Annotated in this window: 46 protein-coding genes and 1 pseudogene; 29 read left to right on the top strand and 18 right to left on the bottom strand. The window is 69.8% G+C overall.

Translation table 11 applies throughout. From position 1 onward, the window contains the following. Positions 1-713 precede the first annotated feature (713 nt). Positions 714-1,202: a GNAT family N-acetyltransferase gene (locus KGQ19_RS19580; RefSeq protein WP_212010647.1), complete on the bottom strand. Its 489-nt coding sequence runs from the start codon at positions 1,200-1,202 to the stop codon at positions 714-716. Positions 1,203-1,310: 108 nt separating this feature from the next. Here KGQ19_RS19580 and KGQ19_RS19575 point away from each other — a divergent pair, with 108 nt between their 5' ends. Beyond that, a complete protein-coding gene (locus KGQ19_RS19575) occupies positions 1,311-1,952 on the top strand; it encodes an MBL fold metallo-hydrolase (RefSeq protein ID WP_212010646.1) in 642 nt (213 codons plus the stop codon). Between the two features lie 22 nt (positions 1,953-1,974). Here KGQ19_RS19575 and KGQ19_RS19570 read toward each other — a convergent pair whose 3' ends face one another. Beyond that, positions 1,975-2,625, bottom strand: a complete 651-nt coding sequence (locus KGQ19_RS19570) for a TetR/AcrR family transcriptional regulator (RefSeq protein ID WP_212010645.1) — start codon at positions 2,623-2,625, stop codon at positions 1,975-1,977. Positions 2,626-2,769: 144 nt separating this feature from the next. Here KGQ19_RS19570 and KGQ19_RS19565 point away from each other — a divergent pair, with 144 nt between their 5' ends. Both KGQ19_RS19565 and KGQ19_RS19560 read left to right on the top strand, forming a co-directional pair. Continuing rightward, positions 2,770-3,801, top strand: coding sequence for a medium chain dehydrogenase/reductase family protein (locus KGQ19_RS19565; protein ID WP_212010644.1), 1,032 nt, complete (start codon positions 2,770-2,772; stop codon positions 3,799-3,801). Positions 3,802-3,830: 29 nt separating this feature from the next. Next, a complete protein-coding gene (locus KGQ19_RS19560; RefSeq protein ID WP_212010643.1) occupies positions 3,831-4,244 on the top strand; it encodes a nuclear transport factor 2 family protein in 414 nt (137 codons plus the stop codon). 158 nt (positions 4,245-4,402) lie between these two features. On the opposite strand, the gene KGQ19_RS19555 is transcribed toward KGQ19_RS19560, so the two are convergent. Then, on the bottom strand, positions 4,403-5,317 hold the full coding sequence (locus KGQ19_RS19555) for a LysR family transcriptional regulator (protein ID WP_212010642.1): 915 nt from the start codon (positions 5,315-5,317) through the stop codon (positions 4,403-4,405). Positions 5,318-5,425: 108 nt separating this feature from the next. On the opposite strand from KGQ19_RS19555, the gene KGQ19_RS19550 reads away from it, so the two are divergent. The 8 genes and pseudogenes from KGQ19_RS19550 to KGQ19_RS19510 all read left to right on the top strand — a co-directional run bounded on the left by KGQ19_RS19550 (position 5,426) and on the right by KGQ19_RS19510 (position 14,712). After that, positions 5,426-6,130 carry a succinate dehydrogenase cytochrome b subunit gene (locus tag KGQ19_RS19550; protein WP_212010641.1) on the top strand — a complete coding sequence of 235 codons (705 nt, stop codon included), beginning with the start codon at positions 5,426-5,428 and terminating at the stop codon, positions 6,128-6,130. Then, complete coding sequence (locus KGQ19_RS19545) at positions 6,127-8,085, top strand: fumarate reductase/succinate dehydrogenase flavoprotein subunit (protein ID WP_212010640.1); 1,959 nt, start codon at positions 6,127-6,129, stop codon at positions 8,083-8,085. The genes KGQ19_RS19550 and KGQ19_RS19545 overlap by 4 nt, the downstream gene beginning before the upstream one ends. Further along, positions 8,082-8,831 carry a succinate dehydrogenase/fumarate reductase iron-sulfur subunit gene (locus KGQ19_RS19540; protein ID WP_212010639.1) on the top strand — a complete coding sequence of 250 codons (750 nt, stop codon included), beginning with the start codon at positions 8,082-8,084 and terminating at the stop codon, positions 8,829-8,831. The genes KGQ19_RS19545 and KGQ19_RS19540 overlap by 4 nt, the downstream gene beginning before the upstream one ends. 201 nt (positions 8,832-9,032) lie before the next feature. After that, positions 9,033-9,989, top strand: a complete 957-nt coding sequence (locus KGQ19_RS19535; protein WP_212010638.1) for a chitinase — start codon at positions 9,033-9,035, stop codon at positions 9,987-9,989. A gap of 223 nt (positions 9,990-10,212) precedes the next feature. Beyond that, the gene (locus tag KGQ19_RS19530) at positions 10,213-11,529 is read left to right on the top strand and encodes a sensor histidine kinase (protein ID WP_212010637.1); all 1,317 of its coding nucleotides are present in this window, start codon (positions 10,213-10,215) and stop codon (positions 11,527-11,529) included. A 60-nt stretch (positions 11,530-11,589) separates the two neighbouring features. Beyond that, positions 11,590-12,270, top strand: coding sequence for a response regulator (locus tag KGQ19_RS19525; RefSeq protein ID WP_212010636.1), 681 nt, complete (start codon positions 11,590-11,592; stop codon positions 12,268-12,270). 100 nt (positions 12,271-12,370) lie between these two features. Beyond that, a pseudogene (locus tag KGQ19_RS53640) lies at positions 12,371-13,138 on the top strand (hypothetical protein); the annotation flags it as partial. Between the two features lie 806 nt (positions 13,139-13,944). Next, on the top strand, positions 13,945-14,712 hold the full coding sequence (locus KGQ19_RS19510) for a DUF4132 domain-containing protein (RefSeq protein ID WP_307856456.1): 768 nt from the start codon (positions 13,945-13,947) through the stop codon (positions 14,710-14,712). Positions 14,713-14,714: 2 nt separating this feature from the next. On the opposite strand, the gene KGQ19_RS19505 is transcribed toward KGQ19_RS19510, so the two are convergent. From KGQ19_RS19505 to KGQ19_RS19485, 5 genes are all read right to left on the bottom strand, one after another. Beyond that, complete coding sequence (locus KGQ19_RS19505; protein ID WP_212010632.1) at positions 14,715-14,987, bottom strand: helix-turn-helix domain-containing protein; 273 nt, start codon at positions 14,985-14,987, stop codon at positions 14,715-14,717. Between the two features lie 136 nt (positions 14,988-15,123). Continuing rightward, the gene (locus KGQ19_RS19500; protein ID WP_212010631.1) at positions 15,124-15,549 is read right to left on the bottom strand and encodes an FMN-binding protein; all 426 of its coding nucleotides are present in this window, start codon (positions 15,547-15,549) and stop codon (positions 15,124-15,126) included. 18 nt (positions 15,550-15,567) lie between these two features. Continuing rightward, positions 15,568-16,974, bottom strand: coding sequence for a ferredoxin reductase family protein (locus KGQ19_RS19495; RefSeq protein ID WP_212010630.1), 1,407 nt, complete (start codon positions 16,972-16,974; stop codon positions 15,568-15,570). Positions 16,975-17,235: 261 nt separating this feature from the next. Next, positions 17,236-17,904, bottom strand: coding sequence for a DUF4097 family beta strand repeat-containing protein (locus KGQ19_RS19490; RefSeq protein ID WP_212010629.1), 669 nt, complete (start codon positions 17,902-17,904; stop codon positions 17,236-17,238). A 135-nt stretch (positions 17,905-18,039) separates the two neighbouring features. Beyond that, on the bottom strand, positions 18,040-18,444 hold the full coding sequence (locus tag KGQ19_RS19485; RefSeq protein ID WP_212010628.1) for a GlcG/HbpS family heme-binding protein: 405 nt from the start codon (positions 18,442-18,444) through the stop codon (positions 18,040-18,042). 246 nt (positions 18,445-18,690) lie between these two features. Between KGQ19_RS19485 and KGQ19_RS19480 the strand changes: the two genes are divergently transcribed. The 3 genes from KGQ19_RS19480 to KGQ19_RS19470 are packed head-to-tail and all read left to right on the top strand — an operon-like array spanning position 18,691 to position 20,076. Next, a complete protein-coding gene (locus tag KGQ19_RS19480) occupies positions 18,691-19,017 on the top strand; it encodes a hypothetical protein (protein WP_212010627.1) in 327 nt (108 codons plus the stop codon). After that, positions 19,014-19,460, top strand: a complete 447-nt coding sequence (locus tag KGQ19_RS19475) for a hypothetical protein (RefSeq protein WP_212010626.1) — start codon at positions 19,014-19,016, stop codon at positions 19,458-19,460. Before KGQ19_RS19480 ends, KGQ19_RS19475 begins: the two co-directional genes overlap by 4 nt. Continuing rightward, positions 19,450-20,076 (top strand): TetR/AcrR family transcriptional regulator, encoded by a 627-nt coding sequence (locus tag KGQ19_RS19470; protein ID WP_212010625.1) that lies wholly within the window; start codon positions 19,450-19,452, stop codon positions 20,074-20,076. Before KGQ19_RS19475 ends, KGQ19_RS19470 begins: the two co-directional genes overlap by 11 nt. Before the next feature lie 169 nt (positions 20,077-20,245). On the opposite strand, the gene KGQ19_RS19465 is transcribed toward KGQ19_RS19470, so the two are convergent. After that, positions 20,246-21,652, bottom strand: a complete 1,407-nt coding sequence (locus tag KGQ19_RS19465) for a helix-turn-helix domain-containing protein (protein ID WP_212010624.1) — start codon at positions 21,650-21,652, stop codon at positions 20,246-20,248. A 197-nt stretch (positions 21,653-21,849) separates the two neighbouring features. On the opposite strand from KGQ19_RS19465, the gene KGQ19_RS19460 reads away from it, so the two are divergent. The 5 genes from KGQ19_RS19460 (at position 21,850) to KGQ19_RS19440 (ending at position 26,396) form a co-directional block, all read left to right on the top strand. Beyond that, positions 21,850-23,145, top strand: a complete 1,296-nt coding sequence (locus tag KGQ19_RS19460; protein ID WP_212010623.1) for an alpha/beta fold hydrolase — start codon at positions 21,850-21,852, stop codon at positions 23,143-23,145. Between the two features lie 50 nt (positions 23,146-23,195). Next, positions 23,196-23,999, top strand: coding sequence for a neprosin family prolyl endopeptidase (locus KGQ19_RS19455; RefSeq protein ID WP_212010622.1), 804 nt, complete (start codon positions 23,196-23,198; stop codon positions 23,997-23,999). Continuing rightward, positions 23,989-24,825, top strand: coding sequence for a neprosin family prolyl endopeptidase (locus tag KGQ19_RS19450; RefSeq protein WP_212010621.1), 837 nt, complete (start codon positions 23,989-23,991; stop codon positions 24,823-24,825). Before KGQ19_RS19455 ends, KGQ19_RS19450 begins: the two co-directional genes overlap by 11 nt. Before the next feature lie 99 nt (positions 24,826-24,924). Continuing rightward, entirely contained in the window at positions 24,925-25,806 is an 882-nt protein-coding gene (locus KGQ19_RS19445; RefSeq protein ID WP_212010620.1) for a hypothetical protein, read from the top strand. A 116-nt stretch (positions 25,807-25,922) separates the two neighbouring features. Next, positions 25,923-26,396 carry a DUF6884 domain-containing protein gene (locus tag KGQ19_RS19440; protein WP_212010619.1) on the top strand — a complete coding sequence of 158 codons (474 nt, stop codon included), beginning with the start codon at positions 25,923-25,925 and terminating at the stop codon, positions 26,394-26,396. An 86-nt stretch (positions 26,397-26,482) separates the two neighbouring features. Here the strand turns inward: KGQ19_RS19440 and KGQ19_RS19435 are convergent, their stop codons facing one another. Beyond that, on the bottom strand, positions 26,483-27,235 hold the full coding sequence (locus KGQ19_RS19435; RefSeq protein WP_212010618.1) for a TetR/AcrR family transcriptional regulator: 753 nt from the start codon (positions 27,233-27,235) through the stop codon (positions 26,483-26,485). 160 nt (positions 27,236-27,395) lie between these two features. Here KGQ19_RS19435 and KGQ19_RS19430 point away from each other — a divergent pair, with 160 nt between their 5' ends. From KGQ19_RS19430 to KGQ19_RS19420, 3 genes are all read left to right on the top strand, one after another. Then, the gene (locus tag KGQ19_RS19430) at positions 27,396-28,916 is read left to right on the top strand and encodes an MFS transporter (RefSeq protein WP_212010617.1); all 1,521 of its coding nucleotides are present in this window, start codon (positions 27,396-27,398) and stop codon (positions 28,914-28,916) included. Between the two features lie 379 nt (positions 28,917-29,295). Further along, positions 29,296-31,392, top strand: a complete 2,097-nt coding sequence (locus KGQ19_RS49740) for an ArnT family glycosyltransferase (RefSeq protein ID WP_230418951.1) — start codon at positions 29,296-29,298, stop codon at positions 31,390-31,392. 153 nt (positions 31,393-31,545) lie between these two features. Further along, positions 31,546-32,403 carry a hypothetical protein gene (locus KGQ19_RS19420; protein WP_212010616.1) on the top strand — a complete coding sequence of 286 codons (858 nt, stop codon included), beginning with the start codon at positions 31,546-31,548 and terminating at the stop codon, positions 32,401-32,403. Between the two features lie 66 nt (positions 32,404-32,469). Here KGQ19_RS19420 and KGQ19_RS19415 read toward each other — a convergent pair whose 3' ends face one another. Together KGQ19_RS19415 and KGQ19_RS19410 are read right to left on the bottom strand one after the other, a co-directional pair. Beyond that, complete coding sequence (locus KGQ19_RS19415) at positions 32,470-32,916, bottom strand: nitroreductase family deazaflavin-dependent oxidoreductase (protein WP_212010615.1); 447 nt, start codon at positions 32,914-32,916, stop codon at positions 32,470-32,472. Between the two features lie 232 nt (positions 32,917-33,148). Continuing rightward, a complete protein-coding gene (locus KGQ19_RS19410; protein ID WP_212010614.1) occupies positions 33,149-34,168 on the bottom strand; it encodes a serine hydrolase domain-containing protein in 1,020 nt (339 codons plus the stop codon). Positions 34,169-34,265: 97 nt separating this feature from the next. Here KGQ19_RS19410 and KGQ19_RS19405 point away from each other — a divergent pair, with 97 nt between their 5' ends. Continuing rightward, on the top strand, positions 34,266-34,730 hold the full coding sequence (locus KGQ19_RS19405; protein ID WP_212010613.1) for a DUF8821 family protein: 465 nt from the start codon (positions 34,266-34,268) through the stop codon (positions 34,728-34,730). 157 nt (positions 34,731-34,887) lie between these two features. Here KGQ19_RS19405 and KGQ19_RS19400 read toward each other — a convergent pair whose 3' ends face one another. Genes KGQ19_RS19400 through KGQ19_RS19390 form a run of 3 tightly spaced genes read right to left on the bottom strand, consistent with a single transcriptional unit; the run spans position 34,888 to position 39,061 of the window. Beyond that, the gene (locus tag KGQ19_RS19400) at positions 34,888-37,671 is read right to left on the bottom strand and encodes an ABC transporter permease (RefSeq protein ID WP_212010612.1); all 2,784 of its coding nucleotides are present in this window, start codon (positions 37,669-37,671) and stop codon (positions 34,888-34,890) included. After that, positions 37,668-38,402 carry an ABC transporter ATP-binding protein gene (locus KGQ19_RS19395; RefSeq protein ID WP_212010611.1) on the bottom strand — a complete coding sequence of 245 codons (735 nt, stop codon included), beginning with the start codon at positions 38,400-38,402 and terminating at the stop codon, positions 37,668-37,670. Before KGQ19_RS19395 ends, KGQ19_RS19400 begins: the two co-directional genes overlap by 4 nt. After that, positions 38,399-39,061 (bottom strand): PadR family transcriptional regulator, encoded by a 663-nt coding sequence (locus KGQ19_RS19390; RefSeq protein ID WP_212010610.1) that lies wholly within the window; start codon positions 39,059-39,061, stop codon positions 38,399-38,401. Before KGQ19_RS19390 ends, KGQ19_RS19395 begins: the two co-directional genes overlap by 4 nt. Positions 39,062-39,261: 200 nt before the next feature. Here KGQ19_RS19390 and KGQ19_RS19385 point away from each other — a divergent pair, with 200 nt between their 5' ends. From KGQ19_RS19385 to crcB, 3 genes are read left to right on the top strand one after another with little or no spacing between them, the layout of a single operon-like run. Then, positions 39,262-39,825, top strand: coding sequence for a fluoride efflux transporter FluC (locus tag KGQ19_RS19385; RefSeq protein ID WP_212010609.1), 564 nt, complete (start codon positions 39,262-39,264; stop codon positions 39,823-39,825). Next, a complete protein-coding gene (locus tag KGQ19_RS19380) occupies positions 39,822-40,154 on the top strand; it encodes a DUF190 domain-containing protein (RefSeq protein ID WP_212010608.1) in 333 nt (110 codons plus the stop codon). The genes KGQ19_RS19385 and KGQ19_RS19380 overlap by 4 nt, the downstream gene beginning before the upstream one ends. Continuing rightward, the gene (gene crcB / locus KGQ19_RS19375; RefSeq protein WP_413563271.1) at positions 40,154-40,522 is read left to right on the top strand and encodes a fluoride efflux transporter CrcB; all 369 of its coding nucleotides are present in this window, start codon (positions 40,154-40,156) and stop codon (positions 40,520-40,522) included. The genes KGQ19_RS19380 and crcB overlap by 1 nt, the downstream gene beginning before the upstream one ends. Before the next feature lie 128 nt (positions 40,523-40,650). On the opposite strand, the gene KGQ19_RS52845 is transcribed toward crcB, so the two are convergent. Continuing rightward, positions 40,651-40,968, bottom strand: coding sequence for a carboxymuconolactone decarboxylase family protein (locus KGQ19_RS52845; RefSeq protein ID WP_212010606.1), 318 nt, complete (start codon positions 40,966-40,968; stop codon positions 40,651-40,653). A 179-nt stretch (positions 40,969-41,147) separates the two neighbouring features. Between KGQ19_RS52845 and KGQ19_RS19365 the strand changes: the two genes are divergently transcribed. Both KGQ19_RS19365 and KGQ19_RS19360 read left to right on the top strand, forming a co-directional pair. After that, complete coding sequence (locus KGQ19_RS19365) at positions 41,148-41,456, top strand: winged helix-turn-helix transcriptional regulator (RefSeq protein ID WP_212010605.1); 309 nt, start codon at positions 41,148-41,150, stop codon at positions 41,454-41,456. Between the two features lie 101 nt (positions 41,457-41,557). Further along, a complete protein-coding gene (locus KGQ19_RS19360) occupies positions 41,558-41,956 on the top strand; it encodes a hypothetical protein (protein WP_212010604.1) in 399 nt (132 codons plus the stop codon). Positions 41,957-42,064: 108 nt separating this feature from the next. Here KGQ19_RS19360 and KGQ19_RS19355 read toward each other — a convergent pair whose 3' ends face one another. Both KGQ19_RS19355 and KGQ19_RS19350 read right to left on the bottom strand, forming a co-directional pair. Beyond that, positions 42,065-44,233, bottom strand: a complete 2,169-nt coding sequence (locus KGQ19_RS19355; protein ID WP_212010603.1) for a S53 family peptidase — start codon at positions 44,231-44,233, stop codon at positions 42,065-42,067. A 272-nt stretch (positions 44,234-44,505) separates the two neighbouring features. Continuing rightward, positions 44,506-44,898: a BlaI/MecI/CopY family transcriptional regulator gene (locus KGQ19_RS19350; protein ID WP_212010602.1), complete on the bottom strand. Its 393-nt coding sequence runs from the start codon at positions 44,896-44,898 to the stop codon at positions 44,506-44,508. A gap of 102 nt (positions 44,899-45,000) precedes the next feature. Here KGQ19_RS19350 and KGQ19_RS19345 point away from each other — a divergent pair, with 102 nt between their 5' ends. Beyond that, the gene (locus KGQ19_RS19345; RefSeq protein ID WP_230418949.1) at positions 45,001-46,353 is read left to right on the top strand and encodes a recombinase family protein; all 1,353 of its coding nucleotides are present in this window, start codon (positions 45,001-45,003) and stop codon (positions 46,351-46,353) included. Positions 46,354-47,499 lie beyond the last annotated feature (1,146 nt).

The raw sequence follows: 47,499 nt of genomic DNA, 5'->3' as shown, positions 1-47,499 counted from the left end.
AACGGCTTCTCTAGACAAGAACCGATGTATCAGAGGTCTCGTTCACACCACCAACCAGCCCCTTGACACCCCCACCAAAACCTTAACTACGCGGCATTGTGCCGGTGGCCGGGGGTCAAGTTCGCGCCATACGAAACCGCCGCCTACCTGCATGACCGCCGCGCGCGGACTTTACCCCCGGACACCGGTGCTGTACCCCCCGGGCTGACGACGCGACCGAGGGGAACGGACCGCACCACCCCACAAACCGCCGCCGCTGAGACTGACCCGGCCACCCTAGGGAACCGCGCTAGTTTCCCTGAGGTTGCCGAGGCCCGCCGGAGGCCCGGCTCTTCACCATGGGTTTGACTTTGATCTTGCTGTTGATCTGGCCTATGCCCTTGATCTTGCTCTTGATCTGGCCCTTTGCCCTTGTCCTGACTTGCCGGAGTTGAAGAGGCCTGAGGCGCGGCGGGGTTGTGAACACGTGAACCGGCAGCCGAGAAACACACCCACCACCCCGAACCCCGAACCGGCACAACCATGACCGAAGGCCGTAAAAATCGCCTTTCAACCCAAACGCCAACCGCAACCCGGCCCACAAACTCCAGCCCCCAACAAGCTCCACCCGCCAACGAATCCCGCCCGCCGACCGACATGTCGCGAACCACGTCACGAACCACATCGCGAACCACATCGCGAAAACTCCCCGGCAAACGTTGCCTGATACAGCACTAGATCCGGGGTGAGGGCGGCGCCTTCTCGAACCAATGGTCGGCGTACCGGCTGTCGTTGTAAGCCGGGATCTCGCGATAGCCGCACCGCGCGTACATCGCCCGCGCCTCCACCAGATCGTCCCTGGTGTCCAGGCGAATGGCCCGAGCCCCCGACTCCTCGGCCGCCTGATCCGCCGCCGCGAGCAACAGTCGGCCGCCGCCGGAGCGCCGGAACTCCGGCCGGATGTACATCCGGCTCAACTCGGCCAACCCCGCTGCCAACATCCGCACCCCGACGCACCCGGCCGCCGCGTCCCTGACCCGCGCCACCAGGAACACAGCCAGGTCGTCGTTGGGTTCATCGCGCATCGCCGACTCCACCTCACCGGCCTCGCACGGCCGCCCCCAGTACCGGCTGACCAGCTCGTCGTAGTACGAGTACAGCAAGCCGGCCGCCTCGGGCTGCTCGACCCCGGCGCGGCTCACGGTCCACGCGCCTTTCGTCATGCCGCCATCATCACGGGGCTGTCACCCGGTTAACGGCATCGGCATCGGAGGATCAGCTGGAGACTGTACAGTCCAGCCTGTACACATCAGTGGAACAGGAGCTGACCCATGCAGCTGACCAAATACGCCCACGCCTGTGTCTCGCTGGCCGGTGACCAGGGCCGGATCGTCATCGACCCGGGCACCCTGACGCCCGACGCGGCCGACGCCGTGGCGGCGGCCGAGGCGGTCCTGATCACCCACGAGCACTTCGACCACTTCGACGAGGAACTGCTCGCGCAGGCCCTGCAAGCCCGTCCCGAGCTGCGGGTGTACGGCCCGGAGAGCGTGGTCGGGCGGTGGCAGGCCCGGCGCGGGCAGGTCACCGCGGTGGCCGCCGGGGACCGGATCGCGGTGGCCGGCTTCGACATCGGCGTCTTCGGCGAACTGCACGCCATGATCCACCGCGACATGCCCCGGGTCGCGAACGTCGGCTACCTGGTCGACGAGCGCGTGTACCACCCCGGCGACGCCTACCACGTCCCGGACGCGCCGGTGGAGACGCTGCTGCTGCCCACCAGCGGGCCGTGGGCCAAGCTCGGCGAGGGCGTGGACTACGTGCGCGAGGTCGCGCCGAAGCAGGCCGTGCAGATCCACGAGCTGCTGCTCAGCGACCTCGGGCAGCAGATGACGCGGCAGATGGTGGGCCAGGGCGGGCTGACCGACGTGCCGGTGACCATCGTCCCGATCGGCGAGACGATCACCGTCTGACCCCCGGGGCCGTCGCGGACCATCAGTGGCCTGCGACGGCCTCCACCTCGGCCGCGTACACCCGCGCCGGGTCGAACCCCATCCCGCTGAAGTGCCCGGCCAGCTCCAGCGAGAGCACCCCGTGCAGCCGGGTCCAGAAGACGACGGCCCGGTGCAGCCGCTCCGGCTCGGCGGAGTACGCCGTGGCCCAGCCGGCGTCCGAGGCGGCCAGATGCTCCCCCAGCGGCGAGGCCGGCAGCGCGCCGAGTCCGGCGCCCCCGGCCGCCTCCAGCAGCTTCGTCATCACGTCGTTGGTCAGCTGCCTGGTGTCATCAGGAGCCTGATAGCCCGGCACCGGCGTGCCGTAGATCAGTAGATACCGCTGCGGGTCCTCCAGTGCCCAGGCCCGCATCGCCTGTGCCAGCCCCCTGAGATCCGCGCCGCCCGCCGCGGCGGACCGGATCGCGTCGGCCAGGCTCTGGTAGGCGTCCCGGATGAGCGCCGTGATCAGCTCGTCGCGGTTGGCGAAGTACCGGTACAGCGCCGGCCCGCTCATCCCCATCTGCTTGGCGATGGCGTTCAGCGACAGCGCGGAGGCGCCCGCGGTCGCGATCTGCTCCCACGCGTGCTGCTTGATCTCCTCCTGCACCTGCGCGCGGTAGCGCTGCCTGGGTGACTCCGTCGTTGCTCCCATGGCCGTGACCTCCTCGTCTGTCGTCTGTGCCGGCTCTGCGGACGGCGACAGTTAGAGGCTATCACCGATGCGATTGACATTCACTGAAGCGAGCTGTTATAACTTGTAACGAACGCAAGAGCTTCTACAGAAAGGGCCGCGGCCATGACGGATCAGACTCTCGTCCAGGTGGTACTGCCGGGCATCGTGGAGCCGGAAGGACTGCAGGTCCGGCACGCGGCCGTGCCGCAGCCCGGGGCCGGCCAGATCGTGATCGCCATGGAGGCGACCGGGGTCTCCTTCGCCGAGCAGCAGATGCGCCGGGGCCGCTACTACGACCAGCCCCCGTTCCCGTTCGTCCCGGGCTACGACGTCGTCGGCCGGGTCTACGCGGTCGGCGCCGGGGTGGAGCCGGGCCTGCTGGGCAAGCGGGTGGCGGTGCTGACCAAGGTCGGCGGCTGGTCCAGCCACCTGCTGGCCGACGCCCGGGACGCGGTCGAGGTCCCCGAGGGCCTGACCGCCGAGCAGGCCGAGACCGTGGTGGTGAACGGCATCACCGCCTGGCAGATGCTGCACCGCAAGGCGCATGTGAAGGCCGGTCAGACGGTCCTGGTGCACGGCGCCAGCGGCGGCGTCGGCTCGGTCCTGGCCCAGCTGGCGCTGGCGGCCGGGGCGACGGTGATCGGCACCGCCTCGGCCCGGAACCACGACGCGCTGCGCGCCGCCGGGGTGATCCCGGTCGACTACCGCGCCGACAACGTCCCCGAGCAGGTCCGCGAGCTGGCCCCGGGCGGCGTGGACGCGGTCTTCGACCACGTCGGCGGGCGCAGCGTCATCGACTCCTGGCACCTGCTCGCCCCGCACGGCACGCTCGTCTCCTACGGCACCGCCTCGACCCGCGACGACAGCGGCTCCAAGCAGTGGCCGGTGCTGAAGATCGTGGCCCGCACCACGCTGTGGACCCTGCTGCCCAACGGCCGCAGCGCCTCCTTCTTCAACATCTGGGCCGGCAAGAAGCTGAACCAGGACCGTTTCCGGGCCCGGCTGCGCGCCGACCTGACCGAGGTCTTCGCGGCCCTGCGGCGCGGCGACATCGTCACCCCGATCGCGGCCCAGCTGCCGCTGGCCCAGGCCGCGGAGGCGTTGCGGCTGGCCGAGTCCGGCACCGTCAGCGGAAAGATCATCCTGACCAACTGAACCGAATCAGAACCCGAAGGAGTGCCACCATGAACGCCACCACCCTCCCGGAGATCGCCATCGCCTGGGCCGCCGCTTGGAACGGCGGCAACGCCGGTGCCCTCGGCGCGCTGTTCACCGCCGACGGCGCCTATACTGACCACGCGATCGGGGCCACGATGACCGGCCAGGAGCAGATCTCCGGCTGGAAGGCCCGCACCGACGCGATGATCGACGACGCCGCGGTCAAGCTGGTCACCGCCTACCGTTCCGGCGACCGCGTCACGATCGAGGCCGTCTACTCCGGCCACATCAAGGGCGCGCCCACCCCGTTCGCCGTCCCGATGGCCACCCTGCTCGACACCCGCGACGACCTGCTGATCACCGCCGACCGGGACTACTACAGCCTGGCCGCCGTCCTGGCCCAGTCCGGTCTGCCCGCCGACTGGACCCCGGCTTCCTGAGCCGAAGCCTGGCCCAAAGCCTGGCCCGAACCCTGACCCGACGCCTGAGGCGACCCGACCCACCCGCGGAGCATGCCGACCGCCCTTCGGCCCGGCGCGTTCCGCGGGTTTCAGCTTGCCCGGCATCAGCCACAGCCGGCTTCGGCCGGTGCCGTGTCTCAGCTATCTGCGATGGCCGGCAAGCCGGACCCCGACCGCCCCAGCAACGTTCGCCGGAACTCCTGCGCGGCCCGCGGCAACGCCACATCGGTACGGTGCGCCAGCGCGATGGTCCGTTGCAGCGACGGCGAGACGATCGGCGTCACCCGCAGCCCCGGATCGGCGTTCCGCGCCACCATGCCCGGCACGATCGCCACGCCGAGTCCGGCCCGCGCGAACCCGAGCACCGCGTCCATCTCCCCGCCCTCGACCGCGAACACCGGCTCGAAACCCGCCGCCCGGCACGCCGCCACCGTCAGATCGCGCAGGTCGTAGCCGTGCCGGAACATGATCAGCTGCTCGTGTTCGAGGTCTGAGATCCGTACCTGCCGGCCGTCCCCCGGTGCCGGCAGGTTCGGCGCCGAGACCACGACCAGGTCTTCGCGCAGCAGCTCCTCGGTGGTCAACGCGGGCGAGGGGGACGGCAGCGGAAGCACCACCAGCGCCAGGTCCAGCGCGCCGCGCGCCAGGTCCCGGACCAGGTCGTGCGAACCGCTCTCCTGGACCAGCAGCTGGATGCCGGGATACTGCCGGTGGTAAGTGCGCAGGACGTCCGGAAGCAGTCCGGTGCACAGCGACGGCGTCGCCCCGAGGCGCACGTGCCCGCGCCGCAGCTCGGCCAGCTCCTGTACCTCACGCCGCGCCGCGTCGGCGTCGGCCAGGATCCGCCGGGCCATCGGCAGCAGCGCCTCACCGGCGTCGGTCAGCGTGATGTTGCCCCGGGCGCGCAGGAAGAGGTCCGCGCCGAGCTCGTGCTCCAGCGCCCTGATCTGTTGCGACAGTGAGGGTTGCGTCACATGCATGGCCTCGGCGGCCCGGGTGAAGTGCCGGGTCTCGGCGACCGTGACGAAGTATCGGAGCTGGTGGAACTGCACGGAGCTTGATCCTTTCCTGGTCTCGCGCCACCATCATAGGCTCTGACTATCGTCACCAGCTGATCCATGTCTTGGACCAATCGATTACCGGCTCCTAGCGTCATGGCCATGGTTACCGCAACGTGGACGGACCGACGTCCGCCTTCCCTGCGCGCGGCTTGGGACAGCTCCGTCGGCAAGAAAGCCGTCATGGCGGTCAGCGGCCTGGTCATGGTGCTCTACCTGCTGGCCCACGCGTTCGGGAACCTCAAGGTCTTCTTCGGGCCCGGCCAGTTCGACGGCTACGCGCACTGGCTGCGCACCATGGGCGAGCCCGCCATGCACTACACCTGGACGCTGTGGGTCATCCGGGTCGTGATGGTGGTGGCCGTGGTCGCCCACGTGGTGTCCGCCTACCAGCTCAGCCGGCGCGACATCAAGGCCCGCCCGGTCCGCTACGAGCACAAGCGCGGCGGCAGCAGCCACGCGACCCGGACCATGCGCTGGGGCGGGATCATCCTGCTGCTCTTCCTGATCTGGCACATCCTCGACCTGACCACCGGCACCGTGCACTCGGGGTTCCAGCCGGGCCACCCCTACGCGAACGTCGTCTCCACCTTCAAGAACTGGTACGGCGACGTCATCTACATCGTCGCGGTGCTCGCCCTCGGCCTGCACGTCCAGCACGGCTTCTGGTCGGCCGCGCAGACCCTGGGCGTGGGCAGCGTGAAGCGCGACCGCCTGATCCGGACCGCCGGCAACATCGTCGCCGTGCTGCTCACCCTCGGCTTCATCGCCGTGCCGGTGGGCGTGATGACGGGAGTCGTGAAGTGACCGCCTTCAGCGAATACACCGCCTACACCGAAGGCGACCCGATCGCCGACGCCAAGGCCCCGTCCGGCGCGGTCCAGGAACGCTGGGACACCCGCCGGTTCGAGGCCAAACTGGTCAACCCGGCGAACCGCCGCCGGCGCAAGGTGATCGTCGTGGGAACCGGCCTGGCCGGCGCCTCGGCCGGCGCCACCCTGGCCGAGGCGGGCTACCACGTCGTGCAGTTCTGCTTCCAGGACTCGCCGCGGCGCGCGCACTCGATCGCCGCGCAGGGCGGGATCAACGCCGCGAAGAACTACCGCAACGACGGCGACTCGGTGCACCGGCTGTTCTACGACACCGTGAAGGGCGGCGACTTCCGCTCCCGCGAGTCCAACGTCCACCGGCTGGCGCAGATCTCGGTCGAGATCATCGACCAGTGCGTCGCGCAGGGCGTGCCGTTCGCCCGCGAGTACGGCGGCCTGCTCGACACCCGCTCCTTCGGCGGCGTGCAGGTCTCCCGCACCTTCTACGCCCGCGGCCAGACCGGGCAGCAGCTGCTGCTCGGCGCCTACCAGGCGATGATGCGGCAGGTCGCCGCCGGCGGCATCGAACTGCACCCGCGCACCGAGATGCTCGACCTGATCGTCGTCGACGGCCAGGCCCGCGGCATCGTCGCCCGGGATCTGCTGACCGGCGCCATCGACACGCACTTCGCGGACGCGGTGGTGCTGGCCTCCGGCGGTTACGGCAACGTCTACTACCTGTCGACCAACGCCATGAACTCCAACGCGACCGCGATCTGGCGCGCGCACCGCAAGGGCGCCTACTTCGGCAACCCCTGCTACACGCAGATCCACCCGACCTGTATCCCGCGCACCGGCGACCACCAGTCGAAGCTGACGCTGATGTCGGAGTCGCTGCGCAACGACGGCCGGATCTGGGTGCCGAAGGCCAAGGGCGACTCCCGCTCCCCGGAGGCCATCCCCGAGGACGAGCGCGACTACTACCTGGAGCGTCAGTACCCTTCGTTCGGCAACCTGGTGCCCCGCGACATCGCCTCGCGCGCCGCGAAGAACGTCTGCGACGAGGGCCGCGGCGTCGGCCCCGGCGGCCAGGGTGTGTACCTGGACTTCGGCGACGCCATCAAGCGGCTCGGCCGCAAGGCGGTCGAGGAGAAGTACGGGAACCTCTTCGAGATGTACGAGCGGATCACCGATGAGGACCCGTACCGCGTCCCGATGCGCATCTACCCGGCCGTGCATTACACGATGGGCGGCCTGTGGGTGGACTACGACCTGCAGACCACGATCCCCGGCCTGTTCGCGGTCGGCGAGGCCAACTTCTCCGACCACGGCGCGAACCGGCTCGGCGCCTCGGCGCTGATGCAGGGTCTGGCCGACGGCTACTTCGTGCTGCCGGCGACGATCAGCGACTACCTCGCGCGCACCGCCGGGGCCGAGCCGGTGACCGCCGAGCACCCGGCGGCCGTCGAGGCGGTCCGCCAGACCGAGGAACGCCTGGCCGCGATCCTGGCCGTGGACGGCGACCGCACCCCCGACTCCTTCCACCGCGAGATCGGTGAGCTGATGTGGGAGCTGTGCGGCATGGCGCGCGACGAGTCCGGGCTGCGCAAGGCGCTGGCCCGGATCCCGGAGATCCGCGAGGAGTTCTGGGCGCGCATCAAGGTGCCCGGCACCGGCGAGGAGTTCAACCAGTCGCTGGAGAAGGCCAACCGGCTCGTCGACTACTTCGAACTCGCCGAGCTGATGTGCCTGGACGCGCTGCACCGCACCGAGTCCTGCGGCGGCCACTTCCGCGTCGAGTCGCAGACCCCTGACGGCGAGGCGGCGCGCAAGGACGAGGAGTTCTCCTACGTCGCGGCTTGGGAGTACACGGGCCTGGGCGAACCCCCGGTCCTGCACAAGGAACAGCTCGACTTCGAATACGTCCACCCTGCTCAGCGGAGTTACACATGAAGCTCACCCTGCGCATCTGGCGGCAGGAGAACGCGTCCCAGCCGGGCCGGATGCAGCCCTACGAGGTCGACGGCATCAGCCGCGACATGTCGTTCCTGGAGATGCTGGACGTCCTCAACGAGCAGCTGATCCTGGCCGGGCAGGACCCCGTCGCCTTCGACCACGACTGCCGCGAGGGCATCTGCGGCGCCTGCTCGCTGATGATCGACGGCCAGGCGCACGGCCCGCAGAAGAAGACCACCACCTGCCAGCTGCACATGCGCAGCTTCAGGGACGGCGCCACCATCGACGTCGAGCCCTGGCGCGCGGCTGCCTTCCCGGTGGTCAAGGACCTGGTGGTGGACCGCTCGGCGATGGACCGGGTGATCCAGGCCGGCGGCTACATCACCGCCCCGACCGGCGCGGCCCCCGAAGCCCACGCCGCCCCGATCCCGAAGCCCGCCGCCGACCTGGCCTTCGAGAACGCCGAGTGCATCGGCTGCGGCGCCTGCGTCGCGGCCTGCCCCAACGGCTCGGCCAGCCTGTTCACCGCGGCGAAGGTCAACCATCTCAATACCCTGCCGCAAGGTGCCCCCGAGCGCGAGACCCGGGTCATCGGCATGCTGGCGCAGATGGACGCCGAGGGCTTCGGCGGCTGCACGCTGACCGGGGAGTGCGCCACGGCGTGCCCGAAGGGGATCCCGCTGGCGTCGATCGCCACGATGAACAAGGAGTGGCTGCGGGCGCAGCGCAAGGCCACCCGCTGAGCATCAGGATCCTGTGACGCAGGGAAGCCCGTCGGCCGCGTGCCGACGGGCTTCGGCGTTCGGTGCCGGCGCTCGCCGCGGTGGTTTGCCTCTTGACGCCCCGCCGCGGGCTGCCTACTCTCCCGGATTGGGTTAGTAAAGTTTACTAACCCAATGTACTGCCGGAACACAGGTATCACCCCACGCACCTGGAGGATCCGCATGCCCGAAAACATTCGTAAGGCCCTGATATGCGGGGCGACAGCGTTTCTGCCCGTCGCCGTGTTCGGAGTCGCCGCGACCGCCAACGCCGCGCCCGTCGCCCGCGCCGCCGGGGCGAGCTTCCCCGCGCACTACTCCGCGCCCTACTTGCAGATCGGCTCGTCGGACGCCGGCGACATGGCCAAGGACATGTCCGCCAGCGGCGACAAGTTCTACACGCTGGCGTTCCTCACACCGAAGTCGGGCTGTACCCCCGAGTGGGAGGACGGCGGCGACTCGGTGGGCGCGTTCAGCTCCCAGATCACCGCGCTGCAGAACGCCGGCGGGAACGTCATCATCTCCTTCGGCGGCGCCTCCGGCGGTGAGCTGGCGGAGAAGTGCACCTCGGTGTCCAGCCTGGAAGCGGCCTACGCCAAGGTCGTGAGCACCTACCACGTCACGCGCCTGGACTTCGACATCGAGGGCGACGACCTGAACAACAAGACCGCGAACTCCCGGCGGGACCAGGCGCTGGCCGCGTTGCAGAAGGCGAACCCGAGCGTGCAGGTCGACTACACCCTGCCCGTGGACCCCACCGGGCTGGAGTCCAACGCCACCACGCTGCTGAAGGACGCCCACAGCAAGGGCGTCGCGGTCCAGGTCGTCAACATCATGACGATGGACTTCGGTGACGGCGAGAACGCGCTGAACGACGCGGAGTCCGCCGCGAAGGCCACCGTGCCGCAGCTGGAGTCGGTCTTCGGCGTCTCCAGCAGCAAGGCCTGGGGCATGCTCGGGCTGACCCCGATCGCCGGGCACAACGACGACAACGAGAACTTCACCCAGTCCAACGCCTCCACGCTGGAGAGCTTCGCCGCCTCGCACGGGGTGCAGGAGCTGGCGTTCTGGGAGGTCGACGGCTACGACAAGGGCACCGGCTACGCCTACTCGAAGATCTTCAACAAGATCACGGGCTAGACCGGCTCGCCCCGCCTTCCCCACCTTCCCCGCCCTCGCCCGGCCGGCTCGACAGCGCGTCGGCCAGGCGAGCGGCGATCACCTGATCCCAGCTGTGAGACCTCCACCGGCGCCCGCCGTCAACCACAGACCGACGAACCGCTCGCGCTCCACCCCACGGCGTACACGAGCAGTGGACCGCAGCACGGTGACCTGGCGCCCTTCCAACGTTACGCTGCGGCGGATGCAGACAGTCGCGATCAGGCTCATGGGCGCCGTGGGGACCGGCGTCCGGCTGCTGCGCGCCCATCCACAGGCGGTGGACGGGATCGTCGCGGCGGCGATGCTGGCCGTCAGCCTGATCTGGTTGAAACAGTATCCTTATATGGCGGGCCGCCATCTCGTCTACACCACGCAGGACACCCAGCACACCACGTACCATCCCGTCGGCGTCCTGGGCTACGCGCTGACCGTCGGGGTCTGTGCCGGGCTCGCGCTGCGCCGCCGGTGTCCGGTGCCGATGCTGTGGGCGACCTGCGCGATGGTCGTCCTGTACGCCGGGCTCGACTATCCCCCGACCACCCTCGTGTGGAGCCCGCTGCTCGTCTTCTACACCGTCGCGACCCGGCTGCCACCGCTGCGCGTCGTCCCCTACGGGTCGGCCGTGCTCGGCGTATGGATTCAGTACAGCCTGACGCTGGTGGTGCTCGCGGTCCTGCTCGCGGTGCTGCAAAGCGTGCTCGTCGTCGGCGTCGCCTGGGTCTTCGGGAACCAGACCCGGCGGCTGGCCGAGCGCAACGACCGGCTGGGCCAGCTCACCGAGCAGCTGCGCCGGGAACAGGCCGCGCGGGCCCGGGAGGCCGTGGCCGGCGAGCGGGTCCGGATCGCCCGCGAACTGCACGACGTGGTCGCGCACCACATGTCCGTGATCTCGGTGCAGACCGGCCTGGCCCGCTATGTGCTGCTCAGCGATTCGGCCACCGCCGGCCGGTCGCTGGGCACCATCGCCGACGCCACCCACGAGGCGATGCGAGAACTGCGGCGCATGCTGGCGGTGCTGCGGCCGGTCCCGGAGGACGGCGTCCCCGAGGCGGCGTACCGGCCGTCGGTCGAGCCGGCGCCGGGGCTCGCGCAGCTGCCGAAGCTGCTGGAGCGGGTGCGCGCGGCCGGTGTGGAGGTCTCGATGACGGTGACCGGGACGGCCTTCACGCTGGCGCCCGGCCCGGACCTGTGCTGCTACCGGGTCGCCCAGGAATCGCTGACCAACGTGATGAAGCACTCGCCCGGCGCGCACGCGCGGATCGAACTCGTTTATCAGAACCATGACCTGACCGTCTGCATTCGCGATGACGGCGGCCGTGTACGCTCCCTCACGGAAGGCGCTGTCGCCGTACCGACCGCCCTGGGACCCGCGGTAGCGGGCTCCGGGAACGGTCTGGTCGGTATGCGGGAACGAGCGCGGATCTACGGCGGGACGCTCCAGGCGGGACCCCGCGCGGCCGGCGGTTTCGAAGTGGTCCTGACCCTCCCGAGGGAGCAGGAGCCCGACCCGGAACCCTAGTCCGGGCCCCGCGCTCCCCCCTAAGATCACGGCCGGCGGATTCGTACCCGGGGGGTTGGCGTGATCAAGGTACTAGTGGCGGACGACCAGATCCTCGTGCGAGCGGGTCTGGCAGCGCTGCTGCGCGCGGCCCCCGGCCTGGAGGTGGTCGGCGAGGCCGAGGACGGCGAACAGGTGCTGGCCATCGCCGCCGAACAGGACCCCGACGTGATCCTGATGGACATCCGCATGCCCGGCATCGGCGGCATCGCGGCCACCGAACAGCTGGTGGCGGCGCGCGAAGCGGCCGGCCGGCAGACCCCGCGGGTCCTGATCCTGACCACGTTCGACCTCGACGACTACGTCTACGCCGCGCTCAAGGCCGGCGCCAGCGGCTTCGTGCTCAAGGACACCTCGCCGGAGCGGCTGCTGGCGGCGATCACCGTGGTGGCCAACGGCGACATGCTGTTCTCGCCGCAGATCTCGCTGCGCCTGATCGAGGCCTACACGCTGCGCGGCGAGGCGCCGGGCGGCCCGCCGAAGGACCTCGCGGCGCTCACGGCCCGCGAGATCGAGGTGCTGCGGCTGGTGGGCAAGGGGATGACCAACCCCGAGATCGCCGAGCACCTGGTGGTCGGCGAGACCACGGTGAAGACGCACCTGAATCGGACGATGACGAAGCTGGGGTTGTCCACGCGCGCTCAGGCGGTCGTGGTGGCTTACGAAGCGGGGCTGGTGGTGCCCGGCGGGCGTGGGGCCTGACCGGTCCGGTGCTCTGGCGGCCGACGTCGATCGGGCGGCCCCGTGTCAGGACCGTTCGCTACAGTCCGGCACACCGAGCCAGCACGCCGGGGAGTGATCGATGAGCGCCGCCACCACCACCGCCCAGCCGTCGGAAGACGTCTGCGAGCTGCCCGAAGCGATGCGGAGCCTCGTGATCCCCCGGCGCGGCGCCGGTACCGAACCGCCGCCGATCGACGCTCCGCCGATCGACCCGCACGCCGCCGAATACCTCGCCGCCCGGCTGCGGGAGAAGAGCGCCTGGATCGACAAGATCCTCGCCGACAGCCGGAGCGAACCCGATCTCGTCCAGGAGTTCCGCGCGGCCGACGGCGGCCTCGCCGCCGCGACCCCGCTCGCGGCGGCACTCACGGCGGCCATCGTGACCTCGCAAGGCATGCCCGGCTACAAGAACCCCGCCGGCATCATCGACGCCTGGATCGCCACGCGCGGCCTGCCCTTCGCCGTGCGGGCCGCCGTGGAGTTGTTCGGCGTCGGCGTCGAGCGGGACTACTACTCAAGGGACCCGGGGCGCCTCGTGCGCAAGGGTGCCGGTTATGAGGAGGTTCCCGAATCGCGGCGGCGTTTCGACCTCGCGGTCCGTCTGCGGCGGCATCTGGTGTCGGCGAGCGAGGAGGACTACGCGCAGGTCCGCGAGATCCTGGCAGGCGATCGGGCGGCCCGGGCCGCCTCGACGCTGTCCGACTCGTTTTCGCGTGCGCTCACCTCCTTCCTGATGCCGGAGCACGCCGACTGGGTCGAGGCCGACTTCGCCCACAGCAGCTGGCGGCCGGGGATGGATCACGTGTCCCCGTGGCTGGCGCTCAGCTCGATCACGACGGCGCAGCAGGTAGCCGCCTTCCCCGCCGTCCCGGGGCGCGCGGTGAACGTAGGCCAAGTCCTTCAAGAACCCGCAACGCTGTGGACCGCCTTCGACAGCGTCGGCAGCGGTCTCCTTCCGCTCCTGACCCTCTGGCCCGATGACCTGACGGACGCTGACACTCTGCTCGCCATCATCGCCTCCACCCCGACGGACGACGCGTTCCAGTTCCTCCTCGACAACATCGACAAGAAGTACTACGTCGCCGCGATCCAGAAGGCCGCCAAGCGTTTTCCCCGGCGCGCTCTGCGCATGCTCGCCGAAACGGCGCATTCCGGCGCGCTCCGCGATACGGCGCGCGGCCGGGTCGCCGCAACCGTGCTGCGTCGGTACATCCTCGCCAACGACGAGGCGGTGCAAGCCGAACTGGCGAACCTGGATCCGGTCGCACGCGAACTCGTCGAGAAGATCCGCCCGGCCGACGTGCCCGTCCCGGAGGCGGACGCGGACGCGCTGCCTCCGCTGTTCGTCAGCCCGCCCTGGCTGACCGCCGTCAAGCCGGCCAAGCCGGTCGTCATCACCGGTCTGGTCGCGCCGACCGGGTCGGGCCTGGTCTGGCGCGACGGTGAGCGAGAACAGTGGGCTTCCGGGGCTTCCGCGCGGGTCGAGAAAGACCCGCGCTGGACCGTCGATGGCTGGGACGACATCGCGCGGAGCATCGCCCGCCACGGCACCGCGAGCTGGTACCAGAACGGTCCCTTCGCGATATACGCGCCGGAGGAGCTGGTTCGGCCCCTCCTGCCGGGATGGAAGCCGGAACCTTTTGAGGCCGAGCTGTGGGCGAAGGGGCTGGTCGCCCGTTTCGGGGCCGAAGCAAGGATGTGCGGACGCTCGCCGCGAGCCAGATCGCCCGCTTCGAGCTCGCCATGGTCACGCAGCGCCGCTGGACGGTCCAGGAGTTCGGCGACTACTTCATCGGGCATCCGCTGCTGCGCCATGTCGTCCGCCGCCTGGTCTGGGCCACCGGCACCGACGATGGGATCGACAGCTCCTTCCGCGTCGCGGAGGACCTCAGCCTCGCCGACGTCTCAGACGGCGAATACACCCTCGCGGACGACGCGGTGGTCGGCATCGCGCATCCCCTGCACCTCGGCGCCGGGCTGGCCGGGTGGTCCGAGGTGTTCGCCGACTACGAGATCCTCCAGCCGTTCGACCAGCTCGGGCGCGCCGTCCACGCCCTCACCGACGAGGAGAAGGCCTCCGGCACGCTGACCCGCTTCGCCGGCATCGACGTCCCGACCGGCAAGGTCCTGGGCCTGGAACGGCGCGGCTGGCGGCGCGGCGCTCCGCAGGACGCCGGGGTCCAGCACTGGGTCTACCGGACGCTGCCCGGCGGCGGATCCGTGACGGTGGCCCTCGACCCCGGGATCGCCGTCGGCTTCGTCGGCGCACTCGGCGAGAACCAGCGCTTCAGCGGCGTGTTCCTGAGCACGCACGACGAGGGCGGGGTCTACCGGCCCCGGCCAGAGTCCCCGACGTTCGCCGGGCTCGACGCGGTCACGGCATCCGAACTGCTCCGGGACCTGACCGAGGTGACGGCCTAGTCTCAGGCCGCCGCGACCGGGCGCATGCCCAGCACCGGGTCCGACTGCGCCGCGTCCCACAACCTCAGCAGCGCGGCCAGGTCCCCACCACAAGCCCGCACCACCCACACCAACGCGTCACGCGGGATCGGTGCCTGCCCGGTGAAGTACCGGTGCAGCGCCGACCTGCTATACGGAACCGCGGCCTGGAGCTGGGCGAAGCTCATGCCCGCCCGCTCCTTCATCCGCTCCAACTCGGCCAGCATCCGCTCGCCATCCCTCGAACCCGCTGACATGGCAACTCCCGTCCCTGCTCCGTTGATGTGACGGTATTGCGTGACAGCCTGCTGATTCATCCTCCTGGTGACCGATCGTCCGTCAACCTGTGCAGTAGCCCCGGCCGGGCGCCCATCCCAGGTATGACGCCGCGGATCAGCCTTTGCCGGCGTCGATCGCCGCCTGCAGGGACTTCATGTAGGCGTCCGACGTGTACGTCGCCCCGGTCACCGCGTCCACATGCGCCGACTGCGCCGCGATGACTTCGCGTGCCAGCACCGAGGCCGCGCCGACCGAACGCGCCCAGGAGACGTTGTTGTCATGCGGCAGGCTGGTCGCCGCGACGCTCGTGATCCGCCCGGCGGCCATGGTGATGCGGACCTGGACGATCCCGTGCGTGATCGGGATCGGCGGCCCGGTCACGGTCATGACCGCGCTCGATCCGGTTCCCAGCGCGCTTTCCGCCGCCGACGGCGGCTTCGGGAGCAGTCCGTGCGCCGAGGTCTTGGCGGCCATCAGACCGCCCATCGCCCCCGCGGTGCCGACGATCGACAGCAGGGTCTTGATATGTGGAATGGGCATTGATTCCCTCTGACGGCGTCAGAAATCAAAGATCTCGGTGTGGATCCGGCCGCGCCGGACCCTCGCCCGGCGCAGGTTCCGGACGACGGCGGCCGCCATGCCGACGGAGCCGCAGATGAAAACCTCCCGGTCTTCCAGGTCGGGGATCAGGTCCAGGAGCCGTTCGGCGGACAGCGGATCGTTCCGCCGGCTGCCGATGGCCGGGATGTAGATGATCCGGCCGGCCGCGTTGAGCGCCTCGAGTTCGCGGGTCAGGACCAGGTCGCCGACCGTGGAGGCGCGCTGGATGAAGACGATGTCGTTCCGGCGGCCGTGCATGGTCTCCACGATCGCGCGCAGCGGCGTGACGCCGATGCCGCCGCCGATCATCACCACGCCGTGCTGGCGTCGCAGGACGCTGGTGAAGGCGCCGTAGGGGCCGTCCAGCAGAACCCTGACTCCGGGCCGCAGCCGTCGCTTCAGCCGGTTCGTGTAGCCGCCGACGCACTTGAACGTCAGGCGCAGCGTGTCGGCGTGCGGCGCGGCGGACAGCGAGAACGGATGCGCCTGGTACCAAAGGCCTCGGCTCAGGAACCGCCACCGGAAGTACTGCCCGGCCTCGGCCCTGAGTTCGGCGACGTACCGTCCGGTGATGTAGACGCTCATCGCGTCCGGCCCGATCTCCTCGACGCGCGTCACCCGGAACCGGTGCCGTCGGTTGTTCAGGGCCGGGATCACGATGCGGTACGTGAGGATCAGCGCCGCGACGGCCGTGTGCACCCCCACCCACGCCTCGGCGGCCCAGGGGTTGCGGGTGAACTGTGCGCCGAGGGTGATCTGGTGCCAGAACGCGGCGGCCGCGGCCGGATACATCAGCAGGTGGATCGAATGCCAGCCCTCATAACCCAATCGCCGCCGGATGGAGCGGGCCGACGTGAATCCGGCCAGGAGCATCACGAGGAAGCCGATCGTCGCGGCGAGGACTCCGGGATAGGTCCGCAGAATGCTGACAAGCACGGTCGGCGGCGGCTCGTGCACGCTGACCGAATACGCGGCGACCACCAGACCGGCGTGTGCGCACAGCAGCAACACCAGATAGCCGCCCAAGCTCCGGTGCGCGGACACCAGCCACGAGCCCAACCGGTGTTCCAGCCACGGCAGCCGGGCCATGAGCACGATCTCGATCAGCAGCAGGTACGCGCCGACCAATCCGGTGATCTGGGCCAGCATGACGAGGTAGTCCGGCAGCGACTGGAGCCGGTCGGCGGGCGTCTGCCGCCACCACAGGGCCAGCAGACCGGCGACGCCGGCGGCCAGCAGCACCATCAGCGCGGCCGAGAGCGGCCGGCGGGGAAGAAGGGGGAGGCTGTGGCGCCAGTCCCGCTTGGGCATCGCCCACTCGGGCTCGTTCGGCACCTCCACCCCGGCTGACCAAGCCTGGACCACCTTGGACGCTCCCTCACATAGGTGTGGTGCCTCAAGATGTCACGCCGGATCCCGATGTCAGGGCACGTTTGTTCTAAGCTTTCTCAACGCTTTTCTCAAGCTTTACGGTCTCCGGCGCGGTGTCGTACCGGCCCGAAAACGGCCGAGGCCGGGCGGAGCGACAGCTGCTCCGACCCGGCCGCGTACCCGAGTGCCCATCCTGTTCGGTTCACTCTGTTCCGTTCACTCGGCATCCGGCTGGATACCGTTCGCCTGCGCACCTCAGCGGCTGCTGGCCGAGATGTCGCCGCTGGAGGTGGTCGCCTTGATGGTCAGGGCGGCACCGGCGCCGTCGGCGTTCCGCAGCGCGTTGTCGACCCGGCCGTAGCCGGTGCTGGCGTCGAGCGTGCCGGACACGCCGGGGGCGGCGGTGACCGACAGGTTGCCCATACCGGTGGTCAGCACCACCGCGCCGGAGACGGCCTCGGCGACGGTGATGTCGCCCTTGCCGTTGGTGATCTCCGCCGGGCCGGTCAGCCGGGCCACGGTGACGTCACCGGTGTGCGCCTTCAGGTGCGCGCTGCCGACCTCGTCCAGGGCCACGGTCTGGTAGCCGCCGTCGAAGGCCACCTCGCCGAGGCGCCCGGTGCTGTGCAGCTCGGCCGCACCGGCCCGGCCCTCGAAGCGCGAGCCGGCCGGCAGCGAGATCGTCACGTCCAGCGAGCCGGAACTGCCCAGGACCTTGTTCGGGTCCGCGGTCGCGATCCGCAGGACGCCGTCCTGGAACTCGACCGTGGTCTTCTCGACGGCCTTCACGTCCCGCTTCTTCGAAGCGTCGGACGGCAGCACCTCGACGGTGGTCTCGGCACGCTCGCCGGCGATCAGCCGGATCAGCCCCGCCGGGATCTCCAGGACGACGGAGACCGGGTTCGGGGTGTCGAACTTCTGCATGATCTGCTCCTTGGCGATGGTCGGCGGGCCCGTCCGGCCCGCTCTCACATCTCCAATATCGGGGCCCGTCCTGACACGGCCCTGACGCCTCCCTGACAGCGCCGCTGACACCGCTGACACCGCTTTCGCCGCTGCTCAGGCAGCAGTCGCGGCGGCGGCGATCCGGTGGTCGTCATCGGAACCGGGCGCCCCCGAGACCCCCAGCGCGCCGATCACCCGGCCGTCGACCCGGATCAGCACGCCACCGCCGTAGGGCACCAGCGACCGCGCCCCGGCCAGCACCAGCCCGGTGCCGAACAGCGGCCCGCCTGGCTGGATCGCCGGAGTCAGGTCGCCGCTGTCGCCGCCGATACTGACCGCGGTGAAGGCCTTCCCGATCGCGGTGTCGATGGTGATCAGATTCGCGCCGTCGGCGCGGGCGAAGGCGACGAGGTTGCCCCCGGCGTCCACGACCGCGAGCGCAACGGCCAGCCCGCGCTCCTCGGCCCGGGCCCGGGCGGCGGCGATGACGGCTTCGGCCTGCGACAGGGTGATGTTCACGTGGCTTTCCTCTGCTGCTTCGCGGGGTGCCGGGCGGCGGTCCGCGGGTTCCCCTCCAGGCTGGCCGCTCTCGGCGACGCGTGGGGAGAGGGTGCTTGACCTGGTGGCACGAACACCAGCCGCACACCGCGTCCGGCCCGCCGCAGGTCCCATCCCGCGCTTTCCGCCAGCCGGAATGGCGCTCACCATACACTCGTATTAGAGTGACCCATACGAGCGTATGAAGGGAGCGGGGAGATGTTTCGCATGGCAGAACTGGCAGGCCTGTTGGCCCCTGTGGCGGGAGCCGCGATGGTCCTGTACTACCGACGCCGCCTGGCCGGGGCGTTCAGCTGGGCCTTGGCCGCCGCGCTGGTGGCGCTGGCCGGCTCGCTGGTCGGGGCAGTGACCAGTCGGGTGATGTGGCTGGGCGGGGCGGATGAGGTGACCGAGCACATGGAGCTCGGGGCCGGGATCCGCAATGTGCTGCTTGCGCTGGCCTGGTTGCTGCTGATGGTCGCGGCCTTCCGGCGGCCGCAGGGTCGGACGCGAGCAGGTTCGCAGCCGCGGACGAGCGGGCAGGCGCGGCGATGAGCGGGTCGACGATCTTCGCCGCCGGCGAAGTCGGCGTCATGCTGCTGGCCGTGGTCGCCATGGTGCTCGGCGCGCGCCTGGCCAAGCGCTACCGGTCTGCCGGATCGGCCCTGGCCGCCGGCGGCGTAGCCTGGCTGCTGGCGGCGGCCGTGTACTGGCTGCAACTCGGCGCGATCCTCCCGGCCCTGTCCGGAAAGGAGCACGAAGGAGCCAGGCTGGTCGTGAGCATCCTCGGCGACTCGGTCTACTTCGGCCTCGGCGGGATCGGCCTGCTGCTGGCGTTCTTCGCCGTGGTCGCGGACCGCGGCGGCGGCGCCGGCACCGGAAGCGGCGGGGACGGCTTGCGCGAGCCGAACGTCGTGGCGCGCCGGGTCGCGGCCCTGGCATGGCAGCATTACCAAGCCGGCAAGCAGCGGGAAAGGGAACGGCGCAGTGGCCTCTGACAGCACCAAGGCGGGCGGCCGGGGCTCCCTGGCCGCCGACCGCCGCACGGAACTGCTCGACCGCCTCGCCGAGGTGATCGCCGAGAACGGTATCGAGGGTGTCAGCATCCGTACTCTCGCCAGCCGCGCGGACGTCTCCATCGGTACCGTCCAGTACTACTTCGCCACCAAAGACGAACTGCTCCGCGCGGTCTGGCTCCACGTCCGCGAACAAGCGGCCCGCGACTTCCTCAGCACCGACTTCACCGAACTCGCACCCATCGATCGCCTCGACCGGCTGGTCGGACTCCTCGTCGCCCCCGAAGCCGACGACCGCCTCGCGCGGGTGTGGCTGGCACTGGTGGCGCGCGCGGCCCACGACCCGGCGATCGCCGCACTCCACCGGGGACAGTGGCTGGAGACCGAGGGCGTGCTGGCGCGGGCGCTCGCGGCGGCGAATCCGGCGCGGGCGGCCGAGCCGGGCGATGAAGTGGTGGACGCGGCGGCTGAACTCCTGGCGCTGCTCGACGGTCTGACCATCGCGGTCCTCACCGAGCCCGAGCGGATGCCGGCCGCGCGCGCGATTCGGATCGCACGCGCGTGGACTGGCGCCTGGTGTGCGGAGTATCAGCCCTAGACGAGCCGGCGCAGCAACAACTGGACCGCATCGCACCTGCCCAGCCATCTGCGGTGCCGCGCGTTGCCCGCTGGACCCGCATCGCACCTGCCCAGCCATCTGCCGCGCCGCGTGTCGCCCGCTGGAGCCACGCCAGCGCAGCGCTCAGCAACCGGATCCAGCCAGCCGCTCAGCCCTCGCTCGTCGCACCGTGCACAGCCCGATGCACCGCATCCAGCGCCGGAATCACCGGCGGCGGAAGCGGCGCGGCGCCGAGTGTCGTCGTGCCCGGCCGCGCCATCCCCATCAGCCCGTTGCGATACGCCGCCACCGCCTCGCGCGTCCGCCCCTGCCGGTCGAGCAGATCGCCGAGCAGCCGCGAGGTGTCGGCCAGGTCGCCGGTGACATCGGCATCCTGCTGAAGCTCGATCGCCGTGCGGTAGTGCCGTTCCGCCGCCACGTCCTCGGCGCCTTCGCTGATCAGGCCCAGTAGCCGGTGCGCCGCCGCGGCGTGCACCGCGCCGTGTCCCGGACCGAGGTCGGCCACCAGCCGCGTCAGCAGCTCCCCGGCTTCGGCGGCGTGTCCCAGGCGCCAGCGGACGTCCGCGAGCTCGACCTCGACCTGCACGGCGTAGAACGCGGCGTCCGCGGCGCGCAGCATGCTCGCGGCCGTACGCAGCTCGATCTCGGCGTCCGCGAGGCGTTCGTGCTGGGCGTACAGATAGCCGCGCATCCAATGGCACTGCGCGAGTTCGGCGCGTATCTCCCACTGCTGATACACGTCCTGTGCCTTGACCAGCGCGGCCTCGGCCTCGTCGAATCGGCCGCCGGCGGCCAGGGTCCGGGCGACCGAGCGGTGCAGCGTGGCGACCGCGACCGGATCGGCGACGCGGGCCGCCAGATCCAAGGCGAGCGTCGCGGCCTTCGTGGCCCGCTCCAGCGCGCCCAGCTCCAGGTAGGGGCCGATGACCGCGGCGTACAGCAGCACCAGCGAAGCCGGATCCGGCAGCCCGCCGCCGTTCAGCTCGCTGATAGTGCTCTCCAGCAGATAGCAGGAGTAGCGGACGTCGCCCTCGAGGTAGTGCGCGGTCGCGCGGCCGCGGATGGCGCGCACCCGCGACAACAGCGGCTGGTCGGCCAACAGCGCCTCGGCCTGCTCGAACTGGTCCCGGCCGGCGGTCAGCTCGCCTCGGCGGAGCAGGAACGAGCCGAGCGTGACACGCACCTCGGCGACCAGGTCGGGGACGTCGTTGCGCGCGGCCCGATCCAGCAGGTCGGCCAACAGCGCCTCGGCTTCGGCGGCGCGGCCGTCGTCTGCCGCCGCGTTCGCCTCCACCAGGCCCTCACGGATCTCCGCACGCAGCCCCGCGGGTATGCCGGTCGCCAGTTCCTCATAGCTGACCGCCAATCGCTCGGCGAAGTAACGCAGCGCCGCCTCCGAGGCACGGGCCTTGCCGGCTTCCAACGTGGAGACATAGGCCGCGGTGTATCCGGGTTCTGCCAAGGCGCGCTGGGTCAGGCCGTGCCGCGTGCGCAGTTCCTGGAGGCGGGTCCCGATCTGGCCTTGCGTCTGTTGGCCGTCGCCGGACAGGGGCATCGCGCCGCTCCTCCTCTTCCCTCTCTCGGATTCCGATCTCGGACTCCGACCGAAACATGGCTGCTCAACGGACTCCTACCACGCACTCCCTACCACGAAGCCGTGGCGGGGGTCTTGCGGCATCCGGCTGAGTGCCCTAGCTTAACCATCACTCTAAATGGAGTTACTGCTTCATTTAACTAGGGGGGTGAGGTGCTGTGCCATCGGGGATCCGGCTGACCGACCACCTGTTCACGGTTCCGCTGCACCACGACCGCCCGGGCGGGGAGCAGATCGAGGTCTACGCCCGCGAGGTCACCGCGGACGAGACGCGGCCGTGGCTGGTGTACCTGCAAGGCGGGCCCGGGCACCGATCGCCTCGTCCGCTTCCGGCCGACTTGGCGAGCGGCTGGATCAGCCGCGCGCTGAAGGACTACCGGGTGCTGCTGCTCGACCAGCGCGGCACCGGCCGCTCCACGCCGGCCACGCGCCAGACGCTGCCGCCGCGCGGGAACGCTCGTCAGCAGGCTGAGTACCTTGCGGCGTTCCGGGCGGACTCGATCGTGCGCGACGCGGAGTTCATCCGGCGGCGGTTGACCGGTGGCGCTCCTTGGAGCGTGCTGGGTCAGAGCTTCGGCGGGTTCTGTGCGGTCAGCTACCTTTCGACGGCTCCCGAAGGGCTCGCAGAGGTCTTCATCACCGGCGGACTGCCGACGCTGGAGGGGGACGCGGACGACGTATACCGCGCTGCCTATCCGCGGATGGAGGACAAGAACGCGTTGTTCTACCACCGGCATCCGGAGGACGTGCAGACGGCGCGGGCGATCGCCGAGCACCTGCGGGAGCACGAGACCGTGCTGCCGGACGGGACGCTGCTGACGGTCGAGGCGTTTCAGTCGCTGGGGATCGTGCTCGGGACCACCGACGGTGCGGAGAAGCTGCACTACCTGCTGGAGGACGCATTCGTGCAGGCGCCGACCGCAGCGCGGCGGCCTGAGCTTTCGGATCGCTTTCAGCGGCAGGTCGAGTCGGCGCTGTCGTTTGCCGAACGGCCTTTGTACGCGGTGATGCACGAGGCCACTTACGCGCAGGGTCCGGAGGCCACGGCCTGGGCCGCCAGCCGGGTGCGCAAGGAGTTCCCGCGCTTCGACGCCGAGCAGGTGCTGGCGCAGACGGCGGCTCCGGTGCTGTTCACCGGCGAGACGATCCACCCCTGGCACTTCCGGACCGATCCGGCGTTGCGTCCGCTGCGGGATGTGGCCGAGGCGATTGCCAGGCGTGAGGACTGGGGGCCGCTGTATGACGTCGGCGTGTTGGCGGGAAACAGCGTCCCGGTGTTCGCGACGGTCTATACGGACGATCTGTACGTCGACACCAAGCATTCGCTCGCGACCGCCGATGCGATTCGGGGGCTGACTACTCGTGTGACCGATGAGCACGAGCATGACGGCCTCACATCCAGTGGCACGGATGTGCTTGATCGGTTGTTGGGTATGGCGCGCGCGGCGCGCTGACTATTCGCTTCACAGTCCGGTTCACATCGACTTCGTTTCGAGGTACACGCATGCCTTTTGGAGCTTTTCGCGGCCATCTCAGAACTCGAATAGGCACTGTCGGTGCGGCCGCCGCGGCGACAGTGGTGGCCGCCGGCACGGTCGTCGTACTGCCTGCCGGCAGTGCTCAGGCGGCAACGTGTTGGTACGGGTCCTGCTTCAGCTATGTCACCGGTCGGCAGTACACGAATACCACCGGCGCTTCGGTGACGATGGAGCAGGAAGCGCCTGGGGGCGTCGCGGCAGACGGTCATTCCCTGCAAGAGCTTTCGCTACAGACGTCTAGCGGTACGGCTTCCGGGGACACCATCGAGATCGGGTGGAGTGTCGATCCGGGGACCAACGGGGACTATCAGCCGCATCTGTTCGTCTATCACTGGATAAACGGGCAGTCGACTTGTTACAACGGCTGCGGATTCGTTCAAGTGTCTTCGACGGTCCGGGCCGGAATGGCTTTGACCCCCGGTACGAGCGGAGCGTTCGCGCTTCGGTACTACGAGGGCAACTGGTGGGCGTACTACAACGACGTCGCCTTCGGGTACTTCCCCGGATCCGAGTGGGGCGGTTCCTTCACCAGCGCTCAGATCGTGTCGGCGTTCGGCGAGGTGGCCGCGGACAAAGCGCCCAGCTGCACGCAGATGGGCGACGGCGTTTTCGGCAGTCAGGGCACGGCGGCGTCGTCGATCTCCGACTACCAGCTCATGGGGTCGGCTGATCAGCCGAAATTCACTGTCACGGCCAGCGATCCGGACTCGTATGACTACGGGTCGGTGACCGGGACGTCTTTCACTCTTGGGGGTCCTGGTGTTTGTTAAGTGGCGCGTCGGCTTTGTCTCGGCGCTTGCTCTCTTCTCGGCGAGTCTGGTCGGTGCTCCGGCCGGTGCCGTCGCGGGCTCGGGGGTGGCCGTGCCGGCGGTGCCGACAGCGGCGTCGGCCGCGGCCAACAGCGGTCCCGTCTGCTGGTACGGCGCGTGTTACGACTACGTCAGCGGCCATCAGTGGACGAATACCACCGGCGTCAGCGTTCTGATGAAGGTCGACGCGCCGATCGTCAACCCGGCGCAGACCGGCGAGCACAGCCTGCAGGAGATCGCGCTCCAGAACACCGCGCGGACCTCGACCGTCGAGATCGGCTGGACCGTCGATCCCGAACTCAACGGCGACGCAAAGCCGCACCTGTTCGTCTACCACTGGGTCGACGGTCAGGAGAGCTGCTACAACGGCTGTGGATTCGTGCAGGTCTCGCACCGGATCCGGCCCGGCATGGCGCTGCGTCCGAACGAGGCGGCACACTTCGCCATCCGCAACATCGGCGGCGACTGGTGGGTCTTCTTCCGCGATCAGCCGGTCGGGTACTTCCCGGGCGCGCTGTGGAACGGGACGTATCAGAGTGCGCAGTTGGTGTCGGTGTTCGGCGAGGTGGCCGAGAACACCGCCGACACCCCGAGCTGCACGCAGATGGGCGACGGGCGCTTCGGCAGCACAGGCGGCTCGTCCTGGATACGGGACTACCGCATCGCCGGGACGACCGACGCGCCGGAGCTGGCGGTCAGCGCCACCAGCCCGAGCCGGTATGACGCCGGTCAGGTGACGGCGACTTCCTTCCGGCTCGGTGGGCCCGGGACCGGTGCCTGCGGCTGAGGCCGTTTTCTAAGACGCCTTTCACACCGCCTACAGCCGAAGCAAATGAAGGGACTACAGCCTGGAGACACAGTCAGCTCATGAAGGGGATTGTTCAGTATGAACGACTTCTACCCCAGCGACGCGCAGCCCGGCGGTCCCGAGAGCGGTGGTCCCGAGAGCGGCGGCCAGCCGGGCGGTGCGGCTCCAAGACAAGGCTTCTTCGCACGCAGGCGGAACGTGGTCGTCTGCGCGGGCGTCGCGGTGCTCGCGGTGGCCGGCGTCGCGACCGGCGTCGCTCTGACCTCCGGGTCGTCGGGCAGTGGTTCGACGACTGCTTCCAGCGGGCAGAATCAGCCGCCGTCCGGCGGCGGTGGTGCCGGCGCGCCCGGCATTCCCGGTGGTGCCGGCGCGCCCGGCATTCCCGGTGGTGCCGGCGGCGGCCAAGGATCCAACGCCCGCTCGACCAACGAACCGGGCGGCACCTCCGGCACCGTCAGCAGTGTGTCCGGCTCCGGCTTCACCGTCACCACGACCGTCGGCTCGCAGCTCACCGTCACCGAAAGCCAGACCACCGGCTACCAGGACGCGACGAGCGGTACCAACACCGCCACCTCGGCGAACGCCGTCACGGCCGGCGCGGGAGTCCTCGTGGTCGGCACCGTCGACGGCACCACGATCACCGCGACCCAGGTCACCGTCGAGCCCAAGGGCAGCCCCTACACCACGGCCTCCTCGGACGTCACCGCGATGCAACGCGGGCAGCAGAACACCTCGAAGACCTACGGCACGATCCCCACCGACTACACCGAGGGCCAGGGCACGATAGTCGACGCCGCCACGGCCGACCAGGCGGTCGTCACGGCACTGGCCAAGTACCCGGGCGGATTGGTGGACCGGGTGGTCAAGTTGCCTGACGGGGACTACGAGGTGCACGACATCGGGACCTCCATGCACCACATCTTCGAGGACTCGAGCTTTCAGGTGATCGGGGCGGACTAGAGCTGTGGCAGGCAGCCTTCGCCCCCGCCCGGCGGGCAGACGTCTTCTGGCTCTGTATTGTCCCCCGCGCGCCTGCCCGGTTGGCGCGCCGCGCCGCAATCGTGTAGCTATCTGCCATGCCAACGCCCCCCGGTGCCGGATCCGCGACACCGTTCGCCGAGCCCTCGCCCGCCTCGTCGACCGCAGCGTCCGTCATCCTCGTCGGAGGTGGGAAGGCGCAGCTGAACGAGCCCGCCGTGGCCCGCGACCTGTATGTCAGCCCGCAGTTCGCAGATCGGCGGGCCCGGGCCGAGGCGAGCGGTGTGCCGTGGTTCGTGGTCAGCGGCCGCTGGGGGCTGCTCGACCCCGACGACCTGCTCGCGCCCTATTCCTTCTCCTTCGCGCAGCAGTCGGTGAACTACCGGCGAGCCTGGGGCCGCTTCGTGGCCGAGCAGCTGTGCCTGGTCAGCTCGGTCGGCCGCGGCGATGTCGTGGAGATCTGCGCCGGTGCCGCCTACACCTCCGCGCTCACCGCCCCGATCGGGTTCCTCGGCGCCCTGATCCGCCGGGAGACAGTGGGCGCGAGCGATTCGGGGGACGAGCCGCGATAGCCCGAGGCTGGGCCGTCTGATCGTCGGCCTCGCGCGCCTTACTCGTCGTCGATGAGGTTGTGGGCGGTACGCATCCTGAACCTTTCCTACCGCCGCCGAGGTGTCTCCCGCGTCCCGTACTTCCACCCGGTCATGCACACCTCGAGTTGCCTATCGTCCAGCGCCGCGGGCGTGAGCGCGGCGTTCCCGTCCGCGGGGCGGGCGCGCATGCCGTCGAGCAGGATGGTGAAGTGGCGGCGCCAGACGTCGGGGTCGGCCGGGGCGGTGAAGTCGACCACGCCGACCGCTGAGATCAGCAGTACGCCCACGTCCGTCGGCTCCACGTCCGGGCGCAGGTCGCCTTGGGCCTTCGCCTGGTCGATCAGGGCGTAAAGGGCCGGTTCGACGGTCTCGCGGACGACCTCTTCCTTGTCCTGCTCGCACTGGTCGAGGTACTTCTGGCGGGAGAGCATCAGGTCGCGCAGGGCTTTGTCGCGGCCCTGGGACTCCAGCATCGAGCTCATGAAGTGGATCAGGCCGTCCCAGGCGCGGGGCAGGGCGATGGACTCGGCGACGATGCGCTCGATGGAGTGGAGCATGTCGTCGAAGAGGGCGTCGATCAGGGCGTCGCGGTTGGGGAAGCGGCGGTAGACGGTGCCGACGCCGAGGCCGGCGGCGTGGGCCACCTCATCGAGGGACGCCTCCAGGCCGCGTTGGGCGAAGACCGTCTTGGCGGTGTCCAGGATGAGCTGCCGGTTACGTTCGGCGTCCCGGCGCAGCGGGCGGGCCGCGGGCCCGGTGGGAGGTGCGGGGGCGGTCGCCACCTGGGGTTCGGCCTCCTCGATCTTCGCTTTCGTCACTGTTCGCTCCTGCCTCGTGCCGCCTCCCGGCGGTCCAGGTGAATCTTAGACGCAGTTAAATGGAACACCGGTCTCCATGTGGAGGCAAGTATTCCACTTGGCTGGTACAGTCGTGTCGGGTAAGTGGAAAAGACTTCTCCGGATGCAGGGGACGAGAACCATGGCAGATGTCGACACGACCGGCGCGGGACCACGGGCGGACCTGGCCCCACCCGCCGCTCACACCGACCCGAACCACGCCAGACGGTGGCTCATCCTGGCCGTCATCGGGCTGGCGCAGCTGATGATCGTGCTGGACGTCACCATCGTGAACATCGCGCTGCCCGACGCGCAGAAGGCGCTGGGCTTCTCGAACGGCGACCGGCAGTGGATCGTCACCGCCTACTCGCTGGCGTTCGGCAGTCTGCTGTTGCTGTTCGGCCGGGTCTCCGACGTCATCGGACGGCGGATGATGTTCCTGATCGGGCTGGTCGGCTTCGCCGCGGCCTCGGCGCTGGGCGGTGCCGCACCGAACTTCGAGGTGCTGGTGCTGGCCCGCGCGCTGCAGGGGGTGGCCGGCGCCATGCTCGCCCCGGCCGCGCTGTCGCTGCTGTCCACGACCTTCACCGAGGCCAAGGAGCGGGCCACCGCGTTCGCCGTGTTCGGCGGCATCGCCGGTTCCGGCGCCGCGATCGGGATGCTGCTCGGCGGGGTGCTGACCGAGTTCCTGAACTGGCGCTGGACGCTGTTCGTCAACGTCGGCATCAGCGTCATCGCGATCGCCGGCGCCGCGGTGCTGATCCCGCGGCACGCGCGCGACGGAGCCCGGCCCTCGCTCGACATCCCCGGCACTCTTCTGGTCTCGGCCGGTCTGTTCGGCATCGTCTACGGCTTCGCCAACGCCGAGTCGCACCCGTGGAGCGCTCCGGGCACCTGGGGCTTCCTGGCCGCCGGCGTGATCCTGCTGGCCGGCTTCACCTGGTGGCAGACCCGCACCAAGCACCCGCTGCTGCCGCTGCGCGTCATCCTGGAGCGCAACCGCGGCGGGTCCTACCTGGCGATGTTCCTCACCGGCATCGGCATGTTCGGCGTCTTCCTGTTCCTGAACTACTACCTGCAGGAGATCCTGCGCTACAGCCCGGTCATGACCGGTGTGGCGTTCCTGCCGATGGTCGCCGCCCTGATGATCACCGCGACCATCAGCACCACCCAGCTCTACCCGCGGATGGGCGCCAAGATCCTGGTCTTCGTCGGCATGCTGGTGGCCGGCGGCGGCATGGTCTGGCTCACCGGCATCGGACTGCACTCCAGCTACGCCGCGAACATCCTCGGCCCGACCGTGCTCGTCGGCATCGGCATGGGCGCCATCTTCGCCCCGGCGATGAACGCCGCCACCTCCGGGGTGGAGGCCCACGACGCCGGCGTCGCCTCGGCCATGGTCAACACCGCCCAGCAGATCGGCGGCTCGATCGGCACCGCGCTGCTGAACTCGCTGGCGGCCAGCGCGCTGACCGGCTACCTGGTCGGCAAGAACGCGGCCAGCCCGGTCGTGCAGGCCAACGCCGCGATCCACAGCTATGTCGTCGCCTTCTGGTGGGCCGCCGCGATCTTCGGTGTCGGCGCCGTCATCTGCGGCCTCATCCTGAAGGCCGGCAAGCCGGACCCGGCGGATCCGGACGCGGCCCCGGCCATCCACGCGTGATCCGCTGCGCGTGATCGGCCACGCGGGACTCACTGCTCGTGACAGTCGCTACTCGTGACAGTCGCTACTCGTGACTCACCACGCGTGACCGTCCGCGCATCACCGGTCGCCCGCACCGCGTCACGCCCGGTCAATCGGGTGTGACCTGGTGCGGGACCACCTTCTCCGGCCAAGTATGATCAGCGCGGTCAGCGGCGATCCGCCGTCTGGCCGCGCTGATCTCTTCCGCTCACGGACATTCGCCCACCTCGCGCCACCGCCCGCTCATCCGCGGGCCATGCCTTGCAACCGAATCCGTGCGTTGGTGAGTCAGTGCTTTCGAGACGGCGGTATCGGCGCCGTGCCTCGTCAGCGGTTCGGTGGATCAGGAGTGGACTGGATGAGCACGGACACTGTCGTCCCCGAGATGGCGCAGACCCCATCGGTCTTCGCGGGCGGCCGGCCACCACGTCGTCGCGTTCCCGAGCTGGTCTCGTCCTTCCTGGGACGGGACCTGTTCGGTGTGCGGCTCGGTGTGCTGCTGGTGATCTTCCCGATGATGGCGGCGACGCTGGCCCTGCAGCTGACCAGCCGCCAGGGCTGGAACCATCCGCCGGACAGCCGCTATTACCTGCCGATGATGTCGCGGGACATGGGGTTCTCCTGGTCCCACTCGGTCCATCTGGAGCAGCTGGTCTCGCCGGGGACGCACGTGTCGCCCTGGTACTTCGCGGACAACGACCCGACCTGGCAGATGGTGCGCACCCGGATGCTCTACCCGGTGCTGTCCATCCCGTTCATCTGGCTGTGGGGCCTGTCCGGCGGTTCGCTCGCGATCCCGGTACTGGGCACGGTGCTGTTCGTCTGGGCGATCGCCCGCGTGCTGCAACGGCTCTACGGCCCGGCGGTCGCGGCCCTGGTCGCCGTCGGCTTCAGCATCACGGTCCCGGTCACCGGCTTCACCTGGGCCGGAACCGACACGCTGGCCATGGGGCTGGCCGCGGTGATCGTCGCGAACCTGCCGATCGAGCGCCGCATCGGCAAGGCGAACCTGGTGTGGCTGGGCGCGGCCTCGGTGTTCATCGCCCTGACCCGGCAGGTCGGCGTGCTGGCCCCGGCGATGGCCGGCGCCGGATGGCTGTGGATGCTGGTGCGCGAGCGCAGTTGGCGCAACCGCTGGCTGAGCTCGTTGCTGGTGACGGCGGCGACCACGGTGGTGATCCAGGTACTGTCGATGATGCTGGTGAAGACCGACACCGCCGGTGTCGTCGGCCGCGGCCAGACCACGTACTGGGGCATCCTCCGGCAGTTCATCCACTACCTGAAGATCGTCACGCAGGAAGCGTGCACTTACATGTGGCACACCGACCGCATCCTGTACGCGTTGCTCATCGCGGCCGGGGTCTCGGTGCTGGCCCGGTTCGCCTCCGACGCCACCGCGGTCTTCATCGGGGCGGTCGGGGCGACCTACATCATCACCGCGGGTGTCGGGTTCTCCGGCTACATGCGCTACGAGATGATCATGTTCCCCGCCGCCGCGGTCGCGGCCGGTCAGCTGATCCAGCTGTTGCTCACCAACTATCAAAAGCAGCCGGGCAGCGTAGAGCCCGCAGCCGCGGCCACTGCTGTAGCCCTCGCCGACGTGGAAGCCGCTGAGGCCAAGGCCATCGCCGCAGTCGCTGCCGTAACGACCGGCACCGCGACCGGTATCGCAACCGGCATCGCAACCGACACCGCGACCGGTATCGCAACCGACACCACAGCCGATACCGCGACCGACACCACAGCCGATCCCGCGACCGATCCCGCGACCGACTTCCTGCGCATCCCGGCGCAGCGCCGGCCCCGAGGCCTCACCGGCGCCGTGGCCGCCACCAAGCCCGGCCGGTTCCTGGGCCTGGATCAGCCGCGCCAGGACCGCTGGAAGCCGCAGCTCGCCTTCAACGCCGCGGTCCTGGCGGTCGTCGTCGGCGTCTCGCTGAACGGCTCCTGGTCCTCGACCGCCGCCGTCCCGACCTCGCCCTCCTACGAAGCGGCCCAAGGCGGGACGAGCTACGCGGTGGAACCGCTGGCCGAGCAGCCGGCCGAGCAGACCCTGAAGATCTTCTTCGACCAGGCCGTCGGCCTGGCCCACGACAGCGGCAACCTGCAAGGCGCGGTCGACTGGGTCCACACGCTGCGCTACCGGCCGACGGCCCCGGACCAGCCGGGCTGGGCCACCCGGGACAAGGACGGCACCGCGGTGGTCCACCCCAGCTCGATGGGGCAGGACGTGTCGATGTCGGAGGCGTTCGGCCAGGGGCTGTCGCTGGACTCGACGGTGCGGTCGGACACCGTCAAGATCCTGAGTCGCCAGGTGAGCGAGTACGGCGAGGACGTGGTGTTCACGATCGAGGACAAGTCCGGCGTCGTGCACCACGGCACCGCGACCACGCTCTACCCGATCTGGGACAAGAAGGATCCGGCCACGGTCACCTCGATGGTCTTCGACTCCTGATGAGTTGATCTCCGCCGGAAGGCGAGTATCCGAGGTGCCCGGCAACGAAGAGAAAGGTCGTTGCCGGGCAACGGAAAGTCTTTCCCGCGGTGTGCTTTATCGTGACCTCCGCACTCTTTCCCCGTGACAGCGGCGGGGCGCAGAATGGCGGGCATGGGCGATCTGAGGTTAAGTGTTTGGCGGCTCCTGCACCGCTATCGCGATCCGGTGCCGGGCACATTGCGGCTGACCGCCAAAGACTGGAACGGTTCGTCGGTGACCTATGTCGGGGTGATCAGCGCCCCCGGCGTGGACCCCACGCCGATCTCGCGCAAGACCTCCGAGCCGAGCCGGCGCTTCGTGATGACCGGCATGGACCTGCCGGTGCTCGTCGACCGGTCCCGGCCGTACAAATTCAAGATCCTTTGGAAGCAGGTGCTCACCGGGAAGCAGTACCGCGAGAACCAGCGGTTGCAGGATCTGCAACGGGCCCACGAGACCGCGGCCCGGATGGCGGCCGGTGACACCCAAGCCGGGACGAACCCGATGGACTCGTTCTTCAGCGGCACCGGCTTGCTCGGCGGCACCCCCTTCAGGACCGGCACCCGCCGGGTGTTCACCAACGGCGGCGGCAACGCGGACCTCGCGCAGGCCGTCACCTCCGCGATCGCCGAGGCCTTCGGCGGCCACCAGGGCGGGGCGTGGGGCGAGTCCAACGTCCACGTGCAGATCGTGGACGACGGCGCACCGGTGGTCAACGGCCGGCCCGCCACCGCCGTCGTGCAGGCGGTCAGCGAGGTGACGTTGCCCGGTTTCGTCGGCGGTATGGTCCCCGGCGGTATCGTCGACATGACGCTTGAAGTGACCCCGCCCGACGGCGGCGACCGCTATCCGGCTCAACTGCGGATGGCCTTCTCCTCGCCGGAACGCCGGGCCCAGGTCGCGACGCCCGGCACCGAGATCCCGGTGTTGGTGGACCCGAACCTGCCGACGCACGTCGTCATCGACAAGGACAGCTTCGACGCCCGGTAGTCCGGGTCCGGGCTCTCGCTCCCGTCTACGGATCAGTCTTGCCTGCGGACCGGTCCCGCCTAGAGATCAGTCCTGCGGAGTGAGCAGGACGATCGGGATCTCGCGCTCGGTCTTCTCCTTGTACTCGTTGTAGAGCGGGAAAATGCCGGCCATCTGCGTCCACAGCGCCGGGCGCTCCTCAGGGGTCGCGATCCGGGCGCGCGCGGTGAACCGGCGCGGGCCGACCTGGACCCCGACGCTCGGGTCCGCCACGAGGTTGGCGAACCACGACGGATGCTGGTCGGAGCCGCCCTTCGACGCCACGACGACGAAGTCCTCGCCCGACGTGCCGTAGATCAGGGCGGTGCGGCGTGCCTCCCCGCTCTTGCGTCCGGTCGTGGCGAGCACCAGCGTGTAGACGCCGTTCCGCTTGTGGCCCTCGGTACCGCCCGAGGCCAGGTACTTGCGGGTGTGCTCGGCGACCCAATCCCACTGCGAGTCGGTGGCGTGGTCGAGATCAGCGGCGACAGCCATGGCCGTGGTCCTTTCTCAGCAAGCTCTGCTCAGTTCTGGTGCGCTATACGCATCGATGATGCCCCGATCGGCTGCTGCCCGCAGCCCACGGCCCGGCGTCAGCTGTCAGAAACACCATTCCGGCGGCTATCCGTCGACTTCTGTCGGCATAAAGGCCGTCCCGCTCGGCGCTGAAAGCCCTATTCGAAATGCTTTCGCAGAACCTTGAGGCGTAGCGGCCGCGAAGGCGGGCTCACGCCGCGAAGGCGTCGATCTCCACGGCCAGATCGTCTCCGGTCAACTCTTGCTGTGACTCGCTGAGGCGCTTGGCGATCCGCGGCAGGAGCCCGGTCTGGTTGCCGAACGCGACGCTCGCGTAGCCGTGCTCCGGCGCGAGGAGGACGGCGGTCCGGTAGCCGTCCAGACGGCCGTTCAGGTACATCTGGCCGGACGGACCGAGAGCCCAGGCCAGGCCGTACCGCATCGGGTCTTCGGGGCGGGTGCGGGCTCGCCGGATCTCCGCCAGCAGCGCCGGGTCGGCCATCAACTGCTCGGCGAAGGAGAGGTAGTCGGCCACGCATGACCACAGGCCGCCGCTGGGGCGTCGGCCGCGCGGATAGGTCTCGACGGGGAGCGGGGTCTGCTCGTCCCAGCCGGTGACCGGCGCGGGCGGGGTGTCGAAGCCGGTGCGGGTCAGGTGCCACGGGCTGAGGAGGGTCGCTTCGAGGGCCTGCTCATAGCTGGTGCTGGCACGGCTGCCGGTGGCGGCGCCGGTGCCCGTGCCGGGAGCGGCATCGGCATCGGTGTCCGTGTTCGTGCCGGCAGCGGCGAGGGTCGCGAGGATGCAGCCGGCCAGGAAGTAGTTGCCGTTGTAATACGACCAGGCCTCGCCCGGTACGCGCTCGTTGCCTGCCCGCACCACCAGCCGCGCGGCCTCCTGGAGCACCTCGGGGCCCTGGCCGAGGGCGGCCACGGTCGCGCCGTCGATCGACTCCCGCAGCCCGGCGACCTGGCTGAGCAGCTGCTCGACGGTGATCGTCCGGTCGGCCCGCCAGTCGGCGGCCAGGTCCGGCAGCAACTCGATCGCCGGCGTCGTCAGCGCTATCCCGCGCTCCGCCAGCGCCCGGACGGTCGCCACCGCGGTCAGCGGCTTGGTCAGCGAGGCGATCCGGAAGACCGAGGACTCGTCGGCCTGGAGCGGCCCCAGCTTCTCGATCGTGCGCCGCCCATCCCGCGACACGCCTATGATGACGCCCCCACCTGCCGTTTTCATCCGTCACCCTCCCTGTCGGTGTCCCAGCGGACCACTCGAAAGATCGCTAGCGCCAATTACACTGCAAAAGACAGCCCACCTCTCACCGGGAGTGCGCATGCCCTACATCGTCGACTTCGAGAACGTGTCCACCACCGGCCTGGAATCCTCTCCGGTCGCGGCGGCCCTGGCCGGTCTGCGGGCCAACGAGGCCCGCTACTACAAGAACAAGTACGACCACGTCTTCACCGTCACCCCCGCCGACGAGGCCCCGAAGACCCTGGAACGGGTGACCCACATCCTCGCCCAGGAGCGCGACATCGTGATCGCGGCCAAGCCGCTGGAGGTCACCGAGTTCGAGGTGGAGGGCTTCCGGATGGCGTACGTGTTCTACGAATCCGGTCTGGCGATCAACGTGATGTACGGGATCGAGGACGGTGCGAAGCGCGCGGTCGGCTTCAAACTCTCACAGGGGATGGAAGTCCCCGAGGAGTTGGCGGAGCGGTTCAAGTTCGCGCGCCAGAAGTCGAAGCTGGCCGGGGAGATCCGCGGGTCGTTCTTCGTGATCAAGGGCGAGTACTGAGCGGTTCGGACTCGGGCACGAGTCGGACTCGGGGATGAACCAGGCTCGGGGATGAATCAGGCTCGGGCACGAGCCGGGCTCGGGCATGAATCGGGGCTCGTATCAGCCATCTGATACGAGCCCCGAAAGCCGATCCGGCCCCGCGGCCGAGTCGGCCCTATCCGCGCCGTCTGCGCATCTCGATCCGCGACCGGGTGACCGCCGCCGCACCGATCGCGGCCAGCACCGGCAGCGCCACGACCACCACGCCGAGGTAGAGCCACGGCGGGGCGAACTGTGTTTGTTGGATCGACAACATGTCCTCGGGGGTGACCTGCTTCGCCCTGGCCTCGATCAGACCGACGGCCGGCAGCAGCCCGAACGCGGCTCCCAGCACCGCGCCGAGTCCCGCCGTGACAGCGGCCTGAGACGCGGCCAGCGTCCGCCGGACCCGCGGCCGGGCACCGACCGCGGCCAGCGTCTCCAGATCGTTCTGCGCATCGGTGATCGCCAGGCCGGTGGCCACGGCCGCCGCCCCGAGCATCACCACCCCGGCGACGGCCCCCAGGGCGAGCATCCCGGCCCAGGTCTGGCTCTGGTAGCCGCGCTCGACGTAGAAGCTCTCGCTGATGCCGGCGGCCGCGACCAGGTCGTCGGCCCGCTGTTCCTCGTCGGTGGTCGGCATGCGTGTGGTGTCGAACAGCGCGGCCATCGGAGCGAACTTCACACCGAGCTTGTCCAGGGCGCCGGGCGCCACGATGGCCGACACGTCCGTGCGCGGGCTGTCGACCAGCGCGGCGGGCAGCGTGGCCTGCTTCTCGTCCTGAGGAGCACACGTCGTCGGATGGTCACAGGTCCCTGAGATGGCCAGGTGGACGGTCGGCCGGGCCCCGGCGGTCGCCAGGTCGTACTTGTCGAAGACCACGGCGCCGCCGGTCTTCAGCATCGCGTCGGCGGCCGGATCGTCGCGGCCGAGCAACGCCCGCACCAGCTCCGGACCGCCCGACACCACCGACGTGGACCCGGTCAGGAACTGGATCCGCCCGCTCATGCCCAAGCTGCACCGCGGATCCTTGGCTTGGGCGGCGGTGCTGAGCCGGTCCGGGCACATGTTCCCCGGTGCGCGCATGATGTTCGGTGCCGGGACGGTGGTCTGGTTGTCCCCGAAGCCGATGCCTTGCAGGACCGCGACCATGCTCGTCGGCAGCACGCTGACGATCTGTTCGACCAGGCGGTCCGCCACCGCCCCCGCGACGCCGGAGTTGCCGTCGTCGAGCTGCGCCACGGCCTGCCCCATGCGCAGCTGGCTCTGGTAGTAGCGCCGGCTCTGCGCGTCGTCGGAGTTGATGACCATGGCCACCGCCGAGGCCCCGGCCACCGCCGCCATGATCGCGGCCAGCGCCGGAGCGGTCCGGCCGCGGTTGCGGGCGCCGTCGCGCAGCGCCAGCCGCCCGGTCAGCGGCAGCACCCGGGCCAGCCGGCCGGACCACGTCACGATCAGCGGCGTGCAGGCCACCATGCCCAGCTCGGCCAGCACGATGCCGATGATGACCGTGATCGTGACCGCCTGGCCGCCGTGCCAGGCGCCGAACACGATCAGGACACTGCCGGCCAGCACCCCGGCCAGCCCGATCAGCGGCAGCTTCCAAGGCGTGTTCACCGCGCCGCGCCGCCCGGTCAACGCGGTCAGCACGTCCTGCCGCGCGGTCGTGATCGCCGGGGCCACCGCCGCCGCCACGCCGGTGCCGACGCCGACCAGCGCCGAGCCCGCCAGCTCCAGCGGTCTGAGCCGGAATCCGCCCAGCGCCTGCTGCGTGTAGTGGCCGAACCACGGCAGGGCGACCGCCGAGGCCACGATCCCGACGACGGCGCCGAGCACTCCGCCCGCGGCGCCGAGCACCACACCGTCGGCCAACACGATCCGCCGCAACCGCCGGCCGTCGGCCCCGGCCGCGCCGAGCAGCCCGAAGTCCCGGCGCCGCCGGCGCGCGCTCACCGCGAACGCCGGCCCGGCCAGCAGTACGACTTCCAGCAGGATCATCGACAGCGCGATCGCCACCACGGCCAGCTGGGCGTTGTTGCTGCCGTCGCTGTGAGCCGCATAGAACTGGTAGTACGGGACCTGAGACCGCGGCGGCGGATCGGCGAGCAGTCGTTTGGACTGCACGGTGAAGCCCTGCGCGTTGAGCTGCTTGGTCAGGTTCCAGTCGACGCCGCCGTGCACGGAGATCGGGAACGTTGCTTGGCTGGGAGCGCCCGCGACACCAGTCTGTTGCGGGCCGAATATTCCCGGCCGGACGAACAAGACGTCGCCGTAGGGGTCCGACTTGCGGTCGTAGATCCCGCTCACGTGCACGGTCAGGACCGGCGAGACGGTGCCGGTGACGGGGTCGGTCGTGCGCAGCCCGACAGTGTCCCCGGCCTTCTTGTGCAGCCGCCCGGCCAGCGCGCTGCTCAGCGTGACCTGGTCCGGTGCGGCCGGGACGGTGCCGGAGACCCGGTCGGCGGTGCCCGCCAGCAGCGGGTCGCCGAGATCGGTGTCCCGGACCAGCCCCCACGCCCGGCTGGTGCCGTTGGTCACCTGCACCTGCGTGTGGCCGAGGGTTTCCGGCCGGCCGACGTGCGAACCGGCGGGCAGCAGCGCGGTCAGGCCGGCCACGGTCTCCGGTGCCGTGCGCACCGGCGCCGGGGAGTTCCCGGCCGCATCCCGCGCCGGCCCCGCCTCGGACATATCCGGGGCCTGATACATCGGGACGCCGGTGTCGGTGACGAGCGCGTCGTAGCGGCCCATGTCCCAGGCGGCCTTCTGCTCGGCCGTGACCTGCGAACTGCGCCACAGCGTGTCGGCCGCCGCGGCGCCGGCGACCGGCAGCGCGAGCATCGCCACGACCAGGATCGAGCGCTTCTTGTTCCGCCACGCCTCCCGGCGCGCCACCCGCAGCGCGAGTCCCCAGCCGCTCACGATTGCGCCTCGTCCCCGACCAGCAGGTCCTCGGCGCGCTGCAAGGGGGCGGACTCGTCCAGGACCAGGCCGTCGCGGATGAAGACGATGCGGTCGGCCCACGCGGCGTGCCGGGACTCGTGCGTCACCAGCACCCCGGCGGCGCCCTCGTCACAGCGCCGGCGCAACAGCCGCAACACCGCCTCCCCGGTCTCGGTGTCCAGCGCCCCGGTCGGCTCGTCGGTCAGGATCAGCCGGCGCTCGCCGATCAGCGCCCGGGCGATCGCCACCCGCTGCTGCTGCCCGCCGGACATCTCATCGGGGAACCGATCGGCCTCGGCCTGCAACCCGACCTCGGCCAATGCCGTCAGCGCCGCCACCCGCGCCTTGCGCGCCGACAGGCCGTCCAACTCCTGCGGCAGGGACACGTTCTCGGCCGCGGTCAGCGCCGGGATCAGGTTGTAGTCCTGGAACACGTAGCCCACCGAACGCCGCCGGATCGCCGCCAACTGCGCCTTCGACTGGCTGGCCAGCGTCGTCCCCTCGATCACCACCTCCCCGCCGGATGGCGAATCGAGGCCGCCGGCCAGCGACAGCAGCGTGGACTTGCCCGACCCGGACGGTCCCATCACGGCGACCAACTCCCCGGCCCGCACGACCAGGTCCACACCGCGCAGCGCGTGCACCTCGGCCGCACCCTTGCCGTGCGTCCGCGTGACGCCGCGGAGCTCGAGGATCGTCTTGCCGCTCATATGGCTTTCCCCTTCCTGGCAGTGGCGGTGGCGCGCGTGCTGCGCGAGGTGCGCGTGCTGGCGTCGGCGTCGGTCGGCGCGGCGCCTCCGGCACCCTTCGCAGAGCCCGGATCCGCGGGCCCCCCGACCCGCGTGGTCTGGCTCTCGCGCGCATGCCGCAGCACCCGCGCCTCGACGTGATCCAGCCACCGGATCTCGGCCTCGGACTGGAAGATCATCGACTCCAGCACCAGCGAAGCGGCCAACTCGGCGGGATCCAACCTCGCCTTGACCCGCGTGTAGTCCTGCAGCGCGGCCAACGCGTGCTTCCGCTGCGCGTGCACGATCGCGGCGACATCCACGCCGCCCACCGTCACCGCCAGCGCCAACTTCACGGCCAACTCATCGCGCGGCCGCTCCGCCCGCGTCACCGGCCGCGCGAACCACGAGAACAACTCCTCCCGCCCGGCATCGGTGATCCGATAGAAGACATGGTTCGCGGCATCCTGCCCGGCCGGCTCGACCAGGCCGTCACGCTCCAGCCGGTTCAGCGTCGTGTACACCTGCCCGATGTTCAGCGGCCAGGTGGCCCCGGTCCGCTCCTCGAACTCGGCGCGGAGCTGGTAGCCGTAGCGCTCGCCGTCGGCGAGGCCGGCGAGCAGGGAGTGTTTGACGGACATGTCAGCGGCTCCGTGCATACTCGGTATGGTTGCGGGTCACGGGTATATAGATACCGGGTATGCATGGGAGTCGGCAAGTACACTCGTGAGTGAAATCCGGCGGTGGGGCCCGCCGTATAACCGCCGTCGCCTTGACAGCCAACGGTCCCTACTCATAGCGATGACGCATGTCATCGTCCGACGAGTAGGAGATGGACCCGATGGTTTCGAACACCGACTCGCACTCCGGGCGGGTGTTGGCGGCGATCGCGGCGGGCGGCGCCTTGGGCGGGCCGGCCCGGTACGGCCTGGGGTTGGCGTTCCCGACCGCCCCGCACACGTTTCCCGCCACGACGTTCGCGATCAACGTGAGTGGGTCGTTCCTGCTGGCGTTGCTGGTGGTGCTGATCCTGGACGTGTGGCCGCCGACCATCTACGTGCGGCCGTTTCTGTGCGTCGGGTTCCTTGGCGCGTACACGACGTTCTCCACGTGGATGGTGGACACGGACCGGCTGATCTCAGCGGGCGCCTGGGGGGCGGCCGTCGCGAATCTGGTGCTGAGCCTGGTCGCGGGGTTGGGGGCGACGGCGTTGGGGCTGAGCGTGGGGCGGGGGATCGCTGCTGCTCGCCACGGCTCGCGCGACGTGGGGTCCGCCGCGTCGGATGCCGATGCCGAGCCGAACACCGGGCCGGCTGAGCCGAATACCGAACCAGGCACCGAATCAGGCACCGAACCAGGCACCGAATCAGACGCCGAATCCGAGACGATCGGAGGACGGCGATGAAGCTGTCCGGACCCGCCCGCCGACTGAGCATCTTCGTCGGAGAGTCGGACCAGTACCGGCATGCGCCGCTGTACCACGAGATCGTGGCCCGGGCGAGGAAAGCGGGGCTGGCCGGGGCCAGCGTGTTCCGGGGCATCGAAGGCTTCGGGGTGAGCTCGCGCATACACACCACGCGGATCCTGTCGCTGGCCGACGACCTGCCGCTGGTGATCATCATCGTGGACGCCGTCGAGAAGATCGACGCGTTCCTTCCGCAGCTGGACGAGCTGATCGCCGAGGGGCTGGTCATCATCGACGACGTCGAGGTCATCAAGTGGAGCCGGCTGTGATCCTGATGCTCGCGGTCTCAGCCGCCGCCGCGCTCGGCGCCCCGGCCCGCTACCTGCTGGACAAGGCGATCGCCGGCCGCCGGGCGAGCGCGCTGCCGATCGGCACCATGACGATCAACGTCACCGGCGCCTTCGTGCTCGGGCTGCTGACCGGCCTGGCGCTGCACGACGGCATGCCCAAGGACGTGGTGACGATCGCCGGGACCGGCTTCTGCGGCGCCTACACCACCTTCTCCACGTTCAGCTACGAGACGATGCGCCTGGTCGAGGACGGCTCGGTCATCGAGGCCACATGGAACGCCGCCATCAGCCTGGCCGCCGGGATGGCCGCGGCGGCGGCCGGACTCGGGCTGGCGCTCATCATGTGACGTCGAGCGACCCGGAGTACGTCTCGAACCGCGCTGCCGTCGCCTCCAGCGGAAGGCGTGCGGCGCGCGCGGTGAAGCTGATGGCGTGGTACCAGCCGCACAGCATCAGCAGGTCGAGGAGCTGCGCTTCATCGAACTCTGCGACGAGGCGGTTCCACAGCGCGTCGTCGATGTCGTTCGCGTCGTGCAGCGCGTCGGCCGCGTCGAGCAGCAGCCGGTCGCGCTCCTCGGGCCAGCACGGGCCAGCACGGGTCGGCGCTGGATCCCCAGGCTGTGGACGAGATCTGCTCGCGCGTCAGCCCGGCGCGGTCCGCGAAGTACTCGACGTGCACGCCCCACTCGTATTCGCAGCCGCATCGGGCGCAGGTGCGGTCGGTGACGATCTCGCGGTCGCGCGGGGTGAGGCTGAGGCGGCGGCTGAGTTCGTAACCGCCCCACCCACGCACCGCGCCACCTACGCACCGGGCCACCCGCGCACCGCGCCACCCACGCACCGCGAGCCCGCACGACCTGCCCCAGACCGGCCTGTATATAGAAGGAACGGCAGCCCGAATTGACCCCCGCCTCCGCTGTCCCACCACGTCCCGGCCGCCCGGTCCGCGGCTCGGCCAGCGGCCGCCCGCTGATGGCCGCGTTCGACCTGTTCGGCCGACGCTGGATCCTGCGCATCCTTTGGGAACTACGCGACGAACCGCTCGGCTTCCGTCCCCTGCAACAGCGATGCGACGGCATGTCGTCGAGCGTCTTGCAGCAGCGGCTGACCGAGTTGCAGGAGAGCTTGCTCGTCGAGCGTGATGAGAGCGGCGCCTACCGGCTCACTCAACTGGGTGCGGATGCACGGCATGAGATGCGCGGACTCATGCGCTGGTCCGAGCGGTGGGCGGCTGAACTGGAGACCGGCGCCGCGGTGCAGGTAGCCGACCGGCCATCGTGATCCTCAAGACCGCGACGGCACTTGTGCCGTCCCACCGCACTGCTACCTGCCGAATCCTCCGAAGGGCTTGAGAAGAAGACGGTTCACAGGAGGCAAGTCGGATGGCACGTCGGCCGGCGCTCGTCGCGCTCGCGACCGTGATGGTGATCGCCGGGGCCGCGGGGTGCGGCGGGGGATCCAAGAACTACAAGAGTCAGGTGTCGATCGAGCAGATCGTGCCGACCGATCAGGTCGATTTCATCGTCACCGGGCTGTTCACCAACCCTTACCCGAACAAGGGGGTGACGGCGCGGGTCACCCTCAACCTCCACATCCAGGCCGCCGGCAAATGCGCCGGCGGGGCCGGCGACGAGTACGGCGGGCAGCAGAGCCCCCTTGACTTCGTCGCGCCGGGGGCGACGGTGACGTTCCAGCTGCATTGCAGCGGCTACCTGCCCTCGGACCCGTCGCCGTCGCTGGCCGAGGTCGAGAAGGTCACGATCGGCGACCCGGACTCCTAAGGCACGGCAGCGGCGGGAGTCGACACAGCGAGAGGCGGTGTACCAGACAAGCTGTCCGGTACACCGCCTCACTTTTCGGACCTGTTCCTACCTCTAGCGCATGTTCGACTAGCGCACGTTCAGCGTTGTGTCGTCGATGACGAACGACGTCTGAAGCTCGTAGTCCTCGGTACCGGTGAACTTCAGCGTGACGTTCTGCCCGAGGTAGCTGGCCAGGCTGAACGAGTGCTGGGTGTAACCGGTGCCGGCGTTCAGGTTGCTGTACGTCGCCAGCGTCCCCAGCACGCTCCCGGAGGAGTTGAGCACCTGCACCTGAAGCGTGTCGTACGCCTTCGTGGTGCTGGTCTCGGCGGTGTCGACGTGCAGCCAGAACGAGAAGTCCGCCGACGTGCACGAAGCCGGGATGCTGACGCTCTGCGCGAGCGTGTCGGTGTGCGTGGTGCCGTAGCCGTCGAGCCAGGCGTCGTAGCTCCCCGAGTGCGAGGGCTCGGAGGTCGTGTCGCTGTTGATGACGCTGGCCGACGTGGCCCACGGGGACGCGCTGCCGGTCTCGAACCCGGGGTTGCCGAGCAGCTGCGCGGCTGTGCAGCCGCCACCGCCGGACGAGCTGACGGTCCACGTGAACGAGGTCGAGCCCGAAGCGGAACCAGACGACGCGGTCACCGTCACGGTCGACGAACCGGCAGCGGACGGCGTACCGGTGATGGCGCCGGAGGAGCTGATCGACAGCCCGGCCGGAAGTCCGGTCGCCGAGTAAGTCAGAGCCTTGCTGGCCGAGTCAGTGCCCGAGACCTGCAGGGTGCTGATCGCGGTACCGACCGTAGAGCTCTGGTTGCCCGGGTTGGTGACCGAAACGGTCTCGGTGCCGCCGCTGCCGCCGGTCTGCAGGCCGGTGATGCCGTTGGGGGTGCCGATGCCGGTCGGGCCGTCGTAGCCGGTTCCGGCGGTGCACACGTAGGACGGGGTGCAGGTGCCGTCGTTGCCAGAGGTGACGTCGTAGAAGTTGCCGGCGTGCTGGTAGATGTCCTGTGCCGGAGTCGCCCCGGCGTTACCGGCTAGAGCGAACATCGCGGCCACCATCGGCGACGACGCCGACGTACCGCCGACCTCCTGCCAACCGCTGTTGCCGTTCGACGTGTCGTACACCGCGACACCGGTGGCCGGGTCGGCGTCCGCCGCGACGTCGTTGTCGACGCGCTTGGAGCAGCCCGACGGCAGGTTCAGCGCGGTCTGCCAGGCAGGCTGCGCCTCGTAGGCGGAGCAACCCGAACCGGTGCCCTCAGAACCCGGCGTGGTGTTCCACACCGACTCGGTCCAGCCCCGCGAGTTGGACGACGTGGCCAGGTTGGTACCGCCGACCGACACCACGTTCGGCGAAGTGGCCGGGTACGAAGCCCCGTAGTCGGAGTCACCTGCGGAAACCGTGGTCACGACGCCGGAAGCGTGCGTGAAGTACTGGCTGTCCTGCGAGGTCTCGGTGGAGGACTCGCTGCCGCCCCAGGAGTTCGATATGTAACCGGCCAGGCTCGCCGCGGCGGTCTGCGCGACGTAGAGCCCGTCGCTGGAGTCGTCGTTCGCCTCGGCCAGCACGATCTTGCACAGCGGGCAGATCGCGGAGGCCATGTCCAGGTCCAGCGACTCCTCGACGGTCCAGTCGTCGCCGGACGGCGGCGCGGACGGAAGCGGGGACGTCTGGCCGCTCTGGTTCACCTTCGTGAAGTTCGCCGCGGGCAGCCCGGCCGCCGACCGGTACGCGGCCAGGTCGGACGCCGCGTTCGCGTCGTCATAAGCGTCGACGATCGCGATGGTGCGACCGGCCCCGTTCGCCGCCGAAGCCGAGGTGAGGTTGTACGCCGACTGCAACTGCGAGGGCCCGTACCCGACGCCGGAGGGAATCGCGTCCGGGGAGGCCGAGGCCGAGGCCGCGGTGGGGTGGACCCCGTTCCGCTTCAACGCGAAGCAGGACTGGTGCCCGACGACGATCACCGCCGAGCACGCGTGGCTCGACCCCTGGTTCTCGGCCGTGACAGCGGGCTGCGAAGCGTGGGCGGAGCCCGTCGCCTCCGCGCTGATCAGGTTCGCGGTCACGTTGGCGGTCAGGTTCGTGGTCACGTTCGCGGCCACGTTGGCTGTCACCGCCGCGGCGTTCCCGGCCGTGGAGGCGACGGACGTGCCGGGGCTCGTGGCCCCCGACGCCGCGCCGACCGACAGCGCGCCGCTGACGGCGGCCGCCGTTGCCAGGCACGCGAGTGCGCGCAGGCGTGAGCTGATTCTCACTGAGGTGTGTCCCTCTCGGTGTGGGGAGGTGGCGAGACCCCTGGTGCGGCCACCCAATGTGTGGAGCCGTCACGGAGAATCAGAAGACTGCGGTGACCTGGCCCCCCGAGTTGCGCGGTGTGGTGCGGGGCAGGGCGGCGCAGCGGTGGGCCCTGATCCCCGTGCGGTGGTGCGATGCCGTGCAGTTGATGTTGCTTGAGGCCTCGAGTGAGGAAATTAGCCGCGCGAAGTAGATCGGTCAACGGGTGCTTATGTAAACACGCGGAGAAGAATCAGCCACCTTCGTCGGTCGCGTCGTCGGAAAGGAGCTGACGGACCTCCAGCGCGGCCCGCAACGCCTGGTTCTCCTCGGTCGAGAGCTGCTCCAGGAAGTGGACGAACGACACCGTCTGGTTGCTGCTGGTGGCCAGCGCGTCGCACATCAGCTGCGCGGTGTAGTGCTCGCGCGAGGCGACGGCTTCGTAGGCGTGCGCCCGGCCCTGGCGCTGCCGGCGCAGCCAGCCCTTGCGGCACAACCGCTCCATGACGGTCAGCACCGTTGTGTAGGCGAGCTTTCGGTCCGTGTTCACGTCATAGAGGATGTCGCGGACCAACACCGGGCGATTGTGCCGCCACACGCGGTCCATCACCTGGGCTTCCAGTTCGCCGAACTGCCGCAGAGCCACGGTGGCAGCGTAAACGAGTCACCGCCGATTGTCGTCGGTCTTGCACGGACAAACTCGGAACCAGGCCTCTACATCTACTAGTTAGGCTAGTAGATTGAGTTCATGGCTGTGCTGGGCGAAGCAGGTGCCGTAGGGGCGCTCTACTGTTGCGTTCCTAGGCGGGGCGACGGCGACCAAACGCCGGTTGACGTGCAGGAACGACAGGGGCGTAAGTACGCCGCGGGGATCGGGATCACGGTGCCGGCGCACCTGGTGTTCGCCGACGAACGGCGCTCGGTATGGAACGCGGGGAGCGAGCGACCGGGGTGGGCCGCGCTGCTTACGGCGGTGCGTAGTGGTCGAGTGCCGGCCGTGCTGTTGCTCAAGCCGTTGATGCTGGTCCGGCACCGCCCGGCCGACGCGGTCGAGTTGTTGATCGCGGCGCAGGAACACGGGGTCGATCTGTATTCGACGGGCGACACGCTGGACCTCACGGATCCGTCGGGCCGGGAGGCCGCGTTGTCCCAAGCCCGTCAGTTCGCGGGCAAGGCCGCCTCGTTGTCGAAGACCGTCCAGAAGCTGCGCCGCCAGAACGCCGACGACGGCCGCCCGCACGGCGGCGGTCGCCGGGCCTACGGCTACGGCTCCGGAATGCACCCCCTGATCGAGGAAGAGGCGCAGACCGTCCGGCAGATCTACGCACGATTCCTGGCCGGGGACAGCCTGCGCGCCATCGCCGGCGACCTCAACACCCGCGGCATCCCGACCGTGACCGGCGCCACCTGGACCACCGGCGGCGTCAGCCGCATCCTGGACGCCCCGCGCTACGCGGGTCTACGCGTCTTCCAAGGCGGCGTCGAATCCATCGACGGCCTGCGCCGAGCCGTCTGGGAGCCGTGCGTCGACATCGAGGACTGGAAACGAGCCCAGGCCGAGCGCGCCGCACGCAGCGCCGCCGCCGACAACCGCCCCCGCGCGGACTATCTGCTGACCGGCCTGGTGGTCTGCGAACGCTGCCGCGACCACATGGTCGGCTCGATCGTCGGCGACTACCGAATGTACGCCTGCGCCTCAAAGAACAAACCGGCGCCCGACCGCTGCAACCGCCACATCGGCGCGAAGTCGTTGGAGGAGCACGTCCAGCAGGCAGCCGTCGAGGTCCTCCAGCAGAGCAGCACAGTCCCGGCACCGTCCGACCTCCCGGTCACGGTACGCCGCGGCCCGGTCGGCAGCCCCGGCCGCCCGGACCAGTTCCGCACCGGCCACGGCCGCGTGGAGACGCAGAGCGCTTATGTCCTGGACGGCGTCGTCACCGGTCCCGAAGCCCCCAGCGCCTGGTGGCGCCTGCCCGAGCCGCGTCGGCGCGACGTACTGCGCTTCTTGTTCGCCTCGATCGAGATAGGGGACAAGACCACCAGCCGGAGCGTTTTCGACACCAGCCGGATCAAGATCTTGCCGGGGCTGTCGCTGGACTAGTGGTGTGGCTGGACTAGTGGTGTGGATGGACTAGTGGTGTGGATGGCACCCGGTGCCTGGGGCTGTTCGGGGTTTGGGTTCTTGGGGGCGGTGGAGTTTGCTGGGGGCTGGAGTTTGTGGGCCGGGTTGCGGTTGGGCTGTGGGTTTTAAATGCTTTTTACGGCCTTCGGTCATAGTTGTGCCGGTTCGGGGTTCGGGGCGGTGGGTGTGTTTCTCGGCTGCCAGTTCGCGTGTTCACAACCCCGCCCCACCTCAGGCCTCTTCAACTCCAGCAAGTCAGAGCACGAGCAAAGGCCAGATCAAGAGCCACAAGCAAGATCAAGAGCAAGATCAAGAGCTGTGGTGAAGAGCCGGGCCTCCGGCGGGCCTCGGCAACCTCAGGGAAACTAGCGCCGCTCCATCGGGTGGCCGGGTGAGTCTCAGCGGCGGCGGTCGGTGAGGTGGTGCGGTCCGTTCCCCTCGGTCGCGTCGTCAGCCCGGGGGGTACAGCACCGGTGTCCGGGGGTAAAGTCCGCGCGCGGCGGACATGCAGGTAGGCGGCGGTTTCGCACGGCGCGAACTTGACCCCCGGCCACCGGCACTGTAGGCGAAGCCCTGCCGACGCGACCGAGGGGAACGAACCGAAAACCAGCCGGAGAAATACAAAACGGGGGGTGAGGTACCGGCGGCCTGCCGAGTTCGGCCGCCGGTCCAGGTGCTGGCCAGCGCGCCGGTGTCCCGGGTGCGCGTTCAGGGTTGGCGAGCGCCGGATCGGCCTGGCGGCGGGTCGGTGGTCACTTGGTCGAGAACATGCCCGGGTGCGGTAGGCAGGATGCCTTGGTGGCCACACCAATCTGCCATCCGGCGGCGGCCATCTCGGCGGCCAGGGCGAGCCCGCGCCCGCACCTGCGCCCCGCACCCGCCAGCCCAGAATGCGCACCCTCGGGACTGCTGCGCTGCCAGCACCCAGACCAGCGGCTGAGCTCGCCAGCCCAGAATGCGCACCTTCGGAACTGCCGCGCTGCCAGCACCCAGACCGACAGCCGAACTCGCCGAGCCGCCGGTACCCGCACCACCCGTTTTGTATTTCTCCGGCTGGTTTTCGGTTCGTTCCCCTCGGTCGCGTCGGCAGGGCTTCGCCTACAGTGCCGGTGGCCGGGGGTCAAG

Source organism: Catenulispora pinistramenti (assembly GCF_018274385.1).
GTDB lineage: Bacteria > Actinomycetota > Actinomycetes > Streptomycetales > Catenulisporaceae > Catenulispora > Catenulispora pinistramenti.
The sequence above is the reverse complement of the archived record's forward strand: the minus strand, read 5'-3'. Positions and strand labels throughout refer to the sequence as shown.

Excerpts from the sequence above, each read along its gene's own strand:
- KGQ19_RS19580 (WP_212010647.1), bottom strand. The coding sequence starts at position 1,202 with ATGACGAAAGGCGCGTGGACCGTGAGCCGCGCCGGGGTCGAGCAGCCC.
- KGQ19_RS19575 (WP_212010646.1), top strand. The coding sequence starts at position 1,311 with ATGCAGCTGACCAAATACGCCCACGCCTGTGTCTCGCTGGCCGGTGAC.
- KGQ19_RS19570 (WP_212010645.1), bottom strand. The coding sequence starts at position 2,625 with ATGGGAGCAACGACGGAGTCACCCAGGCAGCGCTACCGCGCGCAGGTG.
- KGQ19_RS19565 (WP_212010644.1), top strand. The coding sequence starts at position 2,770 with ATGACGGATCAGACTCTCGTCCAGGTGGTACTGCCGGGCATCGTGGAG.
- KGQ19_RS19560 (WP_212010643.1), top strand. The coding sequence starts at position 3,831 with ATGAACGCCACCACCCTCCCGGAGATCGCCATCGCCTGGGCCGCCGCT.
- KGQ19_RS19550 (WP_212010641.1), top strand. The coding sequence starts at position 5,426 with ATGGTTACCGCAACGTGGACGGACCGACGTCCGCCTTCCCTGCGCGCG.
- KGQ19_RS19540 (WP_212010639.1), top strand. The coding sequence starts at position 8,082 with ATGAAGCTCACCCTGCGCATCTGGCGGCAGGAGAACGCGTCCCAGCCG.
- KGQ19_RS19535 (WP_212010638.1), top strand. The coding sequence starts at position 9,033 with ATGCCCGAAAACATTCGTAAGGCCCTGATATGCGGGGCGACAGCGTTT.
- KGQ19_RS19530 (WP_212010637.1), top strand. The coding sequence starts at position 10,213 with ATGCAGACAGTCGCGATCAGGCTCATGGGCGCCGTGGGGACCGGCGTC.
- KGQ19_RS19505 (WP_212010632.1), bottom strand. The coding sequence starts at position 14,987 with ATGTCAGCGGGTTCGAGGGATGGCGAGCGGATGCTGGCCGAGTTGGAG.
- KGQ19_RS19500 (WP_212010631.1), bottom strand. The coding sequence starts at position 15,549 with ATGCCCATTCCACATATCAAGACCCTGCTGTCGATCGTCGGCACCGCG.
- KGQ19_RS19490 (WP_212010629.1), bottom strand. The coding sequence starts at position 17,904 with ATGCAGAAGTTCGACACCCCGAACCCGGTCTCCGTCGTCCTGGAGATC.
- KGQ19_RS19480 (WP_212010627.1), top strand. The coding sequence starts at position 18,691 with ATGGCAGAACTGGCAGGCCTGTTGGCCCCTGTGGCGGGAGCCGCGATG.
- KGQ19_RS19475 (WP_212010626.1), top strand. The coding sequence starts at position 19,014 with ATGAGCGGGTCGACGATCTTCGCCGCCGGCGAAGTCGGCGTCATGCTG.
- KGQ19_RS19465 (WP_212010624.1), bottom strand. The coding sequence starts at position 21,652 with ATGCCCCTGTCCGGCGACGGCCAACAGACGCAAGGCCAGATCGGGACC.
- KGQ19_RS19455 (WP_212010622.1), top strand. The coding sequence starts at position 23,196 with ATGCCTTTTGGAGCTTTTCGCGGCCATCTCAGAACTCGAATAGGCACT.
- KGQ19_RS19445 (WP_212010620.1), top strand. The coding sequence starts at position 24,925 with ATGAACGACTTCTACCCCAGCGACGCGCAGCCCGGCGGTCCCGAGAGC.
- KGQ19_RS19440 (WP_212010619.1), top strand. The coding sequence starts at position 25,923 with ATGCCAACGCCCCCCGGTGCCGGATCCGCGACACCGTTCGCCGAGCCC.
- KGQ19_RS19430 (WP_212010617.1), top strand. The coding sequence starts at position 27,396 with ATGGCAGATGTCGACACGACCGGCGCGGGACCACGGGCGGACCTGGCC.
- KGQ19_RS49740 (WP_230418951.1), top strand. The coding sequence starts at position 29,296 with ATGAGCACGGACACTGTCGTCCCCGAGATGGCGCAGACCCCATCGGTC.
- KGQ19_RS19420 (WP_212010616.1), top strand. The coding sequence starts at position 31,546 with ATGGGCGATCTGAGGTTAAGTGTTTGGCGGCTCCTGCACCGCTATCGC.
- KGQ19_RS19415 (WP_212010615.1), bottom strand. The coding sequence starts at position 32,916 with ATGGCTGTCGCCGCTGATCTCGACCACGCCACCGACTCGCAGTGGGAT.
- KGQ19_RS19410 (WP_212010614.1), bottom strand. The coding sequence starts at position 34,168 with ATGAAAACGGCAGGTGGGGGCGTCATCATAGGCGTGTCGCGGGATGGG.
- KGQ19_RS19405 (WP_212010613.1), top strand. The coding sequence starts at position 34,266 with ATGCCCTACATCGTCGACTTCGAGAACGTGTCCACCACCGGCCTGGAA.
- KGQ19_RS19395 (WP_212010611.1), bottom strand. The coding sequence starts at position 38,402 with ATGAGCGGCAAGACGATCCTCGAGCTCCGCGGCGTCACGCGGACGCAC.
- KGQ19_RS19390 (WP_212010610.1), bottom strand. The coding sequence starts at position 39,061 with ATGTCCGTCAAACACTCCCTGCTCGCCGGCCTCGCCGACGGCGAGCGC.
- KGQ19_RS19385 (WP_212010609.1), top strand. The coding sequence starts at position 39,262 with ATGGTTTCGAACACCGACTCGCACTCCGGGCGGGTGTTGGCGGCGATC.
- KGQ19_RS19380 (WP_212010608.1), top strand. The coding sequence starts at position 39,822 with ATGAAGCTGTCCGGACCCGCCCGCCGACTGAGCATCTTCGTCGGAGAG.
- KGQ19_RS19365 (WP_212010605.1), top strand. The coding sequence starts at position 41,148 with ATGGCCGCGTTCGACCTGTTCGGCCGACGCTGGATCCTGCGCATCCTT.
- KGQ19_RS19360 (WP_212010604.1), top strand. The coding sequence starts at position 41,558 with ATGGCACGTCGGCCGGCGCTCGTCGCGCTCGCGACCGTGATGGTGATC.
- KGQ19_RS19345 (WP_230418949.1), top strand. The coding sequence starts at position 45,001 with ATGGCTGTGCTGGGCGAAGCAGGTGCCGTAGGGGCGCTCTACTGTTGC.